The sequence below is a fragment of the Variovorax sp. YR216 genome, from assembly GCF_900107745.1.
Lineage (GTDB): Bacteria > Pseudomonadota > Gammaproteobacteria > Burkholderiales > Burkholderiaceae_C > Variovorax.
This window is the reverse complement of sequence record NZ_FNRO01000013.1, coordinates 56,800-113,457: the sequence shown is the minus strand read 5'-3', so window position 1 is coordinate 113,457 and position 56,658 is coordinate 56,800. Positions and strand designations below refer to the sequence as shown.

Annotated in this window: 48 protein-coding genes (2 of these 48 cut by a window edge); 18 read left to right on the top strand and 30 right to left on the bottom strand. The window is 67.8% G+C overall.

What is annotated here, in order from left to right; genetic code table 11:
• Together BLW05_RS25625 and BLW05_RS25620 are read left to right on the top strand one after the other, a co-directional pair.
• Nucleotides 1–222 carry the 3' end of a sulfonate ABC transporter substrate-binding protein gene (locus BLW05_RS25625; protein WP_093166392.1) on the top strand. Its footprint begins 801 nt before the window's first position, so 222 of the gene's 1,023 nt are visible here — the last part of the coding sequence; the start codon falls outside the window, past its left edge; it ends in the stop codon at nucleotides 220–222.
• A gap of 14 nt (nucleotides 223–236) precedes the next feature.
• A complete protein-coding gene (locus BLW05_RS25620; protein WP_093166391.1) occupies nucleotides 237–1,553 on the top strand; it encodes an LLM class flavin-dependent oxidoreductase in 1,317 nt (438 codons plus the stop codon).
• Nucleotides 1,554–1,568: 15 nt separating this feature from the next.
• Here the strand turns inward: BLW05_RS25620 and BLW05_RS25615 are convergent, their stop codons facing one another.
• Nucleotides 1,569–2,531 (bottom strand): sulfonate ABC transporter substrate-binding protein, encoded by a 963-nt coding sequence (locus BLW05_RS25615; RefSeq protein WP_093166390.1) that lies wholly within the window; start codon nucleotides 2,529–2,531, stop codon nucleotides 1,569–1,571.
• Nucleotides 2,532–2,712: 181 nt separating this feature from the next.
• Between BLW05_RS25615 and BLW05_RS25610 the strand changes: the two genes are divergently transcribed.
• The 4 genes from BLW05_RS25610 (at nucleotide 2,713) to BLW05_RS25595 (ending at nucleotide 10,535) form a co-directional block, all read left to right on the top strand.
• A complete protein-coding gene (locus tag BLW05_RS25610; RefSeq protein ID WP_218135228.1) occupies nucleotides 2,713–4,638 on the top strand; it encodes a PAS domain-containing hybrid sensor histidine kinase/response regulator in 1,926 nt (641 codons plus the stop codon).
• A gap of 107 nt (nucleotides 4,639–4,745) precedes the next feature.
• The gene (locus BLW05_RS25605) at nucleotides 4,746–5,906 is read left to right on the top strand and encodes an efflux RND transporter periplasmic adaptor subunit (protein ID WP_256330491.1); all 1,161 of its coding nucleotides are present in this window, start codon (nucleotides 4,746–4,748) and stop codon (nucleotides 5,904–5,906) included.
• Between the two features lie 14 nt (nucleotides 5,907–5,920).
• The gene (locus BLW05_RS25600; RefSeq protein ID WP_093166388.1) at nucleotides 5,921–9,130 is read left to right on the top strand and encodes a multidrug efflux RND transporter permease subunit; all 3,210 of its coding nucleotides are present in this window, start codon (nucleotides 5,921–5,923) and stop codon (nucleotides 9,128–9,130) included.
• Nucleotides 9,123–10,535, top strand: coding sequence for an efflux transporter outer membrane subunit (locus BLW05_RS25595; RefSeq protein ID WP_093166387.1), 1,413 nt, complete (start codon nucleotides 9,123–9,125; stop codon nucleotides 10,533–10,535). The genes BLW05_RS25600 and BLW05_RS25595 overlap by 8 nt, the downstream gene beginning before the upstream one ends.
• 9 nt (nucleotides 10,536–10,544) lie before the next feature.
• Here the strand turns inward: BLW05_RS25595 and BLW05_RS25590 are convergent, their stop codons facing one another.
• The 5 genes from BLW05_RS25590 to BLW05_RS25570 all read right to left on the bottom strand — a co-directional run bounded on the left by BLW05_RS25590 (nucleotide 10,545) and on the right by BLW05_RS25570 (nucleotide 14,751).
• Nucleotides 10,545–10,760 (bottom strand): hypothetical protein, encoded by a 216-nt coding sequence (locus BLW05_RS25590; protein WP_093166386.1) that lies wholly within the window; start codon nucleotides 10,758–10,760, stop codon nucleotides 10,545–10,547.
• Nucleotides 10,761–10,845: 85 nt separating this feature from the next.
• Nucleotides 10,846–11,679, bottom strand: a complete 834-nt coding sequence (locus tag BLW05_RS25585; protein WP_093166385.1) for an ABC transporter permease — start codon at nucleotides 11,677–11,679, stop codon at nucleotides 10,846–10,848.
• Nucleotides 11,676–12,587, bottom strand: a complete 912-nt coding sequence (locus tag BLW05_RS25580; RefSeq protein WP_093166468.1) for an ABC transporter permease — start codon at nucleotides 12,585–12,587, stop codon at nucleotides 11,676–11,678. The genes BLW05_RS25585 and BLW05_RS25580 overlap by 4 nt, the downstream gene beginning before the upstream one ends.
• The gene (locus BLW05_RS25575) at nucleotides 12,551–13,630 is read right to left on the bottom strand and encodes an ABC transporter ATP-binding protein (RefSeq protein WP_093166384.1); all 1,080 of its coding nucleotides are present in this window, start codon (nucleotides 13,628–13,630) and stop codon (nucleotides 12,551–12,553) included. The genes BLW05_RS25580 and BLW05_RS25575 overlap by 37 nt, the downstream gene beginning before the upstream one ends.
• Nucleotides 13,627–14,751: a polyamine ABC transporter substrate-binding protein gene (locus tag BLW05_RS25570; RefSeq protein WP_093166383.1), complete on the bottom strand. Its 1,125-nt coding sequence runs from the start codon at nucleotides 14,749–14,751 to the stop codon at nucleotides 13,627–13,629. Before BLW05_RS25570 ends, BLW05_RS25575 begins: the two co-directional genes overlap by 4 nt.
• 150 nt (nucleotides 14,752–14,901) lie before the next feature.
• Here BLW05_RS25570 and BLW05_RS25565 point away from each other — a divergent pair, with 150 nt between their 5' ends.
• The 5 genes from BLW05_RS25565 to BLW05_RS25545 all read left to right on the top strand — a co-directional run bounded on the left by BLW05_RS25565 (nucleotide 14,902) and on the right by BLW05_RS25545 (nucleotide 20,277).
• On the top strand, nucleotides 14,902–15,771 hold the full coding sequence (locus BLW05_RS25565; protein WP_093166382.1) for an NAD(P)-dependent oxidoreductase: 870 nt from the start codon (nucleotides 14,902–14,904) through the stop codon (nucleotides 15,769–15,771).
• A 99-nt stretch (nucleotides 15,772–15,870) separates the two neighbouring features.
• A complete protein-coding gene (locus BLW05_RS25560; RefSeq protein ID WP_093166381.1) occupies nucleotides 15,871–16,443 on the top strand; it encodes a TetR/AcrR family transcriptional regulator in 573 nt (190 codons plus the stop codon).
• 75 nt (nucleotides 16,444–16,518) lie between these two features.
• Complete coding sequence (locus tag BLW05_RS25555) at nucleotides 16,519–16,992, top strand: (2Fe-2S)-binding protein (protein WP_093166380.1); 474 nt, start codon at nucleotides 16,519–16,521, stop codon at nucleotides 16,990–16,992.
• Between the two features lie 14 nt (nucleotides 16,993–17,006).
• Entirely contained in the window at nucleotides 17,007–19,256 is a 2,250-nt protein-coding gene (locus tag BLW05_RS25550; protein ID WP_093166467.1) for a xanthine dehydrogenase family protein molybdopterin-binding subunit, read from the top strand.
• A gap of 76 nt (nucleotides 19,257–19,332) precedes the next feature.
• A complete protein-coding gene (locus BLW05_RS25545) occupies nucleotides 19,333–20,277 on the top strand; it encodes a GAF domain-containing protein (protein ID WP_093166379.1) in 945 nt (314 codons plus the stop codon).
• 57 nt (nucleotides 20,278–20,334) lie between these two features.
• On the opposite strand, the gene BLW05_RS25540 is transcribed toward BLW05_RS25545, so the two are convergent.
• From BLW05_RS25540 to BLW05_RS25450, 19 genes are read right to left on the bottom strand one after another with little or no spacing between them, the layout of a single operon-like run.
• Entirely contained in the window at nucleotides 20,335–21,231 is an 897-nt protein-coding gene (locus tag BLW05_RS25540; protein WP_093166378.1) for an ATP-grasp domain-containing protein, read from the bottom strand.
• Nucleotides 21,228–21,932, bottom strand: a complete 705-nt coding sequence (locus BLW05_RS25535) for a hypothetical protein (protein ID WP_093166377.1) — start codon at nucleotides 21,930–21,932, stop codon at nucleotides 21,228–21,230. The genes BLW05_RS25540 and BLW05_RS25535 overlap by 4 nt, the downstream gene beginning before the upstream one ends.
• Nucleotides 21,925–24,864 (bottom strand): DUF6519 domain-containing protein, encoded by a 2,940-nt coding sequence (locus BLW05_RS25530; RefSeq protein ID WP_093166376.1) that lies wholly within the window; start codon nucleotides 24,862–24,864, stop codon nucleotides 21,925–21,927. Before BLW05_RS25530 ends, BLW05_RS25535 begins: the two co-directional genes overlap by 8 nt.
• Nucleotides 24,865–24,882: 18 nt before the next feature.
• Nucleotides 24,883–26,904 (bottom strand): hypothetical protein, encoded by a 2,022-nt coding sequence (locus tag BLW05_RS25525; protein ID WP_093166375.1) that lies wholly within the window; start codon nucleotides 26,902–26,904, stop codon nucleotides 24,883–24,885.
• Nucleotides 26,901–29,711: a putative baseplate assembly protein gene (locus tag BLW05_RS25520; protein ID WP_093166374.1), complete on the bottom strand. Its 2,811-nt coding sequence runs from the start codon at nucleotides 29,709–29,711 to the stop codon at nucleotides 26,901–26,903. The genes BLW05_RS25525 and BLW05_RS25520 overlap by 4 nt, the downstream gene beginning before the upstream one ends.
• Nucleotides 29,708–32,176 carry a putative baseplate assembly protein gene (locus BLW05_RS25515; RefSeq protein WP_256330490.1) on the bottom strand — a complete coding sequence of 823 codons (2,469 nt, stop codon included), beginning with the start codon at nucleotides 32,174–32,176 and terminating at the stop codon, nucleotides 29,708–29,710. The genes BLW05_RS25520 and BLW05_RS25515 overlap by 4 nt, the downstream gene beginning before the upstream one ends.
• On the bottom strand, nucleotides 32,176–32,535 hold the full coding sequence (locus BLW05_RS25510; RefSeq protein WP_093166372.1) for a GPW/gp25 family protein: 360 nt from the start codon (nucleotides 32,533–32,535) through the stop codon (nucleotides 32,176–32,178). The genes BLW05_RS25515 and BLW05_RS25510 overlap by 1 nt, the downstream gene beginning before the upstream one ends.
• The gene (locus BLW05_RS25505; RefSeq protein ID WP_093166371.1) at nucleotides 32,535–32,855 is read right to left on the bottom strand and encodes a hypothetical protein; all 321 of its coding nucleotides are present in this window, start codon (nucleotides 32,853–32,855) and stop codon (nucleotides 32,535–32,537) included. The genes BLW05_RS25510 and BLW05_RS25505 overlap by 1 nt, the downstream gene beginning before the upstream one ends.
• Entirely contained in the window at nucleotides 32,855–33,352 is a 498-nt protein-coding gene (locus tag BLW05_RS25500; protein ID WP_093166370.1) for a phage baseplate assembly protein V, read from the bottom strand. The genes BLW05_RS25505 and BLW05_RS25500 overlap by 1 nt, the downstream gene beginning before the upstream one ends.
• A complete protein-coding gene (locus BLW05_RS25495; RefSeq protein ID WP_093166369.1) occupies nucleotides 33,349–34,485 on the bottom strand; it encodes a hypothetical protein in 1,137 nt (378 codons plus the stop codon). Before BLW05_RS25495 ends, BLW05_RS25500 begins: the two co-directional genes overlap by 4 nt.
• Before the next feature lie 2 nt (nucleotides 34,486–34,487).
• The gene (locus BLW05_RS25490) at nucleotides 34,488–34,775 is read right to left on the bottom strand and encodes a LysM peptidoglycan-binding domain-containing protein (RefSeq protein WP_093166368.1); all 288 of its coding nucleotides are present in this window, start codon (nucleotides 34,773–34,775) and stop codon (nucleotides 34,488–34,490) included.
• Between the two features lie 3 nt (nucleotides 34,776–34,778).
• A complete protein-coding gene (locus tag BLW05_RS25485) occupies nucleotides 34,779–35,450 on the bottom strand; it encodes a hypothetical protein (RefSeq protein WP_093166367.1) in 672 nt (223 codons plus the stop codon).
• On the bottom strand, nucleotides 35,447–35,671 hold the full coding sequence (locus BLW05_RS36070) for a hypothetical protein (protein ID WP_093166366.1): 225 nt from the start codon (nucleotides 35,669–35,671) through the stop codon (nucleotides 35,447–35,449). The genes BLW05_RS25485 and BLW05_RS36070 overlap by 4 nt, the downstream gene beginning before the upstream one ends.
• On the bottom strand, nucleotides 35,668–37,668 hold the full coding sequence (locus BLW05_RS25475) for an ATP-binding protein (RefSeq protein WP_093166365.1): 2,001 nt from the start codon (nucleotides 37,666–37,668) through the stop codon (nucleotides 35,668–35,670). The genes BLW05_RS36070 and BLW05_RS25475 overlap by 4 nt, the downstream gene beginning before the upstream one ends.
• Nucleotides 37,665–38,882, bottom strand: a complete 1,218-nt coding sequence (locus BLW05_RS25470; protein WP_093166364.1) for a Pvc16 family protein — start codon at nucleotides 38,880–38,882, stop codon at nucleotides 37,665–37,667. The genes BLW05_RS25475 and BLW05_RS25470 overlap by 4 nt, the downstream gene beginning before the upstream one ends.
• On the bottom strand, nucleotides 38,879–39,673 hold the full coding sequence (locus BLW05_RS25465) for a hypothetical protein (RefSeq protein WP_093166363.1): 795 nt from the start codon (nucleotides 39,671–39,673) through the stop codon (nucleotides 38,879–38,881). Before BLW05_RS25465 ends, BLW05_RS25470 begins: the two co-directional genes overlap by 4 nt.
• The gene (locus BLW05_RS25460) at nucleotides 39,670–40,410 is read right to left on the bottom strand and encodes a hypothetical protein (RefSeq protein ID WP_093166362.1); all 741 of its coding nucleotides are present in this window, start codon (nucleotides 40,408–40,410) and stop codon (nucleotides 39,670–39,672) included. Before BLW05_RS25460 ends, BLW05_RS25465 begins: the two co-directional genes overlap by 4 nt.
• A 30-nt stretch (nucleotides 40,411–40,440) precedes the next feature.
• Nucleotides 40,441–40,953 carry a phage tail protein gene (locus BLW05_RS25455; RefSeq protein WP_093166361.1) on the bottom strand — a complete coding sequence of 171 codons (513 nt, stop codon included), beginning with the start codon at nucleotides 40,951–40,953 and terminating at the stop codon, nucleotides 40,441–40,443.
• A gap of 10 nt (nucleotides 40,954–40,963) precedes the next feature.
• The gene (locus tag BLW05_RS25450; RefSeq protein ID WP_093166360.1) at nucleotides 40,964–42,517 is read right to left on the bottom strand and encodes a phage tail sheath family protein; all 1,554 of its coding nucleotides are present in this window, start codon (nucleotides 42,515–42,517) and stop codon (nucleotides 40,964–40,966) included.
• Nucleotides 42,518–42,756: 239 nt separating this feature from the next.
• Here BLW05_RS25450 and BLW05_RS36315 point away from each other — a divergent pair, with 239 nt between their 5' ends.
• Nucleotides 42,757–44,352, top strand: coding sequence for an eCIS core domain-containing protein (locus BLW05_RS36315; RefSeq protein WP_093166359.1), 1,596 nt, complete (start codon nucleotides 42,757–42,759; stop codon nucleotides 44,350–44,352).
• 10 nt (nucleotides 44,353–44,362) lie between these two features.
• Here the strand turns inward: BLW05_RS36315 and BLW05_RS25440 are convergent, their stop codons facing one another.
• The gene (locus BLW05_RS25440; protein ID WP_177142814.1) at nucleotides 44,363–45,874 is read right to left on the bottom strand and encodes an eCIS core domain-containing protein; all 1,512 of its coding nucleotides are present in this window, start codon (nucleotides 45,872–45,874) and stop codon (nucleotides 44,363–44,365) included.
• A 170-nt stretch (nucleotides 45,875–46,044) separates the two neighbouring features.
• On the opposite strand from BLW05_RS25440, the gene BLW05_RS25435 reads away from it, so the two are divergent.
• Complete coding sequence (locus BLW05_RS25435; protein ID WP_177142813.1) at nucleotides 46,045–48,030, top strand: eCIS core domain-containing protein; 1,986 nt, start codon at nucleotides 46,045–46,047, stop codon at nucleotides 48,028–48,030.
• Nucleotides 48,031–48,058: 28 nt separating this feature from the next.
• Here BLW05_RS25435 and BLW05_RS25430 read toward each other — a convergent pair whose 3' ends face one another.
• From BLW05_RS25430 to BLW05_RS25420, 3 genes are all read right to left on the bottom strand, one after another.
• The gene (locus BLW05_RS25430) at nucleotides 48,059–48,871 is read right to left on the bottom strand and encodes a peptidoglycan-binding protein (RefSeq protein ID WP_093166357.1); all 813 of its coding nucleotides are present in this window, start codon (nucleotides 48,869–48,871) and stop codon (nucleotides 48,059–48,061) included.
• Nucleotides 48,872–48,981: 110 nt separating this feature from the next.
• The gene (locus tag BLW05_RS25425) at nucleotides 48,982–49,272 is read right to left on the bottom strand and encodes a hypothetical protein (RefSeq protein WP_143044920.1); all 291 of its coding nucleotides are present in this window, start codon (nucleotides 49,270–49,272) and stop codon (nucleotides 48,982–48,984) included.
• Between the two features lie 305 nt (nucleotides 49,273–49,577).
• The gene (locus tag BLW05_RS25420; RefSeq protein ID WP_143044919.1) at nucleotides 49,578–50,210 is read right to left on the bottom strand and encodes a hypothetical protein; all 633 of its coding nucleotides are present in this window, start codon (nucleotides 50,208–50,210) and stop codon (nucleotides 49,578–49,580) included.
• Nucleotides 50,211–50,397: 187 nt separating this feature from the next.
• Between BLW05_RS25420 and BLW05_RS25415 the strand changes: the two genes are divergently transcribed.
• Complete coding sequence (locus tag BLW05_RS25415; protein ID WP_093166354.1) at nucleotides 50,398–52,419, top strand: tetratricopeptide repeat-containing protein; 2,022 nt, start codon at nucleotides 50,398–50,400, stop codon at nucleotides 52,417–52,419.
• A gap of 10 nt (nucleotides 52,420–52,429) precedes the next feature.
• Here BLW05_RS25415 and BLW05_RS25410 read toward each other — a convergent pair whose 3' ends face one another.
• Nucleotides 52,430–53,608 carry a patatin-like phospholipase family protein gene (locus BLW05_RS25410; RefSeq protein ID WP_093166353.1) on the bottom strand — a complete coding sequence of 393 codons (1,179 nt, stop codon included), beginning with the start codon at nucleotides 53,606–53,608 and terminating at the stop codon, nucleotides 52,430–52,432.
• A 767-nt stretch (nucleotides 53,609–54,375) separates the two neighbouring features.
• Between BLW05_RS25410 and BLW05_RS36870 the strand changes: the two genes are divergently transcribed.
• The 4 genes from BLW05_RS36870 to BLW05_RS25390 form a co-directional block, all read left to right on the top strand.
• Entirely contained in the window at nucleotides 54,376–54,771 is a 396-nt protein-coding gene (locus BLW05_RS36870; RefSeq protein WP_371126973.1) for an AraC family transcriptional regulator ligand-binding domain-containing protein, read from the top strand.
• Between the two features lie 2 nt (nucleotides 54,772–54,773).
• Complete coding sequence (locus BLW05_RS35545; protein WP_143044918.1) at nucleotides 54,774–55,118, top strand: hypothetical protein; 345 nt, start codon at nucleotides 54,774–54,776, stop codon at nucleotides 55,116–55,118.
• Nucleotides 55,105–55,257 (top strand): DUF3563 family protein, encoded by a 153-nt coding sequence (locus BLW05_RS25395; protein WP_177142811.1) that lies wholly within the window; start codon nucleotides 55,105–55,107, stop codon nucleotides 55,255–55,257. Before BLW05_RS35545 ends, BLW05_RS25395 begins: the two co-directional genes overlap by 14 nt.
• 724 nt (nucleotides 55,258–55,981) lie before the next feature.
• A protein-coding gene (locus tag BLW05_RS25390) for a Bug family tripartite tricarboxylate transporter substrate binding protein (RefSeq protein ID WP_093166349.1) crosses the window boundary here: on the top strand, nucleotides 55,982–56,658 show its 5' portion. 304 nt of this gene lie beyond the right edge of the window; the window shows 677 of its 981 coding nt (coding positions 1–677); it begins with the start codon at nucleotides 55,982–55,984; its stop codon lies off the right edge, out of view.

Sequence of the window (56,658 nt, the reverse complement as noted above, 5' to 3'; positions counted from 1 at the left end):
CTCAAGAAGAACCTGCGGCAGGCGGCCGAGCTGATCGCGCCGCTGCAAGGCCTGCCGGTGGACGTGGTCGAGACCGCGCTGCGCCGCTACGAGTTCAACGTGAAGCCGATCACTCCCGAGGTGGTCGCCGGCCAGCAGAAGATCGCCGACACCTTCTTCCAGCTCAAGCTCATCCCGAAGGCCATCCGGATCAGCGACGCCGTGTTGCCTGCCAAGCCGTGAGCGCGCGTCCGCAAATGCATCTCGGCGCCTTCTTCTTCGGCGTCGGGCATCACCTTGCCGCGTGGCGGCATCCTGACGTCGATCCTGGCGCAGCCAGCCGCATCGAATCGCTGCGCGAGTGGACGCGTATCGCTGAGGAAGCGAAGTTCGACGCGATCTTCTTCGCCGACAACGTCGGGCTGCCCGGCCCGCCTGACGACGCGGTCGCGAAGAACGCGCTGTGGTATCCGCTCGACCCGCTCATCACGCTCGCGGCGCTGTCGCAATCGACCAGCCGCATCGGGCTGGTCGCGACGGTGTCGGCGACCTACCTGCCGGCCTATCACCTCGCGCGCAAGTACGCGGCGCTGGACCAGATCAGCGGCGGGCGCAGCGGCTGGAACCTCGTGACCTCGGGCAGCGATTTCGAGGCGCGCAGCTTCGGCTTGCCCAGGCAGCTCGACCACGCCCATCGCTATGCCCGCGCACACGAGTACGTGGAGATCGTGAAAGGCCTCTGGGACACCTGGGAGGACGACGCCTTCATCCACGACAAGGCGGCCAACCGTTATTTCGATCCCGCAAAGCTGCACCGCGTCGCGCACGAGGGCGAGCACTTCACCGTCCACGGCGGATTGCAGACGCCGCGCGCGCCGCAGGGCTATCCGGTGCTGGTGCAGGCCGGTTCGTCCGCGGACGGGCAGGACCTCGCTGCCGCGACGGCCGAAGTGGTGTTCACCGCGCAGCAGACGGTGGAGGACGCGCGTGCGTTCTACCGCTCGCTCAAGGGGCGGCTTGCCACCTACGGTCGCGCGCCGGACCAGCTCAAGATCCTGCCCGGCATCTCGCCCTTCATCGGCCGCAGCGAGCAGGAAGCACAGGAGAAGTTCGAGCAGCTCCAGTCGCTGATCGACCCGGTGCTCGGCGTCGGACTTCTCTCGACCTTCCTCGGCAACGTCGATCTGTCGCGCTATTCGGTGGACGACCCGTTCCCGCAGGACCTGCCGGTGACCGAAGGCTGGAAGAGCCGCCAGGAGCTCTTCGCCGCGCTCGCGAAACGCGACGGTCTCAGCATCCGCCAGCTCTATGAAAAAGTGGCCGGCGCGCGGGGGCACTGGACGATCGTCGGCACGCCCGAAAGCATCGCGGACCAGCTCGAACACTGGTTCAGCACCGGAGCGGCCGACGGCTTCAACGTGCTGGCGCCGACATTGCCGCACGGGCTGCGCGACTTCGCGGATCTGGTGATTCCGCAGCTGCAGCGGCGCGGCCTGTTCCGCAGGGACTACGCGGGCCGCACGCTGCGCGAGCACCTGGGCCTCGCGCGGCCCGCGCACCCGAAGGCGCGCTGAGCGCGCCGATCTCGCTCAGGCGACGCCGGGCGCGGCCGCCTCCAGCACGTTGATCCGCTTCGGTATCAGCTTGAGGTCGAAGAAGGTGTCGGCGATCTGCTGCTGTTCGCCGAGGATCGCCTTGGTGATCGGCCCGGTGCCGAAGGCCGAGCGCTCCACCACCGTCTCGACCACCGGTTTCGGGATGCCCCAGATCTGCGCCAGCTCGCCGGCCAGCGCGTTCCGGTTGGCCTTGCCCCACTGGTCGATCTTGTCGAGCTCCTCGATCACGATCTTGATGATGTCGCCGTTCTTCGCCGAGTAGTCGAGCGACGAGAAGTAGTAGGCGCGGTTGCCCACCACGCCGGTCGCGTCGGCCAGCAGCGTGGCGTCGAGCGTCTTCTGCGCGGAGGCGAAGAAAGGGTCCCAGATCACCCAGGCGTCGATCGAGCCCTTCTCGAAGGCGGCGCGCGCATCGGCGGGCGGCAAGAAGACGACGTTGACGTCGCCGTACTGCAGGCCGTGCTTCTGCAGCAGCTTGACCAGGAAGTAGTGGACGTTGCTCCCCTTGTTGAGCGCGACCTTCTTGCCCTTGAGGTCCGCGACCGTCTTGATGGCCGACCCCTTGGGCACCAGCACGCCTTCGGACCCCGGACGCGGCACCGTGGCCGCCACGTAGGCCAGCGGCGCGCCGGCGGCCTGCGCGAAGATCGGCGGCGCCTCGCCGACGTCGCCGAAGTCGATGGAGCCCACGTTCAGCGCCTCGAGCTGCACCGGCCCGGCGGTGAACTCGGTCCACTTCACCGACACGCCGAGCGGCGCCAGCCGCTTCTCGAGCGTGCCGCGCCCCTTGAGCAGGCTCAGGTAGCCCTTCTGGTTGCCGATGCGCAATTCGCGCGTCGGGCCCTGGCTCCACGCGCCGGCGGCGCCGAGGGGGAGGGCGATGGCCGCCGCGCCTTGGAGAAAGCGCCGGCGCGGCAGGGAAAGTTGCTGCGTCATAAGGGAAAACGTGAGGGTGAATCAGGCTGGCGATTCTTTCCTTTCGCCCGGAAGGCGCCCACGAAGAAATGCACCTGTCGATATCCGGATTGCTTCGTTGCGGGCCCCGGCGAAACGCGGCGTTCGCCGACGCCGGTTGTCGGCCGGCGGCCGCAAAATGCCGTCGAATGTCGGACGCCCAATGAAAGACCCCAACACCCCGCCGCCGCCGGCCCGCCCCGCGATGCAGATCGGCGACACGGATTTCCGTCTCATGGTCGAGGCGGTCACGGATTACGCGATCTTTCTGCTCGACCCCGACGGCTTCATCCAGACCTGGAACGAGGGCGCGCGCATCCTGAAGGGCTACGAGCGCGACGAGGTGCTGGGCCGGCACTTCAGCATCTTCTATCCGCCTGAGCTGCTGGCGCGCAAGTGGCCCGAGCATGAGCTGGAACAGGCCCTCGCCACCGGCCGCTTCGAGGACGAGGGATGGCGCCTGCGCAAGGACGGCACCCGCTTCTGGGCCAGCATCGTCATCACGCGTGTGATGGATGAGCGGGGCGCGCTGCGCGGCTTCTCCAAGATCACGCGCGACCTGAGCGAGCGCCGCCGGCAGGAAGAGCTCCTGCGGTCGAGCGAGGAGCGCTTCCGGCTGCTGGTGGAAGGCGTGAAGGACTATGCGATCTTCATGCTCGACCCTTCCGGCCACATCGTGAGCTGGAACCTCGGCGCGCAGAAGAACAAGGGCTATGAGGCGTCCGAGATCATCGGCAAGCATTTCTCGGTGTTCTACCCGCCGGAAGTCGCAGCCCGGGGCTGGCCCGAGCAGGAACTGCGGCTCGCGTTGCGCGACGGGCGCATGGAGGACGAGGGCTGGCGCGTGCGCAAGGACGGCAGCCGATTCTGGGCCAGCGTGGTGATCACCGCGCTCTACGACGCCTCGGGGCGCCACCGCGGGTTCGCGAAAGTCACGCGCGACCTGTCCGAGCGCCGCCGCGTGAGCAGCCTGGAGGACGAGGGGCGACGCGTCGCGACCTTCCTCGCGATGCTCGGCCACGAGCTGCGCAACCCGCTCGCGCCGATCTCCAACGCAATGGCGCTGCTCGCGCGCGGCTCGTCGGACACGCGGATCGTCGAGAAGGTGCGCGACACCGTGGTGCGCCAGCTCAGGCAGCTCACCCGGCTGGTGGACGACCTGCTCGACGTGAGCCGCATCACCAGCGGCAAGATCCACCTGGAGGCCAAGCCGGTGCGCCTGCGCGACGCGGCGAACCAGGCGGTGGAGTCGGTCCAGCCGATGTTCAGCGCCAGGTCCCAGACCCTGCACCTCGAGGCCGGCGCGGACCCGTGGGTCATCGGCGACCTGGCGCGCATCGTGCAGATCATCTCGAACCTGCTGAACAATGCCGCGAAGTTCACGCCCTCCGGAGGCCATATCGGCCTGCGACTCGCGATCAACGGTGCGCTGGCCGAGATCACGGTCAGCGATGATGGGCCGGGCATTCCGATCCCCGACCTCAAGCGCGTCTTCGACCTCTTCGCGCAGGGCCAACAGGACGTCGCGCGCAGCCAGGGCGGGCTCGGCCTGGGCCTGAGCCTCGTGCAGCAGCTCGTGACCCTGCAGGGCGGCATGGTCAGCGCATTCAGCAGCGGCAGGAAGGGGGAGGGCGCGGAATTCCTCGTGCAGTTTCCCGTGACGCCGGCGCCCGCGACCGCGATCGAGGGGCACCAGGATGACACACGCGGCCGCCGCATCCTCGTCGTCGACGACAACCGCGATTCGGCCGAGACGATGCAGCTCCTGCTCGAAGCCCTCGGCTACGAGGCGAGCGTCGCCTACGACGGCGTGGCCGGGCTGGACGCGATCAAGACGCAAGCGCCGGACGTGGTCCTGCTCGACATCGGCCTGCCGGGCCTGAGCGGCATCGAGGTCGCGAAGCGGGTCCGGACCGAAGTCCACCAGCAGCCGACGCTGATCGCGGTCACCGGCTACGGCCAGGAAAGCGACCGCGAGACCAGCTACGACGCAGGCTTCTTCGCCCACCTGACCAAGCCGGTGGCGCTGGACCAGTTGCAGTCGCTGCTCGATCGCGTGCTGCCGCTCGAGCCGCCGCGGGCGGCCTGAGGCATCGACGCCTTCGCGCTGTCAAGCCGCACGGCTGGGCAGGCTGGCTGGCGCCCGTCTTGCTATCCTGCGACCGAGTTGCCCGCTTCCTCCCGGAAGGAGATCGCTTGATCCATCGACGAGCCCGACGTCCCGCACTGAGTTCCCTCCTGATGCTCTCGATCCTCGCCTCCGGGTGCGGCAACGACCAGGGCGCGCCGGCAGCGGCGCCACCGCCGACGACGGTGCTGGTCACCACGGTGCAGAGCGCGCCGGTCTCCAGCGTGGTCGAGCTTCCCGGACGCATCGAGGCCGTCCGCACCGCCGAAGTGCGGGCGCGCGTCGACGGCATCGTCGAAAAGCGGCTCTACCAGGAAGGCACCGACGTGCAGGCCAACGCGCCGCTCTTTCTCATCGATCCGCGCGACTACCGGGCGCTGCTGCAGCAGGCGCAGGCGGCGCTCGCGCGCGCCGAAGCTGCGCGCTCCAACGCGGCGTCGATCGTGGCGCGCTTCAAGCCGCTGGTCGCGCGGCAGGCGGTGAGCGCGCAGGAGTTCGAAGCCGCGCAGACCACGCTGCGGCAGGCGGAAGCCAATGTCTCCGACGCCAGCGCCGAGGTCACGCGCGCGCAACTGCGCTTCGAGCGCAGCACCGTCCGAGCGCCGATCGCCGGGCGCGTGGGCCGCGCGCAGGTCACCGAAGGCGCGCTGGTCAGCGCAAGCGCCGCGACGCTGATGACGCAGATCAACCAGCTCTCGCCGATCAGCGCAGTGTTCACGCAGTCCAACACCGCGATCCTCGACTTCGAGCAGCAGGTGCGCGCCGGCATCTTCAAGATGCCGGACATGTCGCATGTCGAAGTGCGGCTCATCCTGCCGAACGGGCAGGAGTTCTCCGAGCCCGGCTACCTCGACTTCCGCGATCTCGCGGTCGACCCTTCCACCGGCACGCAGACGATCCGCGCGCAGTTCCCGAACGCATCGCGCACGCTGCTGCCGGGCCAGTTCGTGCGCGCGCGCATCACCGCGGGGGTGCAGAAGACGGGCATGCGCGTGCCCGAGCGCGCGGTGCAGCTCGACGCGAGCGCGGCCAGCGTGGCGCTCGTCGGCCCGGACGCGACGGTGCAGCGGCGCGAGGTGAAGGTCGGCGCGCAGGAGGGCGGCGATTGGGTCGTCCTCGACGGGCTCCAGCCGGGCGACAAGGTCATCGTCGACGGATGGCACAAGGTCCGCCCCGGGCAGAAGGTGAATCCGCAGCCCGCGCCCGGCCCGGCTCAGACGACGCGCTGAGCGGAACGCACGAGATGGATCGCTTCTTCGTCTATCGCCCGGTCTTCGCCTGGGTGATCGCGCTTTTCATGGCGCTGTTCGGCCTGATCGCGGTGGCACTCCTGCCGGTCGAGCAATACCCGGATGTCGCGCCGCCCGCGCTCACCGTGCAGGCCGTCTACCCCGGCGCGGACGCGCAGACGCTCGATCGCTCGGTCACCTCGATCATCGAGGACGAGATGAACGGGATCGACAACTTCCTGTACATGTCGTCGATCAGCCGCGCGAACGGCTCGTCGCAGATCACGGTCACGCTGCGGCCCGGCACCGATCTGGACGTCGCGCGCTCGCAGGTGCAGGACCGCCTGAGCCGGGTCGAGCCGCGCCTGCCGCAGCAGGTGCGGCAGCTCGGCATCACCGTGACCAAGTCGTCGTCGGGCTTCCTGATGCTGATCGCGCTGCATTCGCAGGACGGCGCATCGAGCGCCACCTCGATGGGCAACTTCGCCTCGAACAACATCGTCAACGAGCTGCGGCGCATCGGCGGCGTGGGGGATGTGCAGCTCTTCGGCTCGTCCTATGCGATGCGCATCTGGCTCGATCGCGACCGGCTCAACGGCTTCGGGCTCTCGGCCTCCGAGGTGCTGGCCGCGGTCCAGGAGCAGAACAGCCAGACCGCCAGCGGCGGCCTCGGCGACCAGCCGATCGCGCCCGGCTCGGAGTTCAACGCGCAGATCGTGACGCAGAGCCGCTTCTCCACGCCGGAGCAGTTCCGCGAGATCATCGTGCGCGCCAACCCCGACGGTTCCACCGTGCGGCTCGGCGACGTGGCGCGCGTGGAGCTGGGCAACGACAGCTACGGCTTCCGGCTGACGGTCAACGGCCGGGAGTCGGCCGGCCTCGCAGTGCAGCTCGCGAGCGGCGCGAATGCGCTCGCGGTCGCCAACCAGGTGCAGCGGCGGATGAGGGAGCTGGAGCCGATCTTCCCGCCGGGCATGCGCTGGAGCGTGCCCTTCGACACCACGCCCTTCATCACCACCTCGGTCCAGAGCGTGGTGCAGACCATGGTCGAGGCGCTGCTGCTGGTCACGGTGGTGGTGTTTCTCTTCCTCCAGAGCTGGCGCGCGACGCTGATCCCCACGCTGGTGGTGCCGATCGCGCTCGTCGGCACCTGCCTGGGGCTCCAGCTCTTCGGCCTGTCGATCAACCTGCTGTCGCTGTTCGGCATGGTCGTGGCGATCGGCATCCTCAACGACGATGCGATCGTCGTGGTCGAGAACGTCGAGCGCGTGATGCGCGAAGAGGGCCTCAACGCCCGGCAGGCCACGGTCAAGGCCATCGGCCAGATCTCCGGCGCGGTGATTGCCAGCACGCTGGTGCTGGTGGCGGTGTTCGTGCCGATGGCTTTCTTTCCGGGGTCGACCGGCGGCATCTACCGGCAGTTCTCGGTCACGCTGACGGTGTCGATCTTCCTGTCGACGGTGCTCGCGCTGACGCTCGGCGCCGCCCTGTGCGCGGCGCTGCTCAAGGACGACGCCACGCGCGCGCGCGAAGCGGCGGCGGGGCCGCCGGGCGTTTTCGGGCGCCTGCTGAACCGCATCTTCGGCGGCTTCAACCGCGGACTCGAAGCCGGCACCACGAAGTACATCGGCGGCGTGGATTCGATGCTCGGCAAGCCGGGGCGCTGGCTGCTGGTCTTCGTCGCCGCGTGCGTGACGACCGGCTACCTCTTCATGCGCCTGCCCGGTGGCTTCCTGCCGACCGAGGACCAGGGCCACATCTTCGTCTCCTACACCGGCGCGCCGGGCTCGACCACCGCGCGCACGCAGCATGCGGTGGATCAGGTCGAAGCCTTCCTGCGCCAGCAGCCGCAGGTGCGCAACATCGCCTCGGTCACGGGATTCAGCTTCTTCGGGCAGGGCCAGTCGGCCGCGCTGTCCTTCGTCGACCTGAAGCCCTGGAGCGAACGGCGCGGCGAGGAGAACAGCGCCAGCGCACTGGTGCGGCGCGCCAACGCGGCTTTCATGCAGATCCCCGAAGCGCTGATCTTCGCGCTCGATCCGCCGGCCATCCCGTCGCTGGGCAACGCGACCGGCTTCACGATGAAGATCCAGGACCGCAGCGGCATCGGCGGCGCGGCGCTCCAGCAGGCGACCCTGCGCATGATGGCCGAGGCCGCGCAGAGCCCCATCCTCGCCGGCGTGCGCGCCGAAGGCCTGCCGCCCGCGCCGCAGCTCTATGTCGAGATCGACCGCGTGAAGGCGCGCGCGCTCGGGCTGCAGATCGGGCAGGTCAACCAGGCGATGTCGCTCAATTTCGGCGCGAACTACGTGAACGACTTCGTGCTGGACGGCAATGTGCTGCGCGTCTTCATCCAGGCCGATGCGGTGCAGCGCATGCGGCCGGAAGACATCGGCGCGCTGCGCCTGCGCAACGCCCAGGGCGAGATGGTGCCTTTCTCGGCCTTCACGCGCGTGCGCTGGATCTCGGGCCCGCAGCAACTGGAGCGCTACAACGGCTTTCCCTCGGCAACCGTGTCGGGGCAGGCGGCCGCGGGCCAGTCGAGCGGCGCGGCGTTGGTGGAAATGGAACGCATCGCCAAGCGCGTGCTGACCGGCAGCCTCGCGTTCGAATGGACCGGCACCGCGTTCGAGGAGCGGCAGGCCGGCGGCCAGATCCCGCTGCTGCTGGGGCTGTCGCTGGTCGTTGTCTTCCTGCTGCTCGCGGCGCTCTACGAGAGCTGGGCGATCCCGGTGGCGGTGCTCATGATCCTGCCGTTCGGCATCGCGGGTGCGGTGCTGTTGACGATGGCGCGCGGGCTTTCCGCCGACGTGTACTTCAACATCGGCCTCATCACCATCATCGGTCTCGCGGCCAAGAACGCGATCCTGATCGTCGAGTTCGCGATCAAGGAAGAGGCCGAGGGCAAGGATCCGCTCACCGCCGCGAAGAACGGCGCGCAGCAGCGGCTGCGGCCGATCCTGATGACCAGCGTGACCTTCGTGCTGGGCATGATGCCGCTGGTGCTGGCGACCGGCGCGGGCGCGGCGAGCCGGCAGGCGGTCGGTACCGGCGTGATGGGCAGCATGCTCGCGGCGACCTTCTTCGGCATCTTCTTCACGCCGCTCTTCTACGTCACGGCGCGCAAATGGCTGAGCCGCGAGAAGAAGTTCAGCGAGGAAGAGGACGAACGCGCGCTTCGCGAGGCGCCGCCGCCCCCGAAGGAAGGGCAGGGGCATGCCTGAGCGCCGAGCATTCGTGCTGGCCGCGGCCTGCTGCGCGCTCGCCGCGTGCAACCACGCGCCGACATACCAGCAGCCCGAGCTCCCGGTCGCCGAGCGTTTCGAGACGGCCGACGCGCCGGGCGGCCAGCGCGCGACCGAGATCGGCTGGGAGCGCTTCTTCGGCGATCCGCAACTCAAGTTCCTGATCAGTGCCGCGCTCGCCAACAACCGCGACCTGGCCGCCTCGGTGGCGCGCATCGAACAGGCGCGCGCGCAATACCGCATCCAGGATTCGGCGCGCCTGCCGCAGGTGAACGCCACCGCCGGCGCATCGCGCACGCAGGCGCCGCTCAGCCAGCTGGAGCCCGAGCTGCCGCCCAACGACGCGACCTTCATCTTCAACCAATACAACGTGCAGGCGGTGATGGCCTCGTACGAGCTCGATTTCTGGGGCCGGGTCGCCAACCTCAGCGAAGCCGCGCGCCGCCGCTATCTCGCGACGGTGGAGGGCGATCGCGCGTTCCGGCTGTCGCTGATCGGCAGCGTGGCGGCCGCCTACTACGCGATCCGCGCGGGCGAGGAGGGCATCGAGCTCGCCGCGCACACGGTCGCGGCGCGGGAATACGCGCTGGCGATCGCCAGGCTGCGCCTCGATGCCGGCGTGACCTCGACGGTCGACTACGACCAGGCGGCCATCCTCGTGACGCAGGCCCGGACGCAGCTCGCCGAGCTTCAGCGATCGACCGAACAGCGGCGTGCGCAGTTGAACGTGCTCGTCGGCGGACCGGTGCAGGGGCCGCTGCCCACCGCGCGCGCGATCGAAGACCCTGGCCAGTTCGCGAGCCTCGATGCAGGCCTGCCGTCGGACCTGCTCACGAACCGGCCGGACATCCTGCAGGCCGAGCAGCAGCTGCGCGCATCGAATGCCGACATCGGCGCGGCGCGGGCCGCCTATTTCCCCCGCATCGCGCTCACCGGCAACTTCGGCTATGCCTCGCCGGAGCTCGGCGACCTGTTCAGGAGCGGCAGCCAGGCGTGGTCCGTGGGCGGCCTGGTGAGCCTGCCGATCTTCGATGCGGGCCTGCGGCAGGCACAACTCGGCGTCGCCGAGGCGCGGCGCGACGAACTCGTCGCCCTCTACCAGCGCACGGTGCAGACCGCGTTCAGCGAAGTCTCCGAGGCGCTGATCGGCCGGCGGCGCTACCAGGAGCAGATCCTCGCGCAGGAAGCCGCGGTCCAGTCGCAGCGGCGCCTCGCCGAAGTGGCGCAGCTGCGCTACGAGAACGGCATCTCCATCTATCTCGAAGTGGTCGACGCGCGGCGCAATCTCTTTTCGGCCGAGCAGCAGCTGATCCAGTTGCGCGCGACGGCCCTGCAGAACGGCGTGGCGCTCTACGTGGCGCTCGGCGGCGGACTCCAGCCCTGAGGCGGTCGCTCAGGCAGGCTGCAGTTCGATGAGGCCCTGCTCGACGTAGCGTTCGTACTCATCGAGCGGAATCGCGGCGATCTGAGGGTTGCCGGCGTCGCCCCAGCTCAGCACCGCGCTGTCCGGGTTCAGCTGAACTTCCAGCGGCCCCTTCGGGATCGCGATCAAGGGGCCGTCGCCGGCCCTGTACTCGACGTTGCCCTTCACTCGTGCATTCGCGGCCATGCTGATCTCCAAGCGGTCTGAATGCTGCAGAGCGTAGGGCAGCGCAGGGCGGCGACCGTCGTCGAACAGCGCATGCCCCTGTACGCTAGTGTGCTTTCAGCTGCTCCCTGAAACGTCGCCGCTCCCGCGACGCGATCCAGTAGCTCGTCAGCAGGACGAACACCCCGACGACTGCGACCACCACGGTCGCCAGTGCATTGACCGTCGGGTCCAGCCCCAGGCGCGCTCGCGAGAAGATCACCAGCGGCAACGTGGTCGAGCCCGGCCCCGAGAGGAAGGCGGACATCACCACGTCGTCCAGCGACAGGGTGAAGGTCAGGAGCCATGCCGCCGCCATCGACTGCGCGATCATGGGCAGCGTGACCAGGAAGAAGACTTCGAGCGGCCGGGCGCCCAGGTCTTGCGCAGCTTCCTCGTATTGCGGATTCAGGTCGCGCAGGCGGGCGCCGATCACCACGGTGGCATAGGCGATGCCCACCAGCAGGTGGCCCAGCCAGATGGTGACGAGCCCGCGCTCCGGCACGCCGAGCCATCGCTGCACCAGCACCAGCATCAGCAGCAGCGACAGGCCGACGATCACCTCCGGCATCACGAGCGGGGCGCTGACCATGGCCGAGAACAGCACGCGGCCCCTGAAGCGCGGGAAGCGCTGGAGCGCGAAAGCGGCCAAGGTCCCGAGGACGATGGACCCGGTGGCGGTGCCCGCCGCGACGCGCAGCGACAGGAAGAGACCCTCCCGGATCGCATCGTCCGCCATCAGCTTGCGATACCAGCGCAGGCTGAACCCGGCCCACACGTTGGGCACCGGCGAATCGGTGAAGCTGAAGACGATCAGCGAGACGATCGGCAGGTAGAGAAAGGCGAACCCGAGCGCCAGCCACGTGCGGCTGGTCCAGCGGGCGGTGCGCGTCGCGATCATCGGGCCGCCGCCTTCGCCTGGCTGTCGTTGAAGATCGCCAGCGGCACGATGATGAGCAGCACCATCGTCACCGCAATGCTCGATGCCATGGGCCAGTCGTTGTTGGAGAAGAACTCGTCCCACAGCACGCGTCCGATCATGAGCGTCTCCGGGCCGCCGAGCAGCTCGGGGATCACGTATTCGCCGACGCACGGAATGAAGACGAGCATTGCCCCCGCGAGGATGCCGGCCCGCGACATCGGCACCGTGATGCGCCAGAACGCCTGCCACGGCGTGGCGCCGAGGTCCTGCGCGGCCTCGAGCAGCCGCAGGTCCAGCTTGGCCAGCGTGCCGTACAGCGGCAGCACCATGAAGGGCAGGTAGGTGTAGACCATGCCCAGGATGAGCGAGAAGGGCGTGTACATGAACTGCCCGGGCGCCGAGACGAGGCCCAGCGGCAGCAGCAGCTGGTCGGCATGCAGATGGCCCAGCAGGCGACCGACCCAGCCGGTCTCCGCGTCCAGGAGGCCTTTCCAGGCGTAGACGCGAAGAAGAAAGCTGGTCCAGAAGGGCAGCATCACGCCCATCAGCAGCAGGGGCTGGGCCGCGGCCGATGCGCGCGCCATGAAGTACGCGAACGGATAGCCGATGGCCAGACAGATCAGCGTCGTGACCCCCGCGTACATCAGCGACTGCGCGTAGGTCGAGAGATAGATCTCGTCGGTGAGGAGCGTCACGTAGCTGCCGAGGTGGAGCCCGGCGGTCCTCGCGCCCTCCATCTCGGCGAAGCTGATGCGCAGCACGATCAGGAAGGGCAGCAGGAAGAAGACGAGCAGCCACACGTAGGGCGTGCCGATCACGACATGCCGGGCCTTGAGCGCGAAAGACGTCTTCACCCGGTCAGCACGACCTGCGAGGTCGGCAGCCATTGCGCCCACACCGCATCGCCCTGCGCCGGCGCCCCTTCGAGCGCGTGGCTGCCGACATGGACCTTGAGGCGGGCACCGCTGGGCAATCCCAGGTGGTACATCGTGTAGTCGCCGAAGTACGACTGCGCCATCACCACGCCTTGAACCTGGTTGGCATCGCCGGCGGGCTTCTCGCGCGTGAGAAGGATCTTCTCCGGCCGGATCGCCACGGTGACCGGCTGGCCCTGCAGGCCCGTGATGCTGCGCTCGACCTGGTGCAGCATGTCCGCGCATCGGATCTCGGCATGGGCGGCGTCGCTTGCGACGACCGTGCCTTCCATCAGATTGACGCTGCCCACGAAGTCGGCCACGAACCGGGTCGCCGGCCTTTCGTAGATCTCGACCGGGCTGCCCACCTGCACGAAGCGCCCCTCGCTCATCACCGCCATGCGCGAGGCCATCGTCATCGCCTCTTCCTGGTCGTGTGTGACCACCACGCAGGTCACGCCGACCTGCCGGATGATGTTGACGAGCTCGATCCGGGTGGCTTCGCGCAGCTTGCGGTCCAGCGCGCCGAGCGGCTCGTCGAGCAGCAGCAGCTTCGGGCGCTTGGCGAGGCTGCGCGCGAGGGCCACGCGCTGCTGCTGGCCCCCGGAGAGCTGGTGCGGCTTTCGACGGGCGAGGGGAGCGAGTTGCACCAGCCGCAGCATCTCCTCGACGCGCGAGGCGATCTCGGCCTTCGGGCGCCGGTCGCGCCGAAGGCCGAACGCGACGTTGTCCCACACCGACAGGTGCGGAAAAAGCGCGTACGACTGGAACATCATGTTGATCGGCCGCTCGTAGGGCGGCCGGCCCGCGAGATCCTCGCCATCGAGCACGACGCGCCCCGACGACGGCGTCTCGAAGCCCGCGAGCACCCGCAAGAGGGTGGTCTTGCCGCAGCCCGATGAGCCGAGCAGCGCGAAGATCTCGCCGCGCGCGATGTCCAGGCGGACCTGGTCCACCGCGCGGAAGTCACCGAAGTCCTTGGTGACCGATTCGATGCGCAGGAAGCTGCCCGTCACCGGTTGGCCTTGAAGTTCGTGAAGGTCCGCGTGACGAGCCGGAGCGTGGCCTGGTCGGGCGTGTCGGGGGCGATCATCCCGGCGAGCTCCGCCGCGTCGGGGAACACGGCCTTGTCCTTCGCCAACGCCGGATCGACGAACTTCATCGCGGCCTTGTTGGGGTTCGCGTAGAACACCTTGTTCGTGAGCGACGCATCCACCTCGGGCCGCAGGATGTAGTTGATCCACTTGTAGGCGTTCTCCTTGTGCTTCGCATCCTTGGGAATCGCCATCGTGTCGAAGAACAGCAGGCCGCCCATCTTCGGCAGCAGCACCTGCAAGTCCTGCGGGTTGCGCGCCTTGTTCGACTTGTCCTTGGCGATCATGATGTCGCCCGACCAGCCGATCACGGCGCAGAGCTGGCCCTTGGCCATCTGGTCGATGTAGTCCGAACCCGATCCGGAGAAACGCGTCACGTAGGGCCGCACCGCCTTGAGCATGTCCCCCGTGGCCTTGTAGTCCGCCGGGTCCTTGCTGCGCGGATCTTTGCCGAGGTACTTCAGGGCGATGGGCAGGATCTCCGAGGGCGTGTCCAGGAAGGAGACGCCGCAACTCTTGAGCTTTGCCACGTACTCGGGCTTGAAGACGAGGTCCCAGGCGTTCTCGGGCATGGGCAGGCTGCCCAGCGCCTTCTTCGCCTTGTCCGCGTTGATGCCCACGGTGGTGTAGCCCCACAGCCAGTCGACGAGGTAGTCGTTGCCCGGGTCCATCTTCGCGAGCTGCGCCTCGATCGCCGGGTCGAGGTTGGCGAGGTTGGGGATCTTCGACTTGTCCAGCTTCTGCAGCAGCCCGGCCTGGATCTGCATCTTCGCGAAGTGCGAGCCCGGAACGACGACGTCGTAGCCGGACATGCCGGCGACCAGCTTGGCGTGGAGGGCCTCGTTGCTGTCGAACAGGTCGTAGCGGACCTTGATGCCGGTCTCTTTCTCGAAGTTCCGGATCGTGTCGTCGGCGATGTAGTCGCCCCAGTTGTAGACGTTGAGCACCTGCTCCTCGTCGTCGGCCCGCGCGGGGGCCGAAGCCAGCGCGGCACAGGCCAGGAGTGCATGAACGATCACGCAGCGATTCAGCCAGGTTTTCATTGCCAGATCTCCACCTGAAACAGACGGGCTCCCTGACTGACCCTGACCCGCAACGGGCCCTCCGAGTTCCGGCCGTCCGTCATCCGGCAGCCTGTCGATCGACAATACCTGCACGCTGGAAAACGACAACGATCCTAAAAAGGTGAACCAATGAAGAACATCGGCATGGTGGGCATCGGCATGATGGGCCACGGCATCGCAAGCAACATCGTCAAGCGCGACTTCCAACTCGGCGTGTTCGAGCACCCGGGCAACCAGCCGCTGGACGATCTCAAGGCCGCGGGCGCCACCACCTTCACCAGCCTGAAGGCGCTGGCGGCGCAGTCCGACGCGATCATCCTCGTGCTCACCGGCTCGCCGCAGGTGGAAGCGGTGCTGCAGGGCGCGGACGGGATTCTCGAAGGGCTGAGGCCCGGTGCCGTGGTGATCGATTGCTCGACCGCGATCCCGTCGTCCACCGCGCGCGTGGCAGACGCGGTCGAAGCGGCCGGAGGCCGCTTTCTGGACAGCCCCATGACGCGCACGCCCAAGGAAGCCGCCGAGGGCCGGCTGAACCTGCTGGTCGGCGGCGACGCGGCGCTGCTGGAGGAATGCCTGCCGCTTCTGAAATGCTTCGCCGAGAACATCACGCACGTGGGCCCGGTCGGCGCCGGCCACAGCATGAAGCTGCTGCACAACTATGTGTCGCTCGGCATGGTCACGCTGCTGTCGGAAGCCGCGGCCTGCGCGCAGCGCAACGGCGTTGCGCCCGCGGCCTTCGTCGACGTGCTCGCGAAGGGCGGCGGCGGCGGCATCGCGCTGGAGCGGCTCAAGCCTTTCCTGCTGAGCGGCGATGTGTCCGGGCTGCGCTTCTCCGTCGCCAATGCGCGCAAGGACCTGGACTACTACAACACCATGGCCACGGACGCGGGCACGCACAAGGCGATTGCCGCGGCGGTGCTCTCGACGCTGGAGCAGGCGCTGGCGCGGGCACCCGAGGCATTGGTGCCGGAGTTGCCTGCGATCCTCGGGCGGACGTGACGGCGCAGCCGCCGGCCCGGTGAATTGCGCGGGTTGATTGCTGGGTATTGAGCGAATATTTGTTCGCCAAAGGGCGAGAAGGCGCTAAGATCCCCCATCGTGAAACCCAAGGACGACGAAAAGCTCCGCGCCATCGCAGAAGCCACGTTTGCGCTGGTCGAACAGACCGGCCTGAGCGGCTTGACCATGGCGGCCATCGCGCGCGAGGCGGGCCTGGCCACGGGCACGCTGTACGTCTACTTCAAGTCGAAGGAAGAGTTGATGGTCGCGCTCTACGAGCAGGCCAAGACGACGACCGCCGCCAGCCTCATGCACGGCGATGACCCGAAGGCGCCGTTTCGCAGCCGCTTCCAGCGCATGTGGATGAACTGGCTCGATCACCGCCTGACGCACTATGCGCAGGTCGTCTTCCTGGAGCAGTACTACAACTCGCCCTGGTTCAGCGAAGAGAGCCGCAATCTCTCCGCCCGGCTGATCAAGGGCTGGGTCGACCTGATCGAGTCGGCCAAGGCGCAGCAGATCCTGAAGGACGTGCCCACGGTGCTGCTGATCAACAGCTTCGGCGGCTCGGTGCGCGAGACCGCCAACCTGCTTCGCTCCGGCGCGCTGGCCCGCACGGACGAGAACCTGGCGATGGCCTTCGGGCTCTGCTGGGACGGCATCAAGGCCTGAACCACTTGACCTGATCCTGGCACAGGTCTATTGTTTGGCCGAACTAATATTCACCGAAGAAGAGAAAGCCCCACCATGACCACCCTGAACATCAACGGCAAGGACCGGCAGGTCGACGCCGACCCTTCGACCCCCATCCTCTGGGCCCTGCGCGACACGCTGGGCATGACCGGCACCAAGTTCGGCTGCGGCGCGGCGCTGTGCGGCGCCTGCACCGTGCACCTCAACGGCCAGGCGATCCGCTCGTGCGTGACGCCGATCTCCGCCGCTGCGGGCCAGAAGATCACCACCATCGAAGCGGTCACCGCTGGCGGCGACAAGGTCGGCAAGGCGGTGCACGACGCCTGGGTCAAGCATGACGTGGCGCAGTGCGGCTACTGCCAGAGCGGCCAGATCATGTCGGCCACCGCCTTCCTGAAGACCGTCACGCCCGGCAAGCTGCCCAGCGAAGCCGAGATCGATTCGGCCATGGCCGGCAACATCTGCCGCTGCGGCACCTACGCGCGCATCCGCGCCGCGGTCGCCGACGCCGCCAAGGCACTGGCTTGAAGAAGGAGATCACCATGCACTTCGATCAAGCCACCTTCGAGCTGCCCGCCAACCTCCGCGCGCTGATGGCGCGAGACGGGGACACCACCGAACCCGGCCTGCCGCGCCGCAGCTTCCTGAAGCTCACGGCGGTGAGTGGCTTCGCGCTTGGCGTCTTCCCGATGGCCGCGCTCGCGCAGGACACGAGCGCAGCGGCCGCCAGGCCGGCAGCCCTGAAGCCGCTGCAGCAGCCGGCGGCCTTCGTGCGCATCGACCGCGACGGCACCACCACCATCACCATCAACCGGCTCGACTTCGGGCAGGGCGTGCAGACCGGATTGCCGATGATCCTGGCGGAAGAACTCGACGCCGACTGGTCGAAGGTCAAGAGCGTCCACGGCACCAACGATCCGGCCTATGTCGACCCCGCCTTCGGCATGCACATCACGGGCGGCTCGGGTTCGATCAAGAACTCGTACACGCAATACCGCGAACTCGGCGCGCGTACCCGCGCCATGCTGGTCAGCGCGGCAGCGGCGCAATGGAAGGTGGATGCCGCGACGCTGCAGACGCGCAACGGCGTCGTCATCGGCCCCGGCGGCAAGCAACTCGGCTACGGCGAGCTGGCCGAAGCGGCGATGAAGCTGCCGGTGCCCGAGACCGTCAAGCTCAAGGATCCGAAGGACTTCCGCCTGATCGGCAAACCCACCGGGCGGCTCGACGCGCAGGCCAAGTCCAGCGGCCACCAGGACTACGGCATCGACATGCGCCTGCCCGGCATGCTGACCGCCGTCGTGTCGCATCCGCCGGTATTCGGCGCCAGGCTCAAGTCGGTGGACGACAGCGCCGCGAAGGCGATCAAGGGTGTCAAGGCCGTGCTGCGTGTATCGCTGGACCGCGGCGCCGAAGGCGTGGCCGTGGTCGCCGACGGCTACTGGCCGGCCAAGCAGGGCCGCGATGCGCTCAAGATCGAATGGGACAACAGCAGCGTCGAGAAGGTCGACAGCGAGAAGCAGCTCGCGCAATACCGCGAGCTCGCGACGAAGCCAGGGAATCGCAAGTACGACGCCGACGTCTCGAAGCTCGCAGGAGCCCCGCACAAGATCGAGGCCGAGTTCGTCTTCCCCTACCTCGCGCATGCGCCGATGGAGCCGCTGAACTGCACCGTCAGCCTGGCCGGCGGCAAGGCCGAGGTGTGGACCGGCACGCAGATGCCGGGCATCGACGGCATGGCCGCCGCGAAGGTGCTGGGCGTGCCGCCCGAGAACGTCAAGGTCAACGTGCAGATGGCGGGTGGCGGCTTCGGCCGTCGCGGCCTCTTGACCAGCGACTTCGTGGCCGAGGCCTGCAGCGTCGTCAAGGCCGCGCAGGCCGCGGGCATCAAGGCGCCGATCCGCACGCTGTGGAGCCGCGAGGACGACATCAAGGGCGGCTACTACCGACCGATGCATCTGCACACCGCGAAGATCGGCTTCGACGCGCAGGGCAAGGTCTCCGGCTGGGACCACGTCATCGTCGGCCAGTCGCTGCTGATGGGCAGCATGTTCGAGCCGATGATGGTCAAGGACGGCATCGACGCCACCGCCGTCGAGGGCATGAAGGAGCCGTACGACCTGCCGATGCGGCTCACGGTGCATCACCCGAAGCTCAACGTGCCGGTGCTCTGGTGGCGCAGCGTGGGCTCGACCCACACCGGGTTCGTCATGGAAACGCTGCTCGACGAGATCGCCCGCACCACGAAGCAGGACCCGGTCGCCTACCGCATGAAGCTCATCGGCGACCAGCACCCGCGCCACAAGGCGGCACTGCAACTCGCGGTGGACCAATCCGGCTACGGCAAGAAGAAGCTCGACGCGGGCCGTGCCTGGGGCGTGGCGGTGCACGAATCCTTCAACTCGGTGGTGGCCTATGTGGTCGAAGCCTCGGTGAAGGACGGCACGCCGATCCTGCACAGCGTGACGGCGGGCGTGCACTGCAATCTCGCGGTCAATCCGAAGAGCGTGGAGGCGCAAGTGCAGGGCGGTGCGGCGATGGGCCTGTCGATGTGCCTGCCCGGCGCGGCGATCACGCTGAAGGACGGCGTGGTGCAACAGAGCAACTTCGGCGATTTCGTCGTGCCGCGAATCACCGATATGCCGCAGATCGCCGTCCACATCGTGCCGAGCGCCGACGCGCCCACCGGCATGGGCGAGCCGGGGTTGCCGCCGCTTGCGCCGGCGTTTGCGAATGCGGTGGCGGCGATCACCGGGAAGCCGGTGCGGGAGTTGCCTTTCAAGCTGGCTTGAGGAACGGACGACCAGCGCGAGAACTGATCCATCTGGCCTGCAACTTGCATGAGCAATTTGCACGCCGAAAGGGATCATGACCGCCACTTTCATCAAGGCAGCCGAACTCTGGATTCCGAGCCACGACGGTTCGCTGCTCGAGTTTGGCGGTGGGGCGTTCGGGACTGCCAGGCGATTCGCGGCCATCAGCCGGGAGTTGTGCTTCGGCCGCGGCGAGGGACTGCCCGGGCGGGCCTGGGAGGAGCGCAGGCCCATCCTCCTGCCGCAGTTCGAAGGCTCGTTCTTCCGTCGCAACGCCGCGGCCAAGGCGGCCGGTTTCACCTGCGCCATTGCGCTGCCGACCTTTGTGGATGACCGCCTCATTTCGGTGCTCGTGATCTTCTGCGGTCATGAGGCCAAGGGCCGTGGCGCACTCGAGCTGTGGCGCGACGACGCTGCAGGTCGCGGCGAAATGACCCTCGTCGATGGTGCGTTCGGGCAAGCCCAGACCTTCGAGACGATATCGCGCCAGACCCAGCTCCAGCGTGGTGCGGGCCTGCCGGGCCAGGCGTGGCTGAGCGGCCATGCCGTCTTTCTGGATGATCTGCCGGCCTCGCCGGGGCGCTTCGTACGCACTCGACAGGCCGCTGCAGCCGGTCTGCAGCGCGGCCTGGCCATTCCGTTCGCGTCGCAGCAGGGCGAGCGCCATGTCGTGACCTTCCTCGCCGCTGCCGACCTGCCACTGGCAGGGCGCATCGAGCAATGGACATTGGACGAGCCCGAGGCCCGACTGCGGCGGGTCTTCGCATTCAGCGAGTTGCACGGCGGGGCGTCGCGAATCGAGGCCACGCTGCCCCTGTCGACGCCGAGCGGATCGATCGTCAAGGCGTGGACCCGCGGGACGCCCGTGATCAATGACTGGCCCGCCGATGAGTCGGGAGCGCCGGCTGCCGCGGCTGCATCGATCGGCGCCTGGGCATTGCTGGCGATACCGGTGATGTCGAAGGGCTCGGTGGTCGAGGTGGTGGCGCTGTATTTGTAGCGGCTGTAGCGGCGAGCCAGGTGCGCGCGGTGTCCACGGGCTCGTCGGTCGGGCCCCTCAAGCCTCGCTGAGCAAGCGCGCCGTGGCGCGCGCAAGGGGCTCATCGTCCTCGTCGTCGTAGAAGGTGAAACCCGGCGAGGGGTTGACCTCGAAGCAGACCCAGTCGCCGCGCGGCTTGCGTCGCAGGTCGATCCCGGCCATCACGAGCCCCAGCGAAGCGGCGAGCGCACGCAAGCGGGCCGCGAGGTCATCGGGCACCGGCCAGGGACGCAATCGAACACCGGCTGCGCCGGCATAGCGGTAGTCGTCGGCCTCCGATTCGATCGCGTGGCCGTGGACTTCGTTGCCGATCACGTGCACGCGGTAGTCGGTGCCGGGGACGTATTCCTGGAACTGGGTGGGGCAAGTGGACAGGCGCGCCAGCCGGTCGACGTCTTCTGCCGACAGGCGCGAGACGATGCTGCGCACGCCGCTGCAGGACTTGTAGATGACGCTGCCATGCCGCTTCCAGAACTGGCGAAGCAGGCCGGCGTCGTTCGTCACGAGCGTGTCGGGCACCGCGAAGCCGGCTTGCGCGATCAGCGCCGCCTGGTAGGGCTTGGAACTGTTCGAGCCCATCGCGGACAGCCGGTTGACCACGCGTGCCGGGGTCAGCTCGAGCCAGCAGGCCAGGGCCTCGTCGATGGCGGCAGCGTGCTCGGTGCGCACCGAGTCCTGCGGCCTCGCATAGGCCGAGCGGATGCGGTGCAGTTCGCAGCGCTGGTCGCCGACCTGGACCCAGCCGGAGAGGGCACCGTCCAGTTCGATGCCGATCGAGGTCTCTCCGGAGCGCGTCTGGTCGACGAGGAACATCGGCGTCCCGAGCCGGCTCAGCGCGGTGCAGACGGCGGCGATCGGAAGATCGAGGGGCGATCCCCAGAGCAGCACGGGGCCCGTCGCGCGGTGCTCGCTCATGGCAGACATTCCATCAAGGCGTTGCCGATCGCCTCGTCGGAGAGATCGGGCCAGGGGTCGGCACCGACGAAGCATGCGTCGCGGTCGTCCGCGTCGAAGTACACGCCGAGCAGCGCCATGCCTGCGCTGTCGGCCAGCCGCCGCGCATGCGATCGCAGTCGCGGATGCCCATCGCCGAGGATCGTCGGGCCGATGACGTCGAAGCGAACGCAGCCCGCCGGCACGGTGTGCTGCGTGGGCATGGTCGAGCCCGCGCGCAACTCGCGCCGCACCGGAACCGCGGGCACGTCCAGGTCGAGTGCGCGTTTCGTCCACTGTTGCTGGCACCACGCCGGCCCCGAGAGCGAGGGAACGCGAGGGCGGTTCACGACCGGACACGCCAGCGCCGACAGCCAGGCGCCGAGGAACGCGGTCATCTCGCTGGCCACGTAGCCGCGATCGGCCTCGGCCACGTGGGGCAACTGCGTCGGCGCGACGGCGGAGAGCCGGGTGACCACGCCGCGAATCATCGAAGCGGGGAGGGCGAGCCCGTCCACGACGGCGACTGAAGCGGCCGGGTCTCCGACGCGATGACACCAGCCCGCCAACGAGAGATCCGACGGCTTCAGCAGCCGAGCGCCATCCTTGTGGTGGCGCATGACGAAGGCCTGCGCCGCGACATCCTGCGCATCCGCGAGCACCAGCAGCGGCCGCTCAGCCACCGTTGCTCTTGCCCGGGTCGGTGGGCGCTGCGGGTGCAGCCGTAGGCCCGACGTCGGGCCGCTGCGCGGGTGCGATGAAGGAGCGCTGCAGGATGACCGGCGAAGAGATCACCGCGGGGCCCGCGATCACCGGGCCGGCCACCGCCGGGCTCAGCACCACATCCCGGACCTTCTCGGCGAGCGCCACCTTGTCGATGCGCACCGCCTTGTCGGCGGAGGCCTCCTTGTCCTTGTCCTTGTCTTTCCCCTTGACCCGCACCGTCACCGCGGCCTGGGCGGTGCGCCGCGGGTCGGCGATGCTCGTCGCGACCACGTTGAACACGCCGGCCGCGCCCGGCGCCACGTAGTTGCCCGAGGCGCTGATGGAGCCGCCATTGCAGCTCCAGGTCACCCCGGTGTCGACGCCGCCCGGGATGGCAACCCCGCTGCTGCTGACGCTGGCCGTGAACTGCTGCGAGGTGCCGGCGAGCAGCAGCGCGGTCGGCGGAGACACGGCGACGGCCAGGACCACGACGGTGAAGTTCGTCGTGAGCGAGGTCGTCAACTGCGAATTCGGGATGGCCGGCACGCTGGCCGCTACGTTCACCACGCTGCTCAACGTCGGTGCGGACACCGTGATCGTGAAGCTCGCGCTGGTCTGCCCGGCGGGAATCGTGAGCGGATTGCCGCCGTTCAGCACGACCGGGATGGACGGGGCGCTGCTGGCCGCCAGCGTGACCGTCACCGGCGACTGCGCGACGCTGGCGAGCACGACCTGCCCGGTCACGGCGCCGTCGCCGAGCAGCACCGTGGCGTTCAGCCCGAAGCTGCGCAGCGAGACCGGCGTGGCGGCCAGCTGCAGGGTGAACCAGCTCTCGAAGTCGCTGTAGCGTCGGCCGCAGCCGGAAGGAAAGCTCAGGTCGGTGCGCAGGCTGTTGGTGCGCGAGGCGCTCAGCCCCGGCTGGCCGCGGACTTCGCCATCGAGGTAAAGCCGTTCCTGGCCGAGGTCGCCCCAGATGAAGTTGCCCTTCATCCGCACGCGCACGCGCGCCTGCCCGCCGCTCAGTGCGTTGACCACGCTCTGGGCCGCGGGACTGGGAACCCAAACAAGGGTGTTGGTCTTGGGCTGCCAGCTGATCGGGTTGCCGGACAGCACCACCGGCACCGGCATCGTCAATGGGGGTTGCGCATTGGCGGGCTGGTTCGGCACCGGTGTCGGAATCTCGACGGTGACGACCATCGAATTGTCGGAAGCGGTCATCAGCGCCACGCTGGTCGGCACCGGTGTGCCCGTGCCCGGGTCGAGGTTGACGCTGTACTGCCCGATCGGCGCCCCGTCCATCGAGATCGACAGGCCGGCCACGAACTGCGAGAGCGACAGCACATCGTCGTTCTGCCAGCTGATCCCGGTGACGTGAAGCGCGGGAGGCACATGGGTCAGCGGCGCGAAGTTGCGGCGGCAATCCGTGATGAGGCTCCCGGCCACGGCGCCGCTCCAGCGCAGCAGCCCGATGCGGGCGAAGTGATGCACGACGCCGCCCGGCGGCTGCGGGGCGGCGTGGTTCCACTCGACGCTGGCCGTGGCGCCCGAACGCGCGGGGATGAGCCAGTAGTCGCCTGTGGCGTACTGGCCCGCGGTGAACTGCACCTGCACCCCCTGTTCGAGCTCCAGCCAGCCGCCACCGCCGGCCGGCACCACGGTGGCGCCGCCGTCCCAGCGCCGCATCTTCGGATTCAGCGACGGATCGATCGGCGTCGGCGACGCGGCAAAGGTCAACGTCGAGGTGGCGGGCTGCACCGTTGCGATCTGGATCAGCTGCCCGGGCCTGCCATGCAATTCGTCGGCGTCGCCGATGATCTCGACCCACTGGCCGTTCGCCAGCCCCAGGGCGTCGTCGGGGCCGGTGCTGTCGACGGTCAGCGTGCTGCCGTTGAACGACCGGATGTGCGTGACCACGCTGCCGTTGTCGCGCGACCATTTGAAGGTCGCGTTGCCGTCGGTGCCGGCGCCATGGATCTCGACCCGGTAGAGCTGGTTGTCGAGTCCGCGATAGCCGCCTCCGGGCGGGATCAGGCAAGGGCCGGTCTGCCCCAGCGAAGGTGCGGCGCGGGCGGAGAGCGCGCCACTGCTGCCGCCGGTCAAGGCGTCCCATTCGGGGAAAGCCGTTCCACAGGCCGGCGCATCGGCCTGGGGCGGCGTGACGGCGAGGAGCTTCAGCTGGCAGATGGTCTTCGCGCGCACGGCCGTGTCGGGGCCGCCGAGCGCGCTCTCGCGGACGGCCGGATCGTCGAGCGCGCTGACCAGGCGGTGCCAGACATCGAGGTAGGCGACGTAGAGCCCCTTGGGCAGCGCGAGCACCGCCGGGTTGGCGCCGGCCGCGACCGTCGCGAAGTCGGGGCCCGGAAAGTCGGCTTGCGTGAGGTAGGTCGTGATCCGGCGAAGCACGCCGTTGAAGGCGCCGGTGGCCGGTGTCGGCGGCCGGGTGATCGCGGCGCCCAGCGTCAGCGTGAGCGCCCCGTCGGAGACGGCCACTGCGGTGATGCGCAGTATCTGCGACGCGTCCGACGTGACGTTCAGCAGCACCCACTGGCCGACGCGGAAGTCGGCGAGGTCCGACCGCGGCAGGGCCACCTGGGCCTTGCTGTCGCCGGTGCTGCTGAAGACGAGGCTCTCGCCCGGCTCGATCTCGCAGGGGATGCCGTCCACGTAGTAGCGGCCCGAGGTGATCGTCAGGTCGCTGCCGTCGGCGGTGAAGCCCAAGCCGAAGCCCGGATTGGCCTGCGGTGCGCCGCTCGGGCCGACCACGTCGATGCCGACGCGTTCGCTGCGGTGCGCGTGGATGAGCTGCTGCTCGTTCCAATCGGCGTCGACCTGCACCCGGCCCTGCTGCTGCAGCACGGCGCTGTAGTGCTTGCGCGGATCGAAGGTGTTGCGGCTGAAGTCGGCTTTCATGTCGTTCCTCCTCTTGGCTCAGTCGGCGAAGAGCAGGCCGCCGTCGAGTCCGACGCGCAGGTACTCCGCCAGGCGCAGGCGCAGGTTGCTCTCGCGCTGCTGGGCCATCTGTTCGTGATGGACGCCCATCTCGGCGCCGTCGTCCGCGCCCGTGCGGATCTCGTTCGCCGAGCGTCGGGCGAGTTGGCAATACGAAGCGTCGCCGTAGCGCAGCGAATCGAAGAGCGGCGCGACGCGGCTCGCATCCGCCGCCGCCGCGGGCTGGCAGCGGTAGCGGCGGGGCACGAGCGATTCGAGCGGCAGGTACGAGAAGCGCAGGCAACCCTCCTGCCGCCGCTCGGACCACACCGGTGCCGGCCATGGCGTGCCGCCGCCGGACAGGCTCGCGCGTGCATGAAAGATGCAGTTCGATGCCGCGCTGATCGCCGCGCTGTGGATGCGGCCGACGAGCGTGCAGTTGGTGGCCTGGAGCGCGCCGCCCGCCGCGTCGCCGTCGACGGCCGCATAGGCCACCGCGGCCGGATCGCCGGCGTCGACGATGCAGTTCGTCAAAGTCACGCTGCACTCCGCGCCGATGCGCAGCGCGCCCACCACGCAATGGTCCAGCTCGACCCGCGTGCCCTTCGTCTCGACGATCAGGCTCGCCGCGCCGGGATGCGCGGCGCTGCCGTCGCTCTTGAGCGTCGACCCGGGAACCAGGGTGCAATGCACCAGCCGCAGGGTGTCGATCCCCTGTCCGCTGGCGGTGGCCGCGAGATGCAGCGCACCGCCGCTGATGACCAGCCCGTTGAGCGTCAGTTCGGAACCGGTCGCGCCGCTGATCTTCAGCTCGCCCGCCAGTTGCAGCACGGGTCGTGTCTGGTCCGCGGCACGCAGCTCGACGTCGGCATTGGCCGCGAGCGTCACGGAAGGCGTCTCGACCCAGGTCGCGCTGCCCGGAAACTGCACCGCACCGCCAGCCGCAACCGCCGTAATCGCCGTCTGCACGCTCCCGCTCGCGGACTTCACCTCGATCACGGGTTGAAGGCCGAGCGAAAGGGTCGACAGCCGCTCGTACTCGCCGCCGCCGATGTCGGATTCGCTGGCGCGATGGAACCACACCTGCAGCGGCTTCGGCGGTGCCGTGGCGAATGCGATGCGCCCGCGCTGCGGATCGATCAGCACGCTCCCGGGCGCGGGAACGTGGGCCCACTTCGTTCCCGCCGCATCGAGGTCCGACAGATCAGCGGACAGCAGCACCGTGGCCGCGGGGAGACCACCGATGAACAGCGAAAGGTCCGGTCCGTAGAAGCTCGTAAAGCTGGCCGCCAGGGCGCGGCGGCTGATCGGCACCGGCAAGTTCGATTCGCGCGCCAGCGGTGCGTCCGGCGGCAAGGGCAGCGGACGGTTGAACAGCTGCGTGTCGGCGCCGAGCGGATCGAAGAAGAAGCGCAGGTCGTCCAGCGCGAAGGCCGTGGCCTGCGACAGGCCGGCGCTTTTCTGGGTCCACAGGTGGATGCCGACGTTCGGCAGGTTCCAGCGTCCGCCACAACCGAGCCCGCGCATCTCGGCCGTGCGGGCCGCGCTGTCGAAGGGCGAGCCGATGCGCGCAAGGACCGGCTGGCGCCGCATGTCGACCGTGCCGCCGGCGCCGGGGCGCACGTGCTTCACGCACTGGGTGACCGCGAGCCCGAGAAAGTACTCGACGACATGGGCGTCCCAGCCCGTGACGTCGCGCGCCAGCCGCTCGAGCACGGTGATCGTGCCCTTGCCGCGCCGCAGGTTGATGGTGTTGGCCACCTCGGCGCGCGGGCTGCTGACGGTCGCGGTCACGCCGTTGAGCTGCCGGTAGCCGATCAGATCGCCGATGTAGGGCACGACCCAGTCGGCGCAGGTCTCGATGAACTGGTCGTCGTAGAGCTGGGCCAGGTCTTCCTGCAGCACCTGCACCTGCTCGGCCAGCACGTCGAGCAGCCGCGCGAGCGTGCCGCCCTGGTCGGCATCGCGCAGCCTGTAGATCGCAGGCAGCAGTTGAAGCAGGGCAGCGCCGTCGAGTGTCATGGGGGTGCCTCCGCCCAGGTGGCGACCAGGTCCAGCGGTCTCGGATCCAGCGTCAGCAATTCGGCGGCGAGGACGCTCGCATCGGCGCCCACCTGGGGCAAGGCCGCATCGATCTGCGCGTTCTCGCGCAGCACCGCAAGCCGCGCGGCCGCCACGAAGAGGGCCGTGTCGGTGCGCCGCAGCGCGGAGACCTGCACTGCCACCACGCCCGGAACGCCCTGCAGCAGCGCGATGATCTCGCTGCGCGTCACGGCCTGGCCGAAGCTGCGCCGGGCAAAGGAGAACGCATCGCGCGCGGCCTGCTGTGCGGCGGCCAGCACGGCATCCATGTCCCGGGCCGGATCGACCATGAGGTTCGCGCTGAAGGTGAAGGCGCCGCGCCGGTAGCTGCAGAGCCTCACCGGCACTCCCGGCTCCGCCGAATCGCCGATCGCGCTGAGCAGGTGGCCGAACACGGCGCCATCCGATTCCACCTCCGCGCCGTCGATGCCGGCGACCGTGAGGAAGACGCCGCGTGTCTGCCCATGCCAGGTCCAGGTGGCGAGCGCCTTGGCAATGCCGCCGAATGCGCGGGCGAAGTCCTCGTAGTCTTGCAGCGAGACGATGCGCCCGAGCGTGCTCAGGCCCAGCGCGGCGTTCGTGCGGATGTCGTCGGCCGTCTCGGCGTCGGTGCCGCCCGTGGCCGGCGTCGGATTGATGACGCCCTGAACGCCGAGCGGCCGTGTCTGCAGCAGCGTGAGCTGGCCCGCCGCGACATTGCCGACCGCGCCGATGCCCTTGCGGTAGCTGGCGACGATGTTCTCGGTGCCGGTCGCCGGCCGCGCGCCGTTGACGCCGTCGCCGAAACCCAGGCTGGTGCTGCCGTCGTCGTTGAGGCGGGCGACGTAGACGCGGTCCCCGGGGCCACGGCCGTAGAAGTCGTGGACCTCGCTCCATCGCACGCCGTTCACGCGCAACGCGAGGGTCGATGCAACGCCGCTCGGCGTCGCCGCGCTGACGTAGGTGAGCGGCGCTTGCCGCAGCGTGAAGCGTTGCGACGGCACGCTCGCATTGCCGCTGCCGAGCACCTCGCTCACCGTGCTGCCGTGGGTGGCGGCCGTCACGTTGCCGTTGATCGTGACGGTCTTTCGCACATAGGCCTGCGTCAATGCGCTGACCAGCGTCAGGGTCGTGCCGCCATCGGCGCCGATCGCATGCTCGACCGACTGGATCTGCACCATCTCGCTCGCGTGGTTGCCGGGCGAGTCGGCGAGTTCGCCCGTGACGATCAGCCGCTGGCCGGCGTAGAGCCCGTCGACCCAGGTGTCGAGATCGATCTGGCTGCCGGCCGGCAGCGGGTCGTCGTTCGGCAGGCGCGCGAGCGGCAGGGCCTCGCTCTCCGCCTGCAAGGCGGCGCCGCGGTAGCTGCTGAAGTTCGGGTAGGTGAGCGACACCGGCCCGCTGTCGCTCTGGCCGACCACCGACAGCCGCAGCTGAGTGACCTTGCCGCTCATCGTGTATTTCGCGATGCCGTGTTCGGCCACGCCGTCGACGTTCGCGACGACCCAGTGGTCGCCCTGGCTGTCGCTCCATCTCAGCGCGGCAAAACTGGGGGCGGCGTCGCCGCCCGGCGCGATGCGCGGGTAGATCGCGTCGAGCAGCGGGACCAGCGCGTCGGCGGGCGGCTGCCAGTCGCCACCTGTGCTGATGTCGTCCTTGTACGCGGTCGTGGTGGTGGCCGGCAGGCTGCGCGGATCGGGCGCGTTGTAGCCGAAGAGCGAAGCCTTCGTGCGCAGCGCGTAGACGCTCGGCGCAACCGGAGGAGTCCACGCGGCGAGCGTCCTGAACAGATGGGTGAGCTTCAGTCCAAGGCGCCAGCCCAGGATGTGCAGGTCGTCCGCGCGCGCAATGAAAGGTGCCTTGGAGGCCAGCACCTGCTGCGTCACGAAGGACCAGTTGCGTGGGGCTGCGAAGGTGCTGGCGATGTGGAGCGGCACCGTGTCGACCCGCAGCGACTCGAGGGCGATGAGAGGACGCAGCCTGTGCGGCGGAGGCGGCGCGGGTGCCGGCACCGGGGCCCCCGAGATCGCCGGGCGCAGCGTGATGCGGGTCTGTTGCTCGGCCGCCATCGGCGTCACGCCGGACACCGTGCGCAGCACCGGGCGGCTGCCCGGCTCGCTCGGTGCCACGACCACGCTGTCACCCGGCTTGAGGCCCGTCGAGACGCCGCTCAGCAGAACATCCGTGGTGTCGGCATCGACCGTCTGCGTCACGCTCAGGCTCGGACGGAAGGCGTTCCACTCGACCCTCGCCGGAACCGTCTCGATCGTCTCGAATGTCTGCGGCAGGCCGCCGGGCAGCGGGATGCTCTGCACGCGCGTGCCTGCGGGAATGTCGACCGATGTCGAGGGCGAACCGGGCGTTCCGGGCGCCTGCATCATCGTGAAGGCGAGCCAGGTGCTCGCGGCCACGCCGGGTTGCGGCACATAGCCGACCAGTTCCGCAAGTCCCGCGAGCGATCGGCGTTCGGTGGCGGTGCGCAGGAAGGATTCGTTGGCGATGCGCTCCTGATAGAAGCCGAGCACGTCCGCCACGCTGGCCCAGGCGTCGATCAGGCCGAGGGTGAAGTCGCCGGGGTCGCGCGTGCGCAGTTCGGGCAGCGTGCCGAGGCGCGCCTGCATGCTCTCCTTGAAAAGAGGCTGCGTGCCAACGCGATAGCTGATGGACGACAGGCCCGCGCGGTTCGTCACGATCCCCGGCGTCTGTGGCGAAACGCCGGCGCAGGCGCCGCAGGTGTCGAGCGGATCCGAAGCAGAGGTTGAGCTCATTTCCCACCCCTCACGACGAAGCTGAAGACGCCGCGTTCCGGAAAGTCCGGGTTGTTGTCCAGGCGCGCCACTTCGAGCCGCCCGATCGGCAGCACGCCCGCATCGAGCGCCGCGCGGCCCGGTTCGCCGCGCCGCTGGAAGGTGGTGATCTGCACCGAGGCCACGCCATCGATCGCCATCGCCGCCGCATACAGCGGGCTCGTATACACGTCCTGCCCGATACGGAAGTTGTCGGGGTGGAAGAGACCGAGCCGGCCATCGGGCCGCATGCGGCTGTTGAACACCTGCGACAGTGCCTGCGCGACCTCGGCGCCGAAGTACTCCGGCTTCGCCGTGACCTGCATCGCGATCTCCAGCGGCACCGCGATCGGCGCCTCGATCTCCAGGTCGTGGCCGGCCATGCGCAGGCTGTCGAGCGACTGCGCAAGGCGCGCCTCCGCCGCCGCGTCCAGCGAGCCGCCGCCAAAGGGATCGACCGTGACGAAGACACTGCGCCAGCTCCCGGTCCACCGCATGGTGGCGGCTGCGCTCTGCACGCCGGGGAGTTGGGTGGCGAGGCGCGCGTAGTCGTCGGTCGTGACCGCGCGCTGCTGCGTGCGAAGCGCGTAGGGCGCCTTGGCGCGCACCGAGGCGATGCTTTCGGGTTCGGCGCCGCCGCTGGCCGGAAGCGGCTGGCGGACACCGACGACGGCCGGGTCGTCCGTCACGATGCGCACCAGCGTTCCGGCGCCGACGTTGCCGGCGCTGCCCGTGCCGGTGCGGTAGCTGGCGCTGAACTGCGTGCCGGGCGCCGGCCGCCTTCCATGCGTGCCATCGCCGAAGCGCAGCCACGCCGCGCCCGCGTCGTCGGGCTCGACGACGAAGTGCGGGTCGTCCGCGTGGCTTCCGAGCAGGTCCTGCTGCGCGAACCAGTCGACCGACTGGCCTTCGAGCTTGCCGGTGAGCTGGATCGCGGGCACGGCGCCCGATGCATCGGGCTGCTGCAGCGCTGCGGCGGAAGCGCCGAGATCGGCAGGATCGAAGAGCACCGTCCAGCTCACTGGCGACTGCGCCAGCCGCGGGCGGAAGCGCGGCGGTACCGGCTCGCGCTGCGATGCGGTGCACATGGTGCCGCTCGCTGCCGGCGCGCGAAAGAGCGTCGGCCGGGGCACCTCGCCGATGGCCTCGGTCACCGCGAGGCGCTGCCCATGGTCGGCCATCACGATGTTGCCGCGGGCCACGCTGATGTCGCTCACATCGGTTTCCGTGCTGTTCTTCTGGATGCGCGCGGACAGGCACAGCGGAAAGGCGAGCGCGTCCTCTTCGGCCCATGCGATCTGCGTGACGAGCTGCTTGTAGAGCGGGTCCTGCAGCGGCTGGCCCTTGGCGTCGTCGATCGTGACGCTGACCAGACGCACCGCCTGGCGGTGGGTCGGGTCGGCATCCACGGGCAGCCCCGTCTCGGGCCCGAGCACTTCCTCGAACACCAGCACGTTGCCCGGCTTCAGCTGGACGAAGCGGCCGCGCAGGGTGGCCCGTGTCGCGCCCCGGGGCAGCGCGCAGCGACGGTCGCCCCAGGTGTGGAAGCCGATCTGCTGGTGGACCTGGAAGAGCGTCGCGGCATGCAGGGTCTCGAACACGACCGGCTGGGCTGCCACCGCAGCGGCGTACGCAGTCTTCGCAACCACCGGCGTGGCGCCCGTCTTGCCGCTGAGAATCGGCGTGTGCGCCGGCAGCGTCACGTTGTCCGCCTGCACCTGCACTTGCACCCAGGCGCGGGCGCTGCAGCCCTCCTGCATGAAGTAGTCGACGAGGCGGGCGTGTCGCCGCACCGAGGTGCGAAGGCGTGCCGTGCCGAGGTAGGCCTCGGTCGCCACGGCATCCTGCTGGTAGCTCAGGTAGTCGCCGACGTACGCGAGCATCTCGACCAGTGCCACGCCCAGGTCGGCGACGTGGCTTTCCTGCCAGCCGGGCACCTGCGTGGCGAGGCGGTCGAGCATGAGCTGACGGAAGCCCGCGTAGTCCTTCGCCAGGTAGTTCAGTTCCGGCACGACGGGCACTGCGGGCGCGCAGCTCGCGGCCGGCTGGCAATCGAAAGGCGAGGGGCAATCCACCTTGAACGAGAACTGCGCGGACGACAGCACCGGGTCCATCCCCGTCATCGGCAGGCCGCTGCCGTCGGGCTGCACGAGCTGGAGCGTGTAGGTCGAGAAATCGCCGGGCTGGTTGACGTGCAGCACCAGCACGTTGTTGTCGTAGGTGGGCGGCTGGTCGACCACGATGCCGGTGAAACGCTCGCCACCGCTGATGCGCACGTTGGCCGCCGCGATGCCCGCGGGCGCCGGGGCGCGCAGGAAGTGCACGCGCAGGCCCTGCTGGAACTGCACGCCCACGTCCACCACCTCGACGAAGTCGATGCCGTTGAGCGTGGTCGAGTTCGCAACGTCGATGCGTCGCTGGGCGTCGCAGCAGAGCGTCTGGTCCATCATCCACCTCCGCGTGTGAACTCTGCGGACATGCGCTGCTGCGTCGCCAGCACGACGTACTGGACGGTGACGGTGACCGTGCTGTCCACGCTCTCGACCTGCACGCCGGTGAACTTGATCAGGTCGCCCAGCCACTGCTGCAGGGCACCCTGCACGAGGAACTGGGTCGCGGTCGCCAGTTCGGGGCTCGTCGGCGCGAAGAGCAGTTGCGCCAGTCCCGTGCCGAAGGTCGGGCGGTTCACGCGCTCGCCTGGTGCGGTGAACAGCACCTGCTCGATGAGATCGCGAATGTGGTCGTCGCCCGACGCCTGGGCCGTCCGGCCCTGCGCGTCGAATCCGTAGGGATAGCCGAGCTGCATCACGTTCCCCTCACGCGGATCTGCGACGGCGCGACCAGTACACCGGTGCCGTTGGGCACGCACTGCGCCTGGCTGTCCACCAGCAGCACCGCCGCGCCGCCGGCCCTGACGCGTGTCGCGACGGTGGTCCACATCACGTTCACGCATGGGCTGGGCGCGCCCGAGACATTGAAGACGCAGGCCGAGACCATGTGGGCCGCAGCCTGCGTGACCACCGCCTGCTTGTTCAACTTGACGCGCGGGAAGGGCACGGTCGCCTTCGCCTGTCCCCCATGCATGCAGGTCACCATCGAAGTCTGGTCAAGCACGAAGCCGGGCATCAGATGACCTCCAGCGCGCCATCGTTGATCGACACGCCCGTGCTCCCGATCGCGATGCTGAACGCAGCCATCGCGAGCTTGATGCCATTCGCATCGAGCGTGAGCTTGAGCGGCACCGCCACCGCCGGGGGACTGACCTCCAGGATGAAGCCGCCCACGCCGGGCAGGTCGCTCATCTGCAGGCTGATGCAGTCGGTCTTGAAGACCTTCATCTCGGCGACGGCCGGCATCGCGGGCACCTCGCCGGCGCCCCAGAAGCAGCCGCTCCAGATCGGCTGCTCGGGATTGCCGCCCTCGAACTCGACCCAGATGTTGGCCCCGACCGGCGGCACCGCGAAGAAACCCACGCCCGAGCCGCCATAGGGCGCGCAGGGCAGGGCCCATGACAGCGTGCCGTCCCCGAGCACCGCCGCGACGCTGACCTGCACGCGGCCGAGCATCATCGGATCGACGTTGTTCTCGACCTTGCCGCGGTACTTGCCGTAAAAAGGATTCATGGCCTCACCACCGGGACAGTCGATCCCCAGCCTTCGCGCGCGAGCGTGAACGATTGCGAATAGTTTTCCTTGCGGATGCGGTGCCTGACGTTCTTCACGTACCAGAGACCATCGTGCAGGTAGCCCGCCCCGCGCACGCCCACGATCCCGCGCGGCTGCAGGATGTCGCCGTAGCGCAGCGCATCGAGCTCGCCGTTGGCGACCACCAGGTCCATCGAATCCTCGAGCAAGGCCTGGGCGCGCCCGTACGCCTGCATCCCGTCGATACCCGTCTCGCGGAACTGGGTGGTGCGGACGTTCGGCTGGTCGATGAGCCACGCCGGCAAGGCGGCGAGCGGCGGCCGCAAGCTCGCGAAGAGCCGGATCGGCAGCTCCTGGTTGGTCAGGCGGTCCTGCACCTTGCCGCTCACCTGCGTCGGCCCGAGGCCGTTGCTGTGGACGGTGAAGTCCGAGACGTTGGTGTTCGGCCCCATGTTGACCGTGATCGCGCTCTGCGGGAGTCCCGCGCGCACGCGTGGTCCCCAATAGGCGGTGTTGGTCATCGGCACCGGACCGGGCACGATGTAGAACACGTAGCCATGGCGCAGCGCCAGGAAGCGCAGGTGTTCGAGATCGGTGCGCATCTGCACCGGCACACGGTCGATGGGCAGCGGTGGGTCGATCACCGGCGGCGGGATCAATTCCGGAATGAGGCCGTACTCGGCATAGCTGCCGATGAGCTTCAGCGCCACGAGGCCATCGTCAAGGCCCACGTGCTCCGCGCTCTTTTCCTCCAGGTCCAGCTTCACGCTCACGTCATCGCCCGTCAGGGTCACGAACGAGCGGCCCGGCTCGTCGCTTGGTGAAAACTCGCGCTGCGTCACGAAGCCGTCCATCAGCACGCGCGGCGTGGCGTTGAAGGTGACGATCACGATCACGCGGTTCCAGGTTTGCAGCAGGGGACTCGCAAGCAGGGGATAGTCGAGCAGGTCGAGGGGCCCCGAGCGTCCGACCTGGAAGCGGATCTGGAAGCCCGAGCGCTCGTCGCCGGTGTGCACCTCCACTTCCTCGAGCGCCTCCATCAGCATCACGGGCGCCGGCACCGGCACCGAGGGGCCGATGAGCAAGGTCAGGTGGATGCCGAGGAAGTCCATGTTCAGAACTGTGGCGATGCGATGCGCAGCACGCGGCCGAGCGTCGCGGTGAGTTCGAAGGGGTCGAGCGCATCGTTGGCATCGCAGATGCGCCAGTACTGCTCCGGGTCGCCGAAGGTGCGCGCGGCGATCAGGTCGAGCCGGTCGCTCTGCGTCACCGTCACGCCCATCACGAGCGGCATGCTGCTGCCCGGCGGCAGGAAGCGCCGGCTGAAGTAGCTGACGACACGCCCGTCCGCACCGACATGCGTGAGGACCGGCAGGCTGGCATAGCGGCTTGTGGTGGCCATGGTCTACATCCCCGTGCTGACGCCGCCGCTGAACGACAGCGAACCCGACGCCGACGCATTGCCGACCGTGTTGAGCGTGGCCATCGTTTCCTTGGCCACCTGGTGCGCGAGGAAAAGCGCATAGCCGGGATGCGTGATCGGCAGGTCGTTGTAGCTGAGCACGCGAAGCCCGAGCTGCACCCTCGCGCGGGTCGGGTTGAGATTGACGTCGTAGGCCTCCTCGGTGATCGAGAAGGTGCTGATGCGCACCGGCAGCACGCGCTGCGGCCCCCAGATGAACAGCGTGAAGGGGGCGGCCGGCGGAATGATCTCGATCGTGCCGACAGCCAGCAGGATCGTGTTGGCGATCACGAGGCTGCTCTTGGGATAGACCAGCATCTCCAGCGCCGAGAGCTGCGGGTAGATGCCGGAACTCACGGCCAGCGGGTTCGCCTGCTCGAGCTGGTCGGTGGCATCGATCTCGACATCGAGCGAAATGGTCTCGACCGGTGCGCCCTTCAGGCGCAGTGCTTCGCCCCGGTCGCCGTCGTCCGAGCGCGTCGTCTGCGCCTCGATCTGGCGCGTCATGGTGTCCGGGTTGTACTGGAAGGTGATGATGCTCGCGAGCGGATTGAAGGGGTCGATGCCGACGATCGCACCCTTCACGAGCCGCGGCGAACCGGGAAAGCTGCTCATGGCCGGCCTCCACGCGATGCGCCCGGGATGGCTTGATGCACGGCGGCGGCGATGCGCTGTTCGAGGCGCTGGCCCTGCCGCTCCGAGGCCGGGATGCGCTGCGCCGAATCCATGCGCTGCGCCAGCGCCTGCGACACCGCGCGCGCCAGCCGGTCGCGATCGTGCGCGGGGCCGCTGGCCGGATCGATGACCAGCTGGTCGATGTGCAGTTCGATCTTCATGCGTGCGCTCCTTGCGTGGCCGCAGGCCGGAAATCCGCTTCGTTGATGGGCCGGCCGAGCTTGAGAAGCTCGCTGCGCGCGGCGTGGTAGACCAGTTCCATCGTCACGCTGCTGCCGCGGTGCGCTGCGAGGAAGGCGGCGTTCAGCGCGATGCTGTGGATGCTTCCGCCGGTGCAGTCGAGGCGCGCGAGCTGCACCGGGTCGAGTCCCTCGGTCGGCGTGTCCGCCGGGAAGGCGCGATGCCACATCAACGCACGCTCGCGCGGACCGGGATAGGTGAAGGGCACGACGAAGCGCAGCCGCCGCATGAAGGCCGAGTCGAGCGAGCCCTTGAGATTCGTCGCCAGGATCGCCAGGCCGCGGAAGGCTTCGATGCGCTGCAGCAGGTAGTTGGTCTCGATGTTCGCGTAGCGGTCATGGCTGTCGCGCACCTCGCTGCGCTTGCCGAACAGCGCATCGGCCTCGTCGAAGAAGAGGATCCCGCCGCCGTCCTCCGCGGCATCGAAGATGCGTTGCAGGTTCTTCTCGGTCTCGCCGATGTACTTGCTGATCACCGCCGAAAGATCGATGCGGTAGAGGTCCAGGGCCAGTGCGTTGGCGATCACCTCCGCCGCCATCGTCTTGCCGGTGCCGCTCTCGCCGTGGAAAAGCGCGCTCAGGCCAAGTCCGCGGCTCATCTTGCGCTCGAAGCCCCAATCCCCGTAGACCCTGCGGCGCAAGGCGACCTGGGCCACGATCTGGCGCAGCAGCGACAGCGAATCTTCGGGAAGCACGATGTCGTCCCAGCCGACCTTGGGCTGGATGCGCTGCGAGAGCAGGTCCATCTTCGAATGCGCGCCCTGGCGGCACGCCATCCAGAGCACCGTGTCGATGCCGTTGTCGCTGGCGTCGAGGTTGCCGGGATCGTCTCGATCCCGGAGCCCGGCACTGCGCGCCATCGAAGCGATCTGCGGCAGGTTGAAGTTGAACTGGCTCGCCAGGCGCGACGCGAGCGCCTCGCGCTCTTGCCCGAGCAGGTCGACCCAGGCCTGCGTCTGTTCGGTGGCGGTGGGCCGGTCGATCGCCATCACGAGAAGACCCTCGCGGCCGCCGGCACCGAGCGCGTGTGCGTCCCGCGTCGCGACGAAGGCCAGCTCCCGCAGGCGGTCGAGCACGTGGCCCAGCACTGCGGCGCTGGCATCAGACGACTCTCCCGGCGCCACGTCGTGCGCATCGATGTAGAGCGCGAGCGGCATCAGCAGGCATTCGCGCCGCCAGATCCTGCACCAGGCGTCGAGGTCGATGCTTTGCGTGGGCAACGCGGCGAGTCCGATGCGTTCGAGGCGCAAGCCCACGCTCGCCGCAACGTGGCCCGCCACCAGTTGCTTGCTCGTCGAATCGATGCCGGTCAGCTGCAGCGTGGGCGCGGGCCCGCCGCCTTCGAACCTGCGGACGAATGCGAGGAGGGTGTCCGCCGCCGACTGCTGCGAAGGCGGCAGCGGCTGAAGGTCGTCCGTGGCCACGGGCAGCAGCGCGGGCGCGATGCGTTCGTCCATGCGATTGAGGCCCTTGACGAAGTCGACGATCCGGTCGTCCGCCCGGAGGGCGCTCATCGTCAGTGGCGTCGCGCCGCTGGCGTGCACATCGACCAGATGCCAATAACGCAAGGGCCGCTGGGGCGAAAGCGCTTCCCAGGCGGGATCGTCGAACAGCACCATCGCCAGCGCGAAGCTCGGACTCGGCCGCGAAGCCTCGCCGAGCGCCTGCGCGCAGAGCGCGCCGATGCGCGTATCAAGCGCGGCTGCGACGCACAGCAGCAGCACGTTGCGCTCGAAGTCCGAAAGACCCAGTCGTTGCTGCAGGACGACGAGCGTCGGCACCGGAACGATGTCTTCCGCGTCACCGTGAACTGAACGCTCCGGGCGCTCGGCCAGGCGCTGCAGGCGCTCGCGCAGCCACGCGAGCGCTGCGCCGAGTGCAAGCTCGTTGCTCTGGAGGGGCGTGGCGCCGGCGTTCATGTCAGTGTCACCGTCGGGCCCACGAACTGGTTGAAGGTCGGGCTCGCGGGCGCCGTGTCCGTCACCAGGGCGCTGCAAGCGCCGTCGACCATCACACGGGCCAGGTAGCTGCGCGCGACGAAGCCTGAGGGAATCGGGAACGAGACCGTGTCGCTCGTGTCCGGATCACCCGGCGCATGCGGTGCAGATGCGACCTGCTGGTCGTCCAGCAACAGGACGACGCGTTGACCGCGGCCGACCGCCGGCGCCACGGACAACTGCAGCATCGCGCCACGCGCGCCGCTGATCGGCGACGACGTGGTGATGCTCGGGCTGAGCATGAAGGCCGCGGCGTTCGACTCGAATCCCACGCCCGGATGCGCCACCGGCGGCGTGCCCAGCGGCACTTCCTGCACCACACGCACGGTGTTCACGCCGGCCGGAACGCCGACCGGCAGCGTGAAGGAGAGGGTGCGATCGTCGATCGTCGAAGGCGTCACCCGGAGCCCGGCCACGATGACCTGTGTCGTCGCTGCACCGAGGTTCCAGCCCGCAAGCGTCATCGTCGCACCCGGCGCCGCGACCTGCGGCGTCACCTGTTCGATCGACGGGGTGCGAAATGGCGAGACGACGATGCTGGCGCTGCGCACCGGCGGCGCGACCTTCGCGGGCCTGGCGCTGTCGATGAGCACCACCGAGGCCTCGTACGCGGCGGACAGGCGGTACTGCGTCTGGTAGGCCATCCAGAGCTTCGACATTTCCTCGAAGCCGAGCGAGTGCGGCGTGATGCGCACCCGCTCGATCTGGCCTTGTACGTCGGCCGCACCCAGGGCGTCTGCGAGATCGGACGGCATCAGCAGCGGGTTGTCGTGCAGGGCCAGCATGGCGCGGCCCAGGAGCAGCTGCGCGATGAGCTCGTTGTCGTCCTGTCCGAAGGCGGTGAGCATGTAGTGCAGGTTGAGCGCGAGCGGCGGTTCGCCACCCGCGGGGCCGCCGCGCGGTGGCAGGCCGTTGCTGAGCGCCGGGTTGGGCACCGTGCTGTAGAGGTACAGGTTGAGCAGGTTGCCGTTGGCCGAGAAGGTCCGCACCTTGTCCAGCGGCAGCGTCGTCACCTGGATCTGCGTGGTGGGCACGGTGTCGGCCGGGAGGTTGGCGGGCAAGGGCGCCTGCAAGGCCCGATTGACCAGCGCACGCAGGCCTCGGGTCACGCTGGCGATGGCGAGCGCGCTGCTCATCTCGCGCGTCCTTCGGTGCGGCGCTGCAGGTAGTCCTGCAGGCTCATTCGCGGCGCGGCGCGCTTCGGCTTCGCGGCAGGTTGGCGCGGCGGCTCGGGTGCGCGGACTTCGAGCCTTCCGATCGTGACTTGCACGACGGACGGGCCGTCGTCGACCGCGGCGGCTTCCGGCCTGTCGCGTTGCCGCGGCATGGGCGTGGGCTGCGCCGCCTGCGCAGGCGTGCGCGTGTCGATCGCAGCTTCTGCAAGCCGCTCGACCGGCGCGCGCCAGTGTGAGATGCGGTCTTCGATGGCTGGCGGCACGGCCGCGTCTTTCGCTGTCGGCGTGGCAGGGACGGAGGCCGGTGCCGCAGCCGACATGGCGCGATGCGATACGGACGAGTGCAACTGCGGCACCTCGACAGTCTCGGGCGCCGGCACGACACGATCCTGGCGTGACGGCGCGCGAACCTGCTTTGCTTCGGCAGTCGACGCATCGAGGGTGGAAGGCGTGGCGGGCACGACTTTCGTGATGGGAGCGGGCTGCCGGTCTGGCGTGGTCCCCGTGGCTTCGACATGCGGCGGCGTGTCCGATGCGAAGTGCCGGACGGCTTCGCTCCGGTCTTCCGCCGCAAGCGGCGTCTGCGCGCGCCTCGATGGCATGGGCAAGGCGTCCGCCTCGCCGGACGTGCCGGCTTCATCCACGAACGCGGCAGGCGCGTCGACAACCTCGAAACGCGAGAGGGGACGCGGCCGGATGTGGCTCCGGGGTTCGACGAGCCGCGCTGCAAGCCGGTCGAGGTAGCCCGTCACGACGACACCATTCCAAGATAGGCATCACGGCGGATGCGGCTCATCGCGAGGATGTCCGCTTCGCTCCAGCCGTAGTGCGAGGCGAGCGCATGGACTTCCGCGAGCAGACGCGGCGCGCGAGCCTCGACCTCGGCCCAGCAGAAGGCGCAGAGGTCCAGCGGTTCGTTCAGGACCGCATCGCATGCGGGGCAGGGCATGGAGATCATGAGCTCCGCGGCAGGGTCGGCGGACTCCATGCGCGCGGCCGCCTCCTGCAGCAGCGCCGGGGGCAGCGCTTCCGGCGCGACGGTCTCGCCCGTCGGCGTCGTGCAGACGAGGCAGCGTTGCAGCAGTGTCGTGTAGGCCTGCGCGGCGTCGTGTCCGTCACTGGCCGCGATGCTGTCCGCCACGGTCGGCAGATGCATGTCGACGCGATAGTCGTGCGTCTCGATCGATGCCGGCTGCGCGACTTCGGCCGGGTCGGGCCATCCCGCCGAGAGCGCGCGGGCGTCGAGTTCGAACTCGAAGGTCTCGCCGCACTGCGGACAATCCGCGACGCAGGAGAGGCGAGGGCCGAAGCAGCGCGCATGCAGATCCAGCAGCCGGCGCTCGCGTTCACCGAGGCGCATGCCGGCCAGTTGATCGCTCGTCATGCCCGGCGCCACCACCGCGAGCAGCGCCGCCGCGCGGCGCGGCAGCGTCTGCCGCCGCATGGTCTCCCACACGTGGAGCAGGTCGGAGTCGGCCAGGCTGCTCATGGCACAGGCGCTGCGAATCAGGCAGGCCCGTCAGACGGTCGGCTCGGTCGGTTCAACGACGGAGGTGTCGCGCGACCAGCCCTCGTTCTCCAGCTTCAGGTGCTGGATGGCGATGGCGTTCGCGTTGGCGTCGAGATCGGGCAGGGCCTGGAACTCGGACACCCAGCAGCGGTACACGTTGTAGGCCAGCACCTTCTGGCCCGCCTCGTTGTAGACCTCGATGATGATGTCCTTGCGGAAGTCCTTCAGCGAGACTTCGGCCCCGAGGCCGCCGCCGAAGTTCCAGACCTTGTTGGCCCACTTCTCGAACTCGGGGTCGTGCGTGACGCCGCGCTCCAGCGTGATCGCATCGAACTCCGTGCGTCCCGGCGACTTGTGCGACGTGCTGGGATCGCCGCCGTCGCGATGCTTGACCACCTCGGTCGTCTTCTTGAGCATGCCGACCTTGCTCACGCCAGCGACGTACTTGCCATCCCACTTCACCCTGAACTTGAAGTTCTTGTAGGGATCGACGCGGAAGGTGTTGACGGTGAACTGGGCCATGGTGTTCTCCTCAGGCGGTGATCTGGCCGGCCATCTGCTGCAGGCGGATCACGACGAATTCGGCAGGCTTGAGCGGCGCGAAGCCGACCAGGATGTTCACGACGCCGAGGTTGATGTCGTTCTGCGTCGTGGTCTCGCTGTCGCACTTGACGAAGTACGCCGCCGCCGGCGTGTGGCCCTGGAAGGCCCCTTGCCGGAAGAGGTTCTGCATGAAGGCGCCGACGTTGAGCCGGATCTGCGACCACAGCGGCTCGTCGTTGGGTTCGAACACGACCCATTGGGTGCCGCGATAGAGGCTCTCCTCGATGTAGAGCGCGAGCCGGCGCACCGGCAGGTACTTGTAGTCGTCGGCCAGCAGGTCCGCACCGCGCATCGTGCGCGAACCCCACACCACGCGACCCGACACCGGGAAGGAACGCAGGCAGTTGATGCCGAGCGGATTCAGCACGCCGTTGTCGCCGTCGCTCAGGTTGGCCTGCAGGCCCTGCACGCCATTGAGCGCCGCATCGAGGCCCGCAGGCGCCTTCCACACGCCTCGCGTCCCGTCGGTCCGCGCAATGATGCCGGCCACCACGCCGCACGGCGCGAACACATCCGGTTGCCCATTGAGTTGCGGATCCGACTTGATGACGCGCGGAAAGAAGATCGCCGCGTTGCGGGCCGCATCGCCGGTCAATCCGAGGCTGGCCACGCCGGTGTTCGGATCGGAAGCCTTCGCGGCCGCGGTCTCCTTGACCTGTCCCCATGCGGCCAGCGGGTCGACCAGCAACACGGCGCGGCGCGACGCGCAATAGGCCATCGCCGCCTGATAGACAGCCGCGGCCGTGTCGCCACCGCGCGTGTCCGGCGGGATGCACATCAGGTTGAAGAGATCGGTTTTGTCGAGCGCGAAGATGCCTGTCTTCAGGCTTGCGGACCCCAGGTAGTCGCTGTTCGCGAGGTGGGCGCTGTCGACACCGCCTGCGAATGAAACCGTGCCGGGCAGGGGGCGCGTTGCAGGCGCGATCCAGTGGCCGTTGCTGTCGAGGGCCACCTTCACGAGGAGCGAGCCGCTGTCCAGCACACGCGCCACGAAACGGGGGCTCGCGCTGTTGGAGGAGACGTTCAGGAACTTCTCGGTGGCGCCACCGGCCTGCGTGATCGTGAGGTTGTAGAGCGTGGTGTCGCCCGGGTCGCGCGTGGCGTTGTCGACGGTCGCTTTCAAGCCGTTGCCCCATGTCCCCGGACTCGACGCGACGAGGTCCAGCGCCTCGTTGTTCGCCCCGCCGGTGACGAGCGCGGCCGCAGCGGCCGCGGCGCCCGATTGCAGGCGCACGATGACGGCCTGGCTGCCGCCATTGAGGTAGAAGTCCTGAACCGCATAGCTCAGCGGATAGTCCATCTGGACGCCACCGAACAGCCGTTCGAAATCGCCGAAGCTGGTGATCAGCGCGGGCTCGCTCACGGGTCCCTGCGATGTCCTGCCGATGAACGCGGCGATGGAGGTCGCCACGCCGGTGATGGTGCGCACCCCGCTCGGCACCTCCTCGATATAGACGCCGGGGGACAGCAATGCGGATGGCATGGTCGACTCTCCTTATTGCAGATCGATCGATCGACGTGAAAAAGGCGAGCCGACATTAACCGCGTGAATCGCGAACCGCAATAGACTGACGGCTATAGGCACAGCCCATGTTCGCCCCGACGTTGGCCTTTCGTTTTCAATCGGTCGCCGGATCGCCGATCCGACGCAAGTGCGCTGCGTGCGAGCGGGAAGATGAGGGCCTTGTCCGCAGGAAGGCCACCAGGAGTGGGTTCGGCACGATGCTGAGGGTCAGCAGCCCTTCCGATGCCGAGGAACTCGAAGCAGATCGCGATGCGCAACGCGTCACGCAGACCTCCGAGCCGTCACGTGCCCGGTCCGGCACGACGCGTGAGCGCGATCCCGACTTCGCGCCGGCCAGCGTGAGCCAGGTTCTTGCATCGGCGGGCCGTCCGCTCGATGCGGACACGCGCGCGTACATGGAGCCGCGCTTCGGTCACGACCTGTCGGCGGTGCGCGTGCATGACGATGCTGCTTCCCGGCAGACCGCCGACCAACTCCACGCCGACGCTTACACCGTCGGACGTCACATCGTGTTCGGACCGCAGCAGTACGCACCCGGGACGAGCGCCGGCCGGTGGCTCCTCGCGCACGAGCTGTCCCATGTCACGCACGACGGCGCAACGCCGCGCGTGCATCGGCAGCCCCAGCGCACGGCGCCTCCGCCTGTCGCAGGCGGTAACGTGCTTTACGTCGGCATGAACAACTACGGCCCGGAAGTTGCCCAACTGGCCACGCAGTACACGGGCACCTCAGTGAAGATCACCAAGGTGACGCTGAGCGAGCACGAGGAGAAGACCGTCTCCGGTGGCGCCACCTACGACCTCACGCAGGACTCGGGCATCAAGGCCTTCGCCGCTGCGCAGTCGCTGGACGCGGCCCATACGGCGACGCTCGAAGCACTGTTGAAGAGCCAGTCCAGCTCCGACCGCGACGACCTCGCGCATGTCATCGCGGTCTATTCGGCGTGCGAGAAGGATGGCGTCGACCGGATGTCGCGCGTGGTGCTGTCGGGCCACAGCTATGGAACCAAGGTCTACAACGAAGACGCCAAGGGCGCGATCCTCTTCGACGCGCTGGTGTCGCTGGCCGGCATCTTCCCCAAGGCGGCCGCGCAGACCAGGCACCTGATCGTGCTGGCCTGCATGGCGGCGGAAGAGTCGACCATCAAGACGTACTACCTCAAGGCGTTCCCGAATCTCAAGACGGTCTCGGGCTGGACGTCGACCTGCCCGACCGGCGCCGGCGCGGCGTCCGCGCTCGGCACATGGGCTTCGCGCACCGACGCCGATCCCACCAAGCTGCCGGCGCCCCCGCAGGGGCAGGCCAACTGGGCGCTGGGCAACTTCCAGAGCGGCGACCCGGTCGACCCGGTGGCGCTGATGGCAGCACTGCGCGCGGACGACGCGAAGTTCGCGGACTACTTCGCGGGCACGAAAGTGGACCCGAACTCACACAGCGGCCCGTTGACCGACTACTACCACCGCGCGCGCAGCGCGGAGCAGCAGTCCGCCATCACGGGCGCCGATCACACCTACGCGGCCACGCATGCGGACCAGTCCTTCCGGCTTCGCTTCTGGCCCGGCATGGCGTCGGGCTTCTGGAAGAAATATGGCGCGACGGTGACGAAGGGATACGGCAGCGCCAAGGTCCCTGGGTTCGCGACGATGTCCCGCAAGGACGCGCTTGCGGCCATTGCCAAGTTCGATGCCGACGCGACCGGGGCGACCGCCGACAAGGCCGAAGCGAAGAAGCTTCTCACCAGCCTGCTGAACCTGGACCCCACGATCCTCAGCGACAACTGGTTCAATCCCTGAGCCGCGCGACTCACGGCGGCACGTTGGCCGGGTCGAGACTCTTGCGCGCCTCGATGCACTTGTTGCGATCGGCGCCGGCCGCGAAGGCCACGGCACAGACGTCTTCCGCCAGCAGCGAGTTGTTGTTGTAGGCCATCTTGCTGTAGGGATCGCGGGGACCGGCGGTCTTCTTCATCTGCTGGACGAACAAGTCCAGCCGCATCTCGAGACGCATGCTCGACCTGCCGGCGTGCGCTTCGATGTAGTCGTAGCGGTCTGCCAGGCCCAGCGCATGATGGACCTCGTGCGAGAGCGTGACCGGGCTCGATGCCCAGTTGCCCGAGTTCGGCCATTCGCAGAACTTCACGGTGAACTCGAACACGTCCGGACCCGTCGTATTCACGAACACGATGTCGACGTAGTAGCCCTTCGTCGTCATGGAGATCGAACGCTCGATCGCATCCTCGAGGCTCTTGATCTTGGACACCTCGTCCGGCACGCCGTTGAGCTTGACCTTGATCCTGACGCGGATGTTCTTCGGATCGCTGCGGTCCACCTTGTACTTCTTGCCCTGCTCGCCGGTCCGCTCGACCATGTTCGTCGCCGTGGCGACCGACAGCTCGTCGACGTCGCTGTAGGCGCCGCCCCATTGCGCCTCGGTCTTCAGGGCCTTGTCGACCACGTCGCGGTTCTGTTTGGCCATGTCCGCGGAACAGCCGTAGCCCGACCCCGACGAGGCGCCTTGAAAGTGCGTCGTGATCGCTTTCAACAGCATGAATAGGTAGTAGAGACGCTGGCCTTTGGCGTCCCCGAGCGGCTTGGTCCTGGCCTGCGCGATGATCCAGGCCACATTGCCCTTGGCCACCCCGTCCAATGCCTTGTATTCGGGAGCGGCCAGGATCTGGGTCTCGAAGGCAGCCGCCTCGTATTTCCATTCGGCATCGGTCTTGCGTTGCACCCGCGACGCCGTGCGTCCCTGCTGCAGGGTGTGCACGAGTTCATGCGCGAGCAGCAGCCGGCCGGCGTGGTGGTCGGGGTCGAACTTGCCGCGGCGAAAGTGGATGTGGTTGCCGATCGTGAACGCCTGCGCATTGAGCTGCTGCGCGTGTTCGTTGTCTTCGGCCTCCGCGTGGATGCGCACGGCGGAGAAGTCGGCCCCGAACCGTCGCTCCATGAAGACGCGCGTCGACTGCGGCAGGGCGCGGCCGCCGCTGGATGTGCCGAGGTTGCGCGAGAGCGTTTCCGTGACCGCCTCGCCCGGCTCGGGCGAGCGCTGCACAAGACCCTTTTCCTTGTCTTCCTCGCGCTCGCACTCCGCGCATGCACGGCTGATGCGAGGCGGTGCGCGCGAGAAGGAGAGATCGTTATCGGGCGACCTCATCACCTTCTCGGCGATGCTGTCGGCTTCCTGTTCGAGCGGATCGTCGACGGAGCCGACGGTGAGCTTGCGCTGCAGGATGCCCTGCAGCGGCGCGGGCGCGACAGGTGGAGACCGGCCCGTGGGAGGCCTGGTCCGTGCCCTGGCGATCTGCGGCGCGTACATGAATCGATCCCTTCGGCCTCGCATGCTAGTCCCGGGCTCGCCGCTTGGGCATACACCGAAGGTCGGGTGTCCATCGGGCCGACGGCACATCGCAAGCGCTCCGATCTTGCGAGGCAGGGGCGATGCGTGCACCATGCCCGGGATTCATCCATCGCCCAGGGGTCCGCGCCATGCATCGTGCAAGCCCTTTGTTCGACGCGCCGCGTGCGGCGACTGCGACGCGGATCCGGCCCGCGCGGGCCGAGGCCATCGGATCACCATTGCAGGCCGATATGGGACGCGATGTGGCCTCCAGTTCGGGGCACAGCTTCAGCAACGTCCGGATCCATGCGGGTGACGCGGCATCGTCGCGCAGCGACCCGCTGGAGATCGAGGCCGAGCGCACAGCCGAACGCATCGCGTCGGAACCGCCTCCAGTGCCCGGGCACCGCGAAGCGCCGCGCATGGCCGCCACCGGGCAATCCGCCGGCGCGCTCGGAGATGCGCCCGCCAGTGTTCATCGGGTGCTGCAGGGCTCTGGGAGCCCCATCGAGCCTGCCCTGCGGTACGACATGGAACGGCGCTTCGACGCGGATTTCTCACACGTCCGGATTCATTCGGGACCCGCCGCCGAGCAGTCGGCGAGCGATGTCGACGCCCAGGCCTACACGGTGGGCCACAGCATCGTCTTCGGCGCGGGGCGGCGTGCGAGCGATGTCGGCGAAGGGCGGCGACTGTTGGCGCATGAACTGACCCACGTCGTCCAGCAGCGCAGTGCCCCCACCGTGCAGATTCAGCGAAGGCCGCGCGATCCCGATGAAGCCGCCGCGATCACCAAGGAGGAAGCAGCCCTCGCGGCGCTCGCCAAGCGGGCCCTGGCAGCCTCCAAGCCCGAGTTCGCGGTGCACGAGGTCGTGTGGCGGCTCATCAACGTCTACGGGCTGGACATGCATTTCGAACTGAACGGCAGCCGGTACGACAAGGGCCGCAAGGGCGTGTTCGTCGACTTCAAGGGCAGCGGGCCCAGGACCACGGGCACGATCGTCGCGGGCGACGACACCTTGCAGCGGATCGCCAACGGAAACGCGGCAGCAGTCGCCAAGGAAATCGAGGCGCAGATCGGGCGCGTCGACACGGCCCGTGGCGCCATCGACTACGTCTTCATCATGGGAAAGGACGCGAGGAAGAGCAACAACAGGTTCTATACCGAAGCGAAGAAGTTCTTCAAGGCCGAATATCCCGCCGCAACGATGGTGGAGGATGTGCGCGACCTCGATGGCATCAACCAGCGCATCAACGATGGCGGCAAGCCGGTGGCGAACCTCATCATCGTCTCGCACGCGCACCCGGACGGGACGCTCCAGTTCTCGCTCGACGCGAAGGATGCGACGCCGGGCAGGGTGGAGTACGGGGAACTCAAGAAGGCCAACGACGCCGGCAGCATCACGAAGCCCCAGGCCGACCTGGTCGGCTTCTGGACCAACGTCCTCATCCGGGGCTGCAACCTCGGGCGCAGCGAGGAGATGCTGGGCGAGGTGCGCACCGCGTTCGGTGGCAGCGCACGCGTGATCGCACCGACGCACGGCCAGCGCTATGGCGGCGGGACCGAATCGCTGGCCGATCCTTTCTACGAGGAGCCCGGGGCGAGCAAGCTGTCCGACGAAGATGCCTTCAAGGCGATGAAGGCCAAGCCCGAGTACGCCTTCATCACGGACTGGGCCGCGATGCGAAAGAAACTCCGGCGCACCACCGACCAGAGCCGGGAGGTGGCCTACGACGGCATCTTCCCGCAGAAGGGCAAGGAGCTGGAACTGCTGAAGTCCCAGGCCAAACAGCTCAACCCGAAGGACTTCACCTTCGGGTCCAGCCGCGTGGTGGGCAAGGACACCGTCTTCACCTTCACACCGAAGAACAAGTTCAAGAACGGCCCCGTCGACATCACCGCCGAGACGCCTCCCACCGACAGCGAGGCCATCGCCATCGCGAAGGAGAACATCTCGCGTCCGTCCGCCTACACCTTCACGGTCAGGCGGATTCCTTCAGGCGTGAAGCTGAAGGTCGTCGTCGATGTCGTGCGGACCGAATGGGAGCTGCATCACGCGGAGATCCACAAGGGCGGGAAGGGCTTCGACCCGAGGCCGGGAGCGAAGCCGTGGTTCGGCGATACAGACGATTGATCGGCAAGTCGCGCCGACGCACAGCCGGTCACGTTCCGTCGCCCGGCGCGTCCAGCGCTGTCCAGGTGTCGTTGCCGACGATGCCATCCACCGGTTCCAGGCCGCGCTGCGTCTGGAAGGCAGCAACCGCGACCTCGGTGCCGGGGCCGAAATCGTTGTCGACAGCGACCATGAAGCCCAACGCCCGCAGCCGCCGCTGCAGTTCACCGACGGCATCGCCCTGCGAGCCCCGGCGCAGGACCGGCCGGTTCCCGCTCGGTGGCGCGACACCGGTGAGCACAAACCCTTCCAACCGCGCGATCGCCGCCTTTGCCTTTGAGGTGAGCGCCCTGCGATCCGCCAGGCCATTGGTGCCGCCGTTGACGATCTGAGTCACGCGCACCACGTCGTCGGCGTCGCACGCCGCATTGATGCCATTCTTCTTCCAGAACTCGCAAGCGATCTTCAGTGACAGCACCGGCTCGGCGGCTTTTTCAGGGTGGTTTTCAAGGTCGATGTGGAGCCTGGTTCCGACATCGCGATAGTTGGCACGGCCAGTGAGCTGCAGCAGCCCCCGCCCCTTGTAGCGAACGCCGTCGCCAGGATGGACGTTGCCGAGGTCGGCACGGCCTTCGTACGCCTGGCCGCTGGCGAACTCCTCGGTGGTGCGAAAGCCGGCCGACTCGTGACAGGTCTGGGCCAGGAAGTGGGCGATGCGCAGCCGGTTGTCGATCTGATAGGCCTGCAGGGTCACGGCCAGCACCTCGCCCACGGCGGTGATGATGGCGTTCTGCCGTTGGCCGTGGGCGCCGCTGAAAGTCGGCGCGACTTCGCGCATGGTTTGCGCATCGACTTCGATCATGGGCGCCCCCTTTGGATTGCCGCGGCAAGGTGACCGGCAGGGCAGTGTAGAGCCCTGCGACCCATTGTCATCCCCAAGACCAAGGCTGTCGACATCCAGACCGTCGCCGCTCAGGGCAGTTCGAAGCCGCCCTCGAAAGGCCTGATGCCGGCCGCGGAGAACAATGCCGGCCCGAGTTCGGAGCGCGTGTCCGCCGTGCAGTTCAGGCTCGCCACGCGTTTGCCGGAGCGCTCGACGACGACACCGGCTTTGCTGCCCCAGCCTTGGCCGATGGCGCTGTACACGACGTAGCGATAGGGACGCTTGTCGAAGACGATGAATGCGCCGCCGCCGCCGGAGAACATCAAGGTGCCCGCGCGCGTCACCTCGCGCCAGCCCGCGCCCATTGGCGGAAAGGTCATCTCGACCTGCGCCGGGCGACCGAAGCGGTACTGCAGCGTCCCCGTCGTCTCCGTCAGCGGGTCCGAAGCGCAGACAGCAAGCTGCTTCGCACCAACGGCGCACGAGAAAACGGCCCGCTGCGGCTGCGGGCATTGCGTAGGCTCGGCATGCGCAGGCGGGTGAGCTTGCACCGCGCCGACGGCTGCAGCACACCAGACAGCCCCTCGCAGCACCCGTCGAGGACTTTCCATGCCGGGCAGTGTCGGCCAAGGACCCCACTTGCGCAATCGGCGCCGTCACTGGAGAGGAGAGGGTCGACCCTCGGCTAAGGCGACTCCCAGGCGTTCGCGCCCAGGACGCTGCCAAAGTTTTCGGGCACCGGCTTTCCCGCTTTGCGCGCCTTTTGTCGCGCGATCTCGTGGTTGGACTCCGCGGGGATATAGCGGCAACGCTTGCCCTCCGCCTGAGCAGCCATCAACTCGTCGCGCGCAATCTCTCCGCCGCCGATTGCGACGATCTCATCGCTCACGGCGACCATCGCCGCAGAGGTCGGACTGAGCTTCCCATCGATCTTGCCGCCCCAAGTCGAATCCTCGATCACGTAGATCCGCTCGACGTGCGGCGACCAGGCCGCCTTGCTTTCCACTGCCTGCGACGACACAACGCCCATCGTGGGAAAGCCTCGCGAACGCGCCAATCGGTACACGGCACCAATGCCATCGGCTGTGGCACCGATGTTCACCGTCGTGCGAGCCGGATCGTGCTTGTCGAGCACTTCGGCAGCGTTGGCGAGCATTGCGGCTTCGCTCTGATATCCGGCTCCCGAGTAGCCCAGAAAGGTCAGGACATTCCGGCCTGGCGGGCGTATCGAGATCGGCGATGCGCCCTTCGCGACGTGCGTGATGCGACTGTCGGGGCTCGCCGCCGAAGCGGCAGAGGAGTGCGAAACGTGGTTCATGAACAGCGAGATACCACAGGAGAGCAGCAAAGAGCGTCGGCAAAACATCGCATCTGGATGTGAGTCGGACATTAGCCAAAGGTAAGACTGACAGTTCTACGTTTGTGCGAGCAAAATGGTCAAGGCCCCGGCATTGCGGGGCCTTCGCGGTCGCACTTTCCGGCAAGAAGAACCGCAGGAGGATGCCATGCCTCGTGTCTTCGTCATCCGCGGATTCGGCGTCAAGCAGGATGGGAAAGGCCGGTCCATCGACTTCGATGCGGTGCACGCCAAGCTGATTGCTCCGGCCGTGCAGCGCTGTGAGGGCCTGAGCGGTGGCACGACGGCTGAAGTGATCGATGCCGGAAACATCCGCGCCGACATGTTCGGCCTGATCATCGAAGCGGACATCGTGATCTGCGACATCACGATCCACAACGCCAACGTCTTCTACGAGCTTGGCGTGCGCCATGCACTGCGCAAGAAGCACACCGTGATGATCAAGGGCGATCCGTCCGCCGATGGGACGCCTTTCGATCTGTCGACCGACCGCTACCTGAAGTACTCGATCGATGATCCTGCGGCCGCGGTCGACGATCTTGTCGCTACGCTGCGTTCGAGCCTGCACTCCGAACGCGAAACGGACAGCCCGATCTTTCTGATGCTGCCCAAGTTGACGGAGACCGACCCGGCCGAAGTGACACTGGTGCCTCTCGACTTGAGCGAAGAGATCGAACGCGCCGAGCGGGCCGCCGACAGAGGCTGGCTGCGCGTGATCGCTGAGGACCTTCAAGGCCAGCGCTACGAACGCGAAGGCTTGCGGCGAGTAGGGCGTGCGCAGTGGAGCGTGAAAGACGTCGCCGGCGCGCGGCGCAGTTGGGAGAAGGTGCGCGGCGCCGACCAGGGCGATGTCGAGGCGAATCTCGCATTGGCCAATCTCTACGAACGCGAATACCGTTCGACGGGCCGCGCATCCCTGCTCGAACTTTCAAACCAGGCGATTCGGCGCATCACCGAAGACAGTGCCTGCACGCCAGCCCAGGCCGCCGAGGCACTGGCGCTGAAAGGGCGCAACCTGAAGACGCTCTGGCGCTTGCCCTTCGCGAATGCCGCTGACGTGGGCGCGGCACGCGCGTTGGCGCTCGACCGGCGCGCGATCGAGTCATACGACGCTTATCGGGAGGCCTTCGAGCGCGACCTGAATGCGTTCTACCCGGGCCTCGCCGCGCTGCAGATGGGGCACGCGCTGCTCGTGCTGTCGGAACTGGCTGGCTGGAAGAATCTTTTTCGTCAGCAACGCGATGCCGATCGCGCCCGGGAAGACCTCGAGAACGAACTGCCGGTGCTGGCGCAGGTCGTGGGAGCGGCGGTCGCGCGCGCCCAGCGCTTCGACGCCGACAAGATCTGGGCGGACATTGCCGATGCCGACCTGCGCTTCCTCACGCTTTCCGAGGACGCCCTTGCCGCCAACCCGGGACTGGTGGTGCAGGCCTATCACGACGCGATTCCGCCCGACAAGGCCTTCGCCTGGGATGCCGCAAGCGGCCAATTGAAGCTTTTCGCAGCGCTTGGAATACGCGCCGCCACAGTGGCGGCTGTCATGGACAGCTTCGGCGAGCGTGGCGAGGCGCCGGGCCGACATCTGGTCGTGTTCGCTGGTCACCGCGTCGACGCGCCCGACGCGCCGCCGCGTTTTCCAGCCGCGGTGGAGTCCAGGGCGAGCGAGCTGATCGGCGCGAGGCTGGAGATGCTGTCCGCGCAGGTCGACCAGAATGGAAGACGACTCTCGATGACGGTGCTCGCCAGCGCGGCACGCGGCGCCGACTTGCTGGTGCACGAGTTGTGCGCGGATCGTCGCATCCCGGCGCGGCTTTGTCTTCCAATGCCGCCGGACGTCGTGGCCCGGTTGGCGTTCCCGGAAGCCGACGAGTGGCGCGTTCGCTTCCAGCGGATCGTCAGGTCGAACCAGGCGAGCCTGCTTCAGCTTGGCGACGGCGCCGAGCTTCCGCTTTGGCTGCAGGGCCGACCCGGCATGGATCCTTGGGAGCGCGGCAACCGCTGGGTGATGCATCTGGCCGATGCCTGGGGCGCCGACCGCGTGACCCTCCTCGTTCTATGGGACGGGCACGACGACGGCGCAAATGGGGGCACAGCGCAAATGGTCCGGCTCGCACGCGCGCAGGGCAGCTTTGCGATCGAAGTGATCGACAGCCGGCAACTGCTCCACTGAAGAAACTGGCTCAGTTCGCCACCGTCGCGGCGGCGATATCGAAATGCGCAGCCTTGACCAGCTTTTCGCCTGCAAGCCGGCCGATGCGGTCGAGTTCCGGGATGTTCTTCGGTTCATCCATTGCTTCCAGCCCCTTGATTGACTGCGCGGAGAGGCTCTCGCCAAGAAATTCCTTGCACCAGCTCGCCTCGAACTGCACGTTGTAGCGCAGGTAGCTACAGAGCGCTTGGCCCCCGAGTGGCGGGCCGCACTTGCCGATCTCGCGATCGATGTCGCGAGCGGTCGGACTACTCGAAAGCCACTGCATCAGCGTCTCGACCTGGTCAGCGCAGTCCTCCATGAGCGCCTTCAGCGACAACACGGCATGGATCGCCGGCGTGGCCTGTATGACGTTGGCATGCCCAGCCGCTGGATCGGCCTTTCCGGTGCCGACCGAGACGACCAGCATCTTGTCGACGCCCACCTGCCAGCCGAACCGGTAGCCTTCCATCGTCGCGGTCATCAGTGCCTGCAGCGCGGGATTGTTCGAGGGACTCACGCCGCCGTCGACAAAATCGCCGCTGACGGCTTCAAGCCCGTCGGCCGCGCGCCCGATCGCGATCGTCTCCGGATCAAAGAAGTACGGCGCCGCGGTGCTGGCGCGCACCACTTGCCACAACGGGTAGTCGCCGTTCGGGATCGTCGTCGATGAAGTACCGCGCTCGAAGTAGCGCGCCTTCGGGTTGTTCGTGATCGGCCACGCGCTGCCCGTGTCGAGCCGCTTCGTCACGACCAGCAACCCGGTTCGGAAGTCGCTGCTCGAAAGCTTGCGGTCACCGAATACAGCGAGCAAGGCCTTGCGCACATCGGCGGCGTCGTATTTCGCGCGCAGCGCGCCCCAACGCAGCAGGCTGCGCTTGAAGACCAGATTGCCGAGGTCCATGTAGTGGCCGTGTACCTCATCGACCGTCATGCCCAGCGAGAGGCCGGCGGCGATGATGGCCCCGGTGGATGTGCCGGCGATCAGATCGAAGTAGTTGCCGAGGCGGAACTCCGGATCGTCGTCGTGCCCGATGCGCAGGATCGTCTCGATCTCGCGCAGCATGCCAAGCGTCAGAACACCCCGCAGCCCACCGCCGTCGAGCGCGAGGATGCGCTTGGGGCCAATTGCCGGATCAAGATGCTGCTTGAATGTGCGGTAGTTCGGCATTTGCTTTGCTCCTTCAGTTAAAGGGCGATGGGGCTTTCGGAGTAGGCGATCGCGCCTGTCACGTGCGGGGCCGTCATGCTGGTGCCGGTGTCTGTCTTCACAGCATCGTCAGATCCGCCTCGCGCAGCACGCACGTTCACGCCCGACGCGCAGAGCAGGGGCTTGCCCCGGCTCGTTCGGCGCTTCTACGTAACGGATGGCGTCCTTCAATTCGAGAGGCTCGGCCTCCAGCACAGCAGGATCACGTTGGACAGCGCGTCAGCGAAGCGCATGTCTTCTATCGTCCTCTAAAGTCGATGGCGGCAGGTGAAGTGACTGGCGGCCGCCGCGCTTTACTTTGGTCGATGTGTCAAAGCCAGGTTTTCCCCGCCTTCTGTGGATGACTCTGGGGAAAACCTATCGAGCATCGTTTCGAAGCCGCATCCCCATTGGCTCCGAACGCGGTGCCTGCCAAACAAGCAATTTCATTCCAGAGATCAAAATCGTCTCGTTTCGAACGCTCAAGACGTCACTCGAATCGTCCGCTGCATCGGTGACGGGGGCGCTCCGGGCGGAGTCTGATACACTCCGCACTCCTTCGAGTGGCTAGACTTGCTCGGAGCGCCTGCGCAGGCAACGCCGAATCTCACGGCGGCACGTCGGACAAGAGCCACCACGACGAGAAAAACAATAGGTGACTCCTGCATGTGAATGTGCCGTAACGTGGGTCGCGTAAGTGCCCACGACCAATTTCAGCCAAGCCCGCCTCGTGCGGGCTTTTTCGTTTGGTGGGTGTCGACCCCCACGGTGGGTGGAGGCAGTGGAAGCCGTCGCGGGTGTGTTTTGCACACGCCCCGCCACGCGATACGGGCCTGCACATCCGCATCTTTGGCACCGCTGTCGCCTTCGAACAGGACTTCAACGGGCGTGTCTGCACGTCGCGCGACCTGGATGCACCAAACCCCTTCGCTGACCCTTTGATGGCTCGCTACGCGCGGCAGGTCCTTGAAGCCGGCGCCGGTTCAGGCCGGCTGAGCCCGGTCGACGGCGTGCGCAACATATCCGTTGGAGCACCTCGTTCAGCAGGATCCAGCGCGCTTGAACATCCCTGTTGCAGACTTCGTGTGGCGCGCTCGACGGCATGCAATGCGAAGAGGGCGTTGATGTGCTCCTCCCAAGAGTGAGGATGACGACTCGTTCTTGTGCAGCAGGCTCCATCGAGTTGGCCAACCATCTGCGGCTGAGCAGGCACGGCAATGCCTGCGCGACGCAGAATCTGGACCTTCTGTTGAAGCGTGAGCATGCCCGCAGCGATGCAATGAACGGGCCCGTCACTCGAACCAAGCGGTCTGCTGTCGAACGCCTTTTCGACATCGGACTGGCCCTCACTATCGAGAATCAGTCTTCAGACGAGCTGCGCGCGCCGGAGACGTGGGACTTCGCGTGGCGTGGCGTGGCGTTATTTAGGGTTAACCCTTATAATTGCTCTTACCATGAAGAAAATTTTGCAAAGCGCCATGGCCGCGCTTAAGAGCCAATTCCCCGCGCAGCCCAGCTTCGAAGAGACCTACCTCGCCGGCGCGGTCGACATCTATGACCTCGAACGCCGCATGAAGCATCTCGACCAGCGAACGGCTCACCGTCCGCTCCACCTGCAGCACTCCATCTGAGTGCGTCGGCCGATCGGTCGTAGTGACCACAAAGCCTCGCGGCGCTTGCTGGCGGGGCTTTTTCTTTTTATTTGACGGGTTTCCGGGGCTATCCAGGCTCGCGCCGCTTCAGCATCACTTCGAGCGCTGTCGGCTTGTCAAGCCAGGATCTCCATAGATTGTCGAAGCCGCCCACCGCCAAGTAGAGGCTGGCACCCAGGCCCATGGCAGGCACCAAGCCGTGCTCGCCTCAGTGAGCCGATAGACAACTAGAAATATAGAAAATCGTTGTGTGACAACAGCTTTCCACAAAGAGAGACCCGCTCTTTTACCGTCACGCCAACCCTCCAGAGCTACCACTGCTTTTTGGCTGCGGAGCCCATCGCGACGCGGTCCAGCTCTTCATGGAGATGAAAGGCATGTCCTTCCGAGAGACCATCGAGGACATGGCCCAGGCCGCTGGCGTTGCGATCCCGGAGCCTGATCCGAACGCCTCAGTTTCTCGCCGGCCTGCACCCGACGTACGCAACGCACGGACACGACGGAGGCAGCTAGGCGGGGTGGCGCCCCATGGCCGAGTAACCGCGCGCGCCAACATGGCAACACGCGCTTCAACATATCGAAATCGCGACCGGGCTACTCGGGCCACCTCTCATAGTCTCCTGCTCTGCACATACAACAAACCAAGCATTGTCGCGGTGCCATCGGGGCGCACCGCCGGTGCCACGACCGGAGACAGAAACACATGAAGCGAAGACACCTGCTGTGCGGCCTTGGGGTTGCCGCCGCAGTCATGCAGATGCCCACGCTGGCCAGGGCGCAGTCCCGCTATCCCTCCCAACCCATCAAGCTGGTGGTGCCGTTTGCGCCGGGCGGCGGTGGCGACGTGCTCGGGCGTCTGATTGGCGCCAAGCTGTCTGATTCGATGCGGCAGCCGGTGATCGTCGACAACCGGCCCGGCGCGAGCACCGTGATCGCCACGGAATACGTAGCGCGCGCGACGCCGGACGGTCACACCATCCTGCTCAACGTGCCCCTGATCGTGCAGACCGCCACGCTAATGTCCAAGCTCCCTTACGATCCGATCAAGGACCTGACGCCGGTTGCCGAGGTGGTGAACTCGTCGCTGTGGATGGCGGTCAACCCGCAGAAGGTAGACGCACGCAACCTCAAGGAATTCGTCGCCCAGGTCAAGGCGCAACCTGGCAGCCACAGCTACGGCTCCATCGGCATGGGCTCCACCACCCATTTGTTCGGGCACGCGCTCAACGAGGAGGCGCACCTGGACATGGTGCACGTCCCGTTTAAGGGCAGCTCGGTGGCCTTGAATGCGCTGCTGGCGGGCGAGGTGTCGACAGTGATCCTCGACTACGTCACGCTCAAGCCCCAGGTGAGCGCGGGCAAGGCCAGGCTGATCGCGGT

Excerpts from the sequence above, each read along its gene's own strand:
- BLW05_RS25455 (WP_093166361.1), bottom strand. The coding sequence starts at position 40,953 with ATGGCCCAGTTCACCGTCAACACCTTCCGCGTCGATCCCTACAAGAAC.
- BLW05_RS25520 (WP_093166374.1), bottom strand. The coding sequence starts at position 29,711 with ATGAGCTCAACCTCTGCTTCGGATCCGCTCGACACCTGCGGCGCCTGC.
- BLW05_RS25620 (WP_093166391.1), top strand. The coding sequence starts at position 237 with ATGCATCTCGGCGCCTTCTTCTTCGGCGTCGGGCATCACCTTGCCGCG.
- BLW05_RS25545 (WP_093166379.1), top strand. The coding sequence starts at position 19,333 with ATGACCGCCACTTTCATCAAGGCAGCCGAACTCTGGATTCCGAGCCAC.
- BLW05_RS25510 (WP_093166372.1), bottom strand. The coding sequence starts at position 32,535 with ATGCAGCTCGGCTATCCCTACGGATTCGACGCGCAGGGCCGGACGGCC.
- BLW05_RS25475 (WP_093166365.1), bottom strand. The coding sequence starts at position 37,668 with ATGAACGCCGGCGCCACGCCCCTCCAGAGCAACGAGCTTGCACTCGGC.
- BLW05_RS25515 (WP_256330490.1), bottom strand. The coding sequence starts at position 32,176 with ATGGACCAGACGCTCTGCTGCGACGCCCAGCGACGCATCGACGTTGCG.
- BLW05_RS36070 (WP_093166366.1), bottom strand. The coding sequence starts at position 35,671 with ATGAAGATCGAACTGCACATCGACCAGCTGGTCATCGATCCGGCCAGC.
- BLW05_RS25590 (WP_093166386.1), bottom strand. The coding sequence starts at position 10,760 with ATGGCCGCGAATGCACGAGTGAAGGGCAACGTCGAGTACAGGGCCGGC.
- BLW05_RS25595 (WP_093166387.1), top strand. The coding sequence starts at position 9,123 with ATGCCTGAGCGCCGAGCATTCGTGCTGGCCGCGGCCTGCTGCGCGCTC.
- BLW05_RS25450 (WP_093166360.1), bottom strand. The coding sequence starts at position 42,517 with ATGCCATCCGCATTGCTGTCCCCCGGCGTCTATATCGAGGAGGTGCCG.
- BLW05_RS25525 (WP_093166375.1), bottom strand. The coding sequence starts at position 26,904 with ATGACACTCGACGGCGCTGCCCTGCTTCAACTGCTGCCTGCGATCTAC.
- BLW05_RS25600 (WP_093166388.1), top strand. The coding sequence starts at position 5,921 with ATGGATCGCTTCTTCGTCTATCGCCCGGTCTTCGCCTGGGTGATCGCG.
- BLW05_RS25435 (WP_177142813.1), top strand. The coding sequence starts at position 46,045 with ATGCATCGTGCAAGCCCTTTGTTCGACGCGCCGCGTGCGGCGACTGCG.
- BLW05_RS25565 (WP_093166382.1), top strand. The coding sequence starts at position 14,902 with ATGAAGAACATCGGCATGGTGGGCATCGGCATGATGGGCCACGGCATC.
- BLW05_RS25490 (WP_093166368.1), bottom strand. The coding sequence starts at position 34,775 with ATGGCCACCACAAGCCGCTATGCCAGCCTGCCGGTCCTCACGCATGTC.
- BLW05_RS25530 (WP_093166376.1), bottom strand. The coding sequence starts at position 24,864 with ATGAAAGCCGACTTCAGCCGCAACACCTTCGATCCGCGCAAGCACTAC.
- BLW05_RS25610 (WP_218135228.1), top strand. The coding sequence starts at position 2,713 with ATGAAAGACCCCAACACCCCGCCGCCGCCGGCCCGCCCCGCGATGCAG.
- BLW05_RS25420 (WP_143044919.1), bottom strand. The coding sequence starts at position 50,210 with ATGAACCACGTTTCGCACTCCTCTGCCGCTTCGGCGGCGAGCCCCGAC.
- BLW05_RS25415 (WP_093166354.1), top strand. The coding sequence starts at position 50,398 with ATGCCTCGTGTCTTCGTCATCCGCGGATTCGGCGTCAAGCAGGATGGG.
- BLW05_RS25395 (WP_177142811.1), top strand. The coding sequence starts at position 55,105 with ATGGCCGCGCTTAAGAGCCAATTCCCCGCGCAGCCCAGCTTCGAAGAG.
- BLW05_RS25615 (WP_093166390.1), bottom strand. The coding sequence starts at position 2,531 with ATGACGCAGCAACTTTCCCTGCCGCGCCGGCGCTTTCTCCAAGGCGCG.
- BLW05_RS25485 (WP_093166367.1), bottom strand. The coding sequence starts at position 35,450 with ATGAGCAGCTTTCCCGGTTCGCCGCGGCTCGTGAAGGGTGCGATCGTC.
- BLW05_RS36315 (WP_093166359.1), top strand. The coding sequence starts at position 42,757 with ATGCTGAGGGTCAGCAGCCCTTCCGATGCCGAGGAACTCGAAGCAGAT.
- BLW05_RS25495 (WP_093166369.1), bottom strand. The coding sequence starts at position 34,485 with ATGGACTTCCTCGGCATCCACCTGACCTTGCTCATCGGCCCCTCGGTG.
- BLW05_RS25410 (WP_093166353.1), bottom strand. The coding sequence starts at position 53,608 with ATGCCGAACTACCGCACATTCAAGCAGCATCTTGATCCGGCAATTGGC.
- BLW05_RS25540 (WP_093166378.1), bottom strand. The coding sequence starts at position 21,231 with ATGAGCGAGCACCGCGCGACGGGCCCCGTGCTGCTCTGGGGATCGCCC.
- BLW05_RS25470 (WP_093166364.1), bottom strand. The coding sequence starts at position 38,882 with ATGAGCAGCGCGCTCGCCATCGCCAGCGTGACCCGAGGCCTGCGTGCG.
- BLW05_RS25500 (WP_093166370.1), bottom strand. The coding sequence starts at position 33,352 with ATGAATCCTTTTTACGGCAAGTACCGCGGCAAGGTCGAGAACAACGTC.
- BLW05_RS25425 (WP_143044920.1), bottom strand. The coding sequence starts at position 49,272 with ATGACCTTTCCGCCAATGGGCGCGGGCTGGCGCGAGGTGACGCGCGCG.
- BLW05_RS25460 (WP_093166362.1), bottom strand. The coding sequence starts at position 40,410 with ATGAGCAGCCTGGCCGACTCCGACCTGCTCCACGTGTGGGAGACCATG.
- BLW05_RS25585 (WP_093166385.1), bottom strand. The coding sequence starts at position 11,679 with ATGATCGCGACGCGCACCGCCCGCTGGACCAGCCGCACGTGGCTGGCG.
- BLW05_RS25580 (WP_093166468.1), bottom strand. The coding sequence starts at position 12,587 with ATGGCTGCCGACCTCGCAGGTCGTGCTGACCGGGTGAAGACGTCTTTC.
- BLW05_RS25550 (WP_093166467.1), top strand. The coding sequence starts at position 17,007 with ATGCACTTCGATCAAGCCACCTTCGAGCTGCCCGCCAACCTCCGCGCG.
- BLW05_RS25505 (WP_093166371.1), bottom strand. The coding sequence starts at position 32,855 with ATGCCCGGCTTCGTGCTTGACCAGACTTCGATGGTGACCTGCATGCAT.
- BLW05_RS35545 (WP_143044918.1), top strand. The coding sequence starts at position 54,774 with ATGACGACTCGTTCTTGTGCAGCAGGCTCCATCGAGTTGGCCAACCAT.
- BLW05_RS25570 (WP_093166383.1), bottom strand. The coding sequence starts at position 14,751 with ATGAAAACCTGGCTGAATCGCTGCGTGATCGTTCATGCACTCCTGGCC.
- BLW05_RS25555 (WP_093166380.1), top strand. The coding sequence starts at position 16,519 with ATGACCACCCTGAACATCAACGGCAAGGACCGGCAGGTCGACGCCGAC.
- BLW05_RS25430 (WP_093166357.1), bottom strand. The coding sequence starts at position 48,871 with ATGATCGAAGTCGATGCGCAAACCATGCGCGAAGTCGCGCCGACTTTC.
- BLW05_RS25440 (WP_177142814.1), bottom strand. The coding sequence starts at position 45,874 with ATGTACGCGCCGCAGATCGCCAGGGCACGGACCAGGCCTCCCACGGGC.